The organism is Kitasatospora sp. NPDC049258, from assembly GCF_040678895.1.
GTDB lineage: Bacteria > Actinomycetota > Actinomycetes > Streptomycetales > Streptomycetaceae > Kitasatospora.
This window is the reverse complement of record NZ_JBFAQT010000052.1, coordinates 1-41,591: the sequence shown is the minus strand read 5'-3', so window position 1 is coordinate 41,591 and position 41,591 is coordinate 1. Positions and strand designations below refer to the sequence as shown.

The 41,591-nt window shown below is 73.5% G+C and carries 36 protein-coding genes; 10 read left to right on the top strand and 26 right to left on the bottom strand.

All coding sequences use genetic code 11. The annotated features are described in order from the left end of the window. The 5 genes from AB0K43_RS28740 to AB0K43_RS28720 all read right to left on the bottom strand — a co-directional run. A partial coding sequence (locus AB0K43_RS28740; protein ID WP_363644827.1) for an adenylyl-sulfate kinase occupies positions 1–137 on the bottom strand: 137 nt, incomplete at its 3' end. An 87-nt stretch (positions 138–224) separates the two neighbouring features. Further along, entirely contained in the window at positions 225–923 is a 699-nt protein-coding gene (locus AB0K43_RS28735) for a phosphoadenylyl-sulfate reductase (protein WP_363644817.1), read from the bottom strand. Further along, on the bottom strand, positions 901–1,083 hold the full coding sequence (locus AB0K43_RS28730) for a hypothetical protein (RefSeq protein WP_363644815.1): 183 nt from the start codon (positions 1,081–1,083) through the stop codon (positions 901–903). The genes AB0K43_RS28735 and AB0K43_RS28730 overlap by 23 nt, the downstream gene beginning before the upstream one ends. Then, complete coding sequence (locus AB0K43_RS28725; protein WP_363644813.1) at positions 1,080–2,804, bottom strand: nitrite/sulfite reductase; 1,725 nt, start codon at positions 2,802–2,804, stop codon at positions 1,080–1,082. The genes AB0K43_RS28730 and AB0K43_RS28725 overlap by 4 nt, the downstream gene beginning before the upstream one ends. A gap of 207 nt (positions 2,805–3,011) precedes the next feature. Continuing rightward, a complete protein-coding gene (locus AB0K43_RS28720; protein WP_317634116.1) occupies positions 3,012–3,095 on the bottom strand; it encodes a putative leader peptide in 84 nt (27 codons plus the stop codon). A 229-nt stretch (positions 3,096–3,324) separates the two neighbouring features. On the opposite strand from AB0K43_RS28720, the gene AB0K43_RS28715 reads away from it, so the two are divergent. Both AB0K43_RS28715 and rsgA read left to right on the top strand, forming a co-directional pair. Continuing rightward, positions 3,325–4,617 (top strand): YihY/virulence factor BrkB family protein, encoded by a 1,293-nt coding sequence (locus AB0K43_RS28715; protein ID WP_363644811.1) that lies wholly within the window; start codon positions 3,325–3,327, stop codon positions 4,615–4,617. 284 nt (positions 4,618–4,901) lie between these two features. Continuing rightward, a complete protein-coding gene (rsgA, locus tag AB0K43_RS28710; RefSeq protein ID WP_363644809.1) occupies positions 4,902–5,993 on the top strand; it encodes a ribosome small subunit-dependent GTPase A in 1,092 nt (363 codons plus the stop codon). Positions 5,994–6,102: 109 nt separating this feature from the next. Here the strand turns inward: rsgA and AB0K43_RS28705 are convergent, their stop codons facing one another. The 4 genes from AB0K43_RS28705 to AB0K43_RS28690 all read right to left on the bottom strand — a co-directional run bounded on the left by AB0K43_RS28705 (position 6,103) and on the right by AB0K43_RS28690 (position 10,758). Continuing rightward, a complete protein-coding gene (locus AB0K43_RS28705) occupies positions 6,103–7,527 on the bottom strand; it encodes a GH1 family beta-glucosidase (protein ID WP_363644825.1) in 1,425 nt (474 codons plus the stop codon). Between the two features lie 29 nt (positions 7,528–7,556). Then, a complete protein-coding gene (locus AB0K43_RS28700) occupies positions 7,557–8,393 on the bottom strand; it encodes a carbohydrate ABC transporter permease (protein ID WP_363644823.1) in 837 nt (278 codons plus the stop codon). Between the two features lie 5 nt (positions 8,394–8,398). Next, entirely contained in the window at positions 8,399–9,361 is a 963-nt protein-coding gene (locus AB0K43_RS28695) for a sugar ABC transporter permease (RefSeq protein WP_363644807.1), read from the bottom strand. Positions 9,362–9,441: 80 nt separating this feature from the next. Then, on the bottom strand, positions 9,442–10,758 hold the full coding sequence (locus AB0K43_RS28690; protein ID WP_363644805.1) for an extracellular solute-binding protein: 1,317 nt from the start codon (positions 10,756–10,758) through the stop codon (positions 9,442–9,444). A gap of 298 nt (positions 10,759–11,056) precedes the next feature. Here AB0K43_RS28690 and AB0K43_RS28685 point away from each other — a divergent pair, with 298 nt between their 5' ends. After that, entirely contained in the window at positions 11,057–13,957 is a 2,901-nt protein-coding gene (locus AB0K43_RS28685) for a glycosyl hydrolase (protein ID WP_363644803.1), read from the top strand. Between the two features lie 95 nt (positions 13,958–14,052). On the opposite strand, the gene AB0K43_RS28680 is transcribed toward AB0K43_RS28685, so the two are convergent. The 3 genes from AB0K43_RS28680 to AB0K43_RS28670 are packed head-to-tail and all read right to left on the bottom strand — an operon-like array spanning position 14,053 to position 16,061. Beyond that, complete coding sequence (locus AB0K43_RS28680) at positions 14,053–14,475, bottom strand: ASCH domain-containing protein (protein WP_363644801.1); 423 nt, start codon at positions 14,473–14,475, stop codon at positions 14,053–14,055. Between the two features lie 58 nt (positions 14,476–14,533). After that, a complete protein-coding gene (locus AB0K43_RS28675) occupies positions 14,534–14,980 on the bottom strand; it encodes a DNA-binding protein (protein ID WP_363644799.1) in 447 nt (148 codons plus the stop codon). A 58-nt stretch (positions 14,981–15,038) separates the two neighbouring features. Beyond that, positions 15,039–16,061, bottom strand: coding sequence for a LacI family DNA-binding transcriptional regulator (locus AB0K43_RS28670; RefSeq protein ID WP_363644821.1), 1,023 nt, complete (start codon positions 16,059–16,061; stop codon positions 15,039–15,041). Between the two features lie 319 nt (positions 16,062–16,380). Between AB0K43_RS28670 and AB0K43_RS28665 the strand changes: the two genes are divergently transcribed. Together AB0K43_RS28665 and AB0K43_RS28660 are read left to right on the top strand one after the other, a co-directional pair. Continuing rightward, positions 16,381–17,916, top strand: coding sequence for an AlkA N-terminal domain-containing protein (locus AB0K43_RS28665; protein WP_363644797.1), 1,536 nt, complete (start codon positions 16,381–16,383; stop codon positions 17,914–17,916). Further along, the gene (locus tag AB0K43_RS28660; RefSeq protein WP_363644795.1) at positions 17,913–18,449 is read left to right on the top strand and encodes a methylated-DNA--[protein]-cysteine S-methyltransferase; all 537 of its coding nucleotides are present in this window, start codon (positions 17,913–17,915) and stop codon (positions 18,447–18,449) included. Before AB0K43_RS28665 ends, AB0K43_RS28660 begins: the two co-directional genes overlap by 4 nt. Before the next feature lie 92 nt (positions 18,450–18,541). Here AB0K43_RS28660 and AB0K43_RS28655 read toward each other — a convergent pair whose 3' ends face one another. Beyond that, entirely contained in the window at positions 18,542–19,063 is a 522-nt protein-coding gene (locus AB0K43_RS28655) for a MarR family transcriptional regulator (protein WP_363644793.1), read from the bottom strand. A 247-nt stretch (positions 19,064–19,310) separates the two neighbouring features. Between AB0K43_RS28655 and AB0K43_RS28650 the strand changes: the two genes are divergently transcribed. Continuing rightward, complete coding sequence (locus AB0K43_RS28650) at positions 19,311–20,798, top strand: MFS transporter (protein WP_363644791.1); 1,488 nt, start codon at positions 19,311–19,313, stop codon at positions 20,796–20,798. 115 nt (positions 20,799–20,913) lie between these two features. Here AB0K43_RS28650 and AB0K43_RS28645 read toward each other — a convergent pair whose 3' ends face one another. The 3 genes from AB0K43_RS28645 to AB0K43_RS28635 form a co-directional block, all read right to left on the bottom strand. Next, positions 20,914–21,570: a DUF305 domain-containing protein gene (locus AB0K43_RS28645; protein WP_363644819.1), complete on the bottom strand. Its 657-nt coding sequence runs from the start codon at positions 21,568–21,570 to the stop codon at positions 20,914–20,916. 98 nt (positions 21,571–21,668) lie between these two features. Then, positions 21,669–22,391, bottom strand: coding sequence for a DUF3105 domain-containing protein (locus tag AB0K43_RS28640; RefSeq protein ID WP_363644789.1), 723 nt, complete (start codon positions 22,389–22,391; stop codon positions 21,669–21,671). Between the two features lie 111 nt (positions 22,392–22,502). Beyond that, complete coding sequence (locus AB0K43_RS28635) at positions 22,503–22,982, bottom strand: hypothetical protein (protein WP_363644787.1); 480 nt, start codon at positions 22,980–22,982, stop codon at positions 22,503–22,505. 286 nt (positions 22,983–23,268) lie between these two features. On the opposite strand from AB0K43_RS28635, the gene AB0K43_RS28630 reads away from it, so the two are divergent. After that, complete coding sequence (locus AB0K43_RS28630) at positions 23,269–24,660, top strand: protein phosphatase 2C domain-containing protein (RefSeq protein ID WP_363644785.1); 1,392 nt, start codon at positions 23,269–23,271, stop codon at positions 24,658–24,660. A 46-nt stretch (positions 24,661–24,706) separates the two neighbouring features. Here the strand turns inward: AB0K43_RS28630 and AB0K43_RS28625 are convergent, their stop codons facing one another. From AB0K43_RS28625 to AB0K43_RS28610, 4 genes are all read right to left on the bottom strand, one after another. Further along, positions 24,707–25,318, bottom strand: a complete 612-nt coding sequence (locus AB0K43_RS28625) for a TetR/AcrR family transcriptional regulator (protein ID WP_363644783.1) — start codon at positions 25,316–25,318, stop codon at positions 24,707–24,709. A 122-nt stretch (positions 25,319–25,440) separates the two neighbouring features. Continuing rightward, positions 25,441–26,334 (bottom strand): spherulation-specific family 4 protein, encoded by an 894-nt coding sequence (locus AB0K43_RS28620; protein WP_363644781.1) that lies wholly within the window; start codon positions 26,332–26,334, stop codon positions 25,441–25,443. 80 nt (positions 26,335–26,414) lie between these two features. Next, positions 26,415–27,065 carry an HAD-IA family hydrolase gene (locus tag AB0K43_RS28615; RefSeq protein ID WP_363644779.1) on the bottom strand — a complete coding sequence of 217 codons (651 nt, stop codon included), beginning with the start codon at positions 27,063–27,065 and terminating at the stop codon, positions 26,415–26,417. A 147-nt stretch (positions 27,066–27,212) separates the two neighbouring features. Beyond that, complete coding sequence (locus AB0K43_RS28610; protein ID WP_363644777.1) at positions 27,213–28,238, bottom strand: hypothetical protein; 1,026 nt, start codon at positions 28,236–28,238, stop codon at positions 27,213–27,215. Positions 28,239–28,524: 286 nt separating this feature from the next. Between AB0K43_RS28610 and AB0K43_RS28605 the strand changes: the two genes are divergently transcribed. Beyond that, positions 28,525–30,021 (top strand): MFS transporter, encoded by a 1,497-nt coding sequence (locus tag AB0K43_RS28605; protein WP_363644775.1) that lies wholly within the window; start codon positions 28,525–28,527, stop codon positions 30,019–30,021. 149 nt (positions 30,022–30,170) lie between these two features. On the opposite strand, the gene AB0K43_RS28600 is transcribed toward AB0K43_RS28605, so the two are convergent. From AB0K43_RS28600 to AB0K43_RS28575, 6 genes are all read right to left on the bottom strand, one after another. Continuing rightward, entirely contained in the window at positions 30,171–30,329 is a 159-nt protein-coding gene (locus AB0K43_RS28600; RefSeq protein ID WP_363644773.1) for a hypothetical protein, read from the bottom strand. 115 nt (positions 30,330–30,444) lie between these two features. Beyond that, positions 30,445–32,253: an IPT/TIG domain-containing protein gene (locus AB0K43_RS28595; RefSeq protein WP_363644771.1), complete on the bottom strand. Its 1,809-nt coding sequence runs from the start codon at positions 32,251–32,253 to the stop codon at positions 30,445–30,447. A 168-nt stretch (positions 32,254–32,421) separates the two neighbouring features. After that, a complete protein-coding gene (locus AB0K43_RS28590; RefSeq protein ID WP_363644769.1) occupies positions 32,422–33,165 on the bottom strand; it encodes an IPT/TIG domain-containing protein in 744 nt (247 codons plus the stop codon). 1,006 nt (positions 33,166–34,171) lie between these two features. Then, on the bottom strand, positions 34,172–35,209 hold the full coding sequence (locus AB0K43_RS28585; RefSeq protein ID WP_363644767.1) for an agmatine deiminase family protein: 1,038 nt from the start codon (positions 35,207–35,209) through the stop codon (positions 34,172–34,174). 31 nt (positions 35,210–35,240) lie between these two features. Beyond that, complete coding sequence (locus tag AB0K43_RS28580) at positions 35,241–36,959, bottom strand: urease subunit alpha (protein WP_363644765.1); 1,719 nt, start codon at positions 36,957–36,959, stop codon at positions 35,241–35,243. 52 nt (positions 36,960–37,011) lie between these two features. After that, complete coding sequence (locus tag AB0K43_RS28575; protein ID WP_363644763.1) at positions 37,012–37,722, bottom strand: urease subunit gamma; 711 nt, start codon at positions 37,720–37,722, stop codon at positions 37,012–37,014. A 650-nt stretch (positions 37,723–38,372) separates the two neighbouring features. On the opposite strand from AB0K43_RS28575, the gene AB0K43_RS28570 reads away from it, so the two are divergent. Then, positions 38,373–39,116: an ATP-binding protein gene (locus AB0K43_RS28570; protein WP_363644761.1), complete on the top strand. Its 744-nt coding sequence runs from the start codon at positions 38,373–38,375 to the stop codon at positions 39,114–39,116. A gap of 259 nt (positions 39,117–39,375) precedes the next feature. Further along, the coding region (locus AB0K43_RS28565) for a SpoIIE family protein phosphatase (protein WP_363644759.1) at positions 39,376–41,591 on the top strand (2,216 nt) is incomplete at its 3' end.

The following is a 41,591-nucleotide window of genomic DNA, read 5'->3' as shown; positions in this document are numbered from 1 at the left end:
TCGGCCCGCAGCCGCTCGGCCACGGCGAAGGCCAGCGTGGTCTTGCCCGCGCTCGGCAGCCCGGTCAGCCACACGGTGGCACCGCGCTCGCAGCGGGCGGCCGCAGGGACCGCCTCCGCGGTGCCCTCGGCGGCCAGGGTGTCGGCTGTCGTCACGGTGAACTCTCCTGCTGGTGCGTAGTGGTGGCGCGTGGTGGTGGTGCGGGGTGGTAGTGCGGGGTGGGGTCAGAGGTGGATGCCGCACTCGGTCTTGCCCGAGCCCGCCCAGCGGCCGGCCCGGCCCTGCTCGCCCTCGCCGGGCTTGGCGGTGCAGGACAGCGGCGAGCAGCCGATCGAGGTGTAGCCCTCCCACAGCAGCGGGTTGAGCAGCACTCCGTTGGCGGCCACGTAGGCGTCCACGTCCTGCTGGGTCCAGCGGGCGATCGGGGCGATCTTCACCTTGCGGCGCTTCGGGTCCCAGGAGACCACCGGGGTGTTCGCCCGGCTGGGGGACTCGTCGCGGCGAAGGCCCGTCGCCCAGGCGTCGTAGCCGCCGAGGCCGCGGTTCAGCGGCTCGACCTTGCGCAGCGCGCAGCACAGGTCCGGGTCGCGGTCGTGCAGCCGCGGCCCGTAGCGCGCGTCCTGCTCGGCCACGGTCAGCTCGGGGGTCAGGGTGATGACGTTGACCGGCAGCACCGCGGCCACCGCGTCCCGGGTGCCGATGGTCTCGGCGAAGTGGTAGCCGGTGTCCAGGAACACCACGTCCACGCCCGGGAAGACCGAGGAGGCGAGGTGGGCGACCACCGCGTCCTCCATCGAGGAGGTGACGCAGAACCGCTTGCCGAAGTTCTCCGCGGCCCAGCGGAGCACGTCCTCGGCGGACGCCTCCTCCAGGTCGCGGCCGGCCGCGACGGCCAGGGCCTCAAGGTCGGTCGTGGTGCTCATCCGAACTCCCCCCGTTCGCGGGTGACAGCAGGCCGAGGAACTTCAGCTGGAAGGCCCGCCGGCAGCTGTGGCACTCCCAGGCGCCGTGGCCGGCCTCGGACGGGCGCAGGTCCTCGTCCCCGCAGTACGGGCAGAAGAACGGTGCGGCGCGCTCGCTCACGACAAGGCCTCCTCGCCGGCCCGGGCGGTCCACTGGGCGAACCGCTCGCCCTCCTTGCGCTCGGCCTGGAAGCGGGTCAGCACGCGCTCGACGTAGTCGGGCAGGCCATCCTTGGTGACCTTCAGGCCGCGGACCTTGCGGCCGAACCCGGCCTCCAGGCCCAGCGCGCCGCCCAGGTGCACCTGGTAGCCCTCGACCTGGTCGCCGTGCTCGTCGGTGACCAGCTGGCCCTTGAGACCGATGTCCGCCACCTGGATCCGGGCGCAGGCGTTCGGGCAGCCGTTGATGTTGATGGTCAGCGGCTCGCTGAACTCCGGCAGGCGCCGCTCCAGCTCGTCGATGAGGGTGCGGCCGCGCTCCTTGGTCTCGACGATGGCGAGCTTGCAGTACTCGATGCCGGTGCAGGCCATCGTGCCGCGGCGGAACGGGGACGGGGTGACCCGCAGGTCGAGCGCCTCCAGGCCGGCCACCAGCGAGTCGACCCGGTCCTCGGCGATGTCCAGCACGAGCATCTTCTGCTCGGCGGTGGTGCGCAGCCGGTCGCTGCCGTGGGCGGCCGCCAGGTCGGCGATCTTCCCGAGCAACTCGCCGTCGACCCGGCCGACCCGCGGCGCGAAGCCGACGTAGAACCGGCCGTCCTTCTGCCGGTGCACGCCGACGTGGTCGCGCCAGGTGCCGCTCGGCTCCGCGGGCGCGGGCCCGTCGATCAGCTCGTACTTGAGGTACTCGTCCTGCAGCACCTGGCGGAACTTCTCCACGCCCCAGTCGGCGACCAGGAACTTCAACCGGGCGCGGTTGCGCAGCCGGCGGTAGCCGTAGTCGCGGAAGATGCCGATGACGCCGCCGTAGACGTCCGCGACCTCCTCCAGCGGGACCCAGGCGCCCAGGCGCACGCCGAGCTTGGGGTTGGTGGACAGGCCGCCGCCGACCCAGAGGTCGAAGCCGGGGCCGTGCTCGGGGTGCACCACGCCGACGAAGGCGATGTCGTTGATCTCGTGCGCCACGTCCAGCAGCGGCGAGCCGGAGACCGCCGACTTGAACTTGCGCGGGAGGTTGGAGAACTCCGGGTTGCCGATGAAGCGGCGCTGGATCTCGTCGATGGCGGGGGTGCCGTCGATGATCTCGTCCTCGGCGATGCCGGCCACCGGCGAGCCGAGGATGACCCGCGGGGTGTCGCCGCAGGCCTCGGTGGTGGACAGGCCGACGCCTTCCAGCTTCTGCCAGATCGCGGGCACGTCCTCGATCCGGATCCAGTGGTACTGGACGTTCTGCCGGTCGGTCAGGTCCGCGGTGTTGCGGCCGTACTGCACGGAGACCTCGGAGATCGCCTTCAGCTGGGCCACCGTCAGGCGCCCGCCGTCGATCCGGACCCGGAGCATGAAGTACTCGGCGTCCAGCTCGTGCGGCTCCAGGATCGCGGTCTTGCCGCCGTCGATGCCCTCCTTGCGCTGGGTGTACAGACCCCACCAGCGCATCCGGCCGCGCAGGTCGGCCGGATCGATCGAGTCGAAGCCGCGGTGCGCGTAGATCGTCTCAATGCGTGTCCGCACGTTGAGACCGTCGTCGTCCTTCTTGAACTGCTCGTTCGCGTTCAGCGGGGTGAAGTGCCCCATGCCCCACTGGCCCTCGCCGCGGTGGCGGGTCACCTTGCGGGCGGCGGCGGGACGGCGCGCGGCGGCGCTGTCGACCTGGGGCTCGACCGGTTCGGGAGTGGGGGCCATGATGTCGTCCTCAATCGGGCTGGCGTGGTTCGGGGGCGTCCGAGCCCCGGGCACGTCCTGCTCCGACCTGCGGGTTCGCCGTGGGTGTGCGACGGGGATCCGGAGGATCGTGAGGAGCAGTGACCTGTGCCCGAGGGCGCTCGCGCGTCCGCCGGAGCGGAGGGGGCGGTGGTGGCGCCGGGTGCGGTGGTGGCAGCGGGGTTGGGCTCAGGTCACCGGACAGATGGCGCTGGACACGCGAAGGAGATCGACGTGCAGTCGACCTACTAGGGTGGCTCCGGCGCTAGGCATGGCAAGAGATTCGCACGGCACACGACCCCCGGTCCACCAACGTCCGTATTCTGGACGCAATGGTTTCGGAGTATGAGATGCGGATCGGATCGGCCGCCGCCGGCCCGATCGCGCCCCCGGGGCCGCCCCGGCCGGGTGGGGCCGCGTTCGGGAGCTGTTCACCGGCCGTCCCCGGCCCTCGCGCGTGCGTGCGCGCGGATCGGACGGCGCGGGCCGATACCGTAGGGACGTGCAAGCAGCAGGCAGTACCTCGCAGGACACCCAGGGCCAGGCCGCCGAGCGCCCCGCGCGCCGGCGGGGCGGGCGTCGGCGCGCGGCCAAGCAGAACACCTGGCGCAGCACGATCTGGGGCCTGGTGAAGGACACCACCAACACCTGCGTCGAGTACCGGGTGACCGGGCTGGCCGCGGAGGCCGCGTTCTTCACCCTGCTGTCCATCCCGCCGCTGCTGCTCTGCCTCGCGGGCACCCTCGGCTACCTGGACGACATCCTCGGCGCCGGCACCATCGACCGGCTGAAACGAGACATCGTCTCGGCATCCGGGACGGTGCTCTCGCAGAGCTCGGTCGACCAGATCGTCCAACCGCTGCTGAAGAGCGTCTTCGACAACGGCCGGCCGGACCTGATCTCGATCGGCTTCCTGCTCTCGCTCTGGTCCGGCTCCCGGGCGCTCTACATCTTCATCGACACCATCACGGTGATGTACGGCCTCGACGGCAAGCGGGGCATCGTGAAGACCCGGCTGGTCTCGCTCGGCCTCTACCTCGGTGCGCTGGCGATCGGCTCCCTGGCGCTGCCCCTGCTGGTGGCCGGCCCCGGCCTGGTGGTGCACGCGCTGCCGGACTCGGCCGGGGTGGTCAGCGCGCTGTACTGGCCGAGCGCGATCCTGCTGCTGGTGGTCTTCCTGACCACGCTCTACCACGTGGCGGTGCCGGTCAGCACACCCTGGCGGGAGGACATCCCGGGCGCGCTGGTGGCCCTGGTGGTGCTGGTGTTCTGCAGCGTGCTGCTGCGGCTCTACCTGGTCAGCTCGGTCGAGGGCCGCTCGGTCTACGGCCAGCTGGCCGCGCCGGTCGCGGTGCTGCTGTGGATCGGCGTGGTGGCGCTCGCCGTGCTCATCGGCGCGGCGATGAACGCCGCCATAGACCGGCGCTGGCCGACCGTGGAGACCGCCGACGCCCGGGCCGAGAACGAGCGTGCCAGCGAGGAGCGGGCCGCCACGCTGGTCCGCGAGGTGGCCGCCCGGCGGGCCAACGAGCGGGCGGTCCGGGCCCGCGAGCTGGGCCTCGGCGACGGCGCCGACGAGGAGTTCGACGAGGACGAGGACGACGGCCTGCCCCCCGCCGAGTACCCCGAGCGCTGGGCCGAGGTGCTGTCGCCGCACAACGTCCGCGGCCGGCTCGCCGGCGGCGGCACCCACCGCCGGCGCCGCGAGCCCCCGCCGCCCCCGGACACCGACCGCCCGGACTGGCCGCAGGAGCCCCCCGCGTACCCCACCCCGGGCTCCTGGGACGGCCGGTAGGATTCCAGTCGGTAATTCGGTGGCGGCCCGCTCGCCGGGCCCGCTACGGTTTCCCCGTTGGGACCGACCCGTACCGGGCCGTGTCCGTCGGTCGCAGGACGAAGCAGGAGGTGAGGACCGTGATGGCAATCGTTGCGGTGAGCGCCGTGCGCGCTCAGAAGCCCACCGTTCTTTGCTCCGTGGTCTCCGGCTGACCTCTACCGCTGTTCCACCACGCACCATCGGTGCGTGCCGCGCCGTGCGCGCACACAGCCGGGGCCACACCCTCCGAAGGGTTCCCCGAGTTGCCTCTCCCCATCGACGCCCACCCGCTCACCGGCCTCGGCTGGAACGCGGACCGGGCCGCCGACTTCGCCCCCCTCGCCGAGGCGGGCCTCACCCCCGCGCGGATCGCCCGGGTCGACCGCGGACGCTGCGACGTCCTGCTCGCCGACCCCGACACCGGTGAACTGCGCACCGTCCGGACCGACTCCCGGCCGGTCAACGGCCCCGACCCGGTGGACGCCCCGTGCACCGGCGACTGGGCGGCGGTCGACCTCGCGGCCGTCCCGCTGCCCACCGTCCGCGCCCTGCTGCCGCGCGCGACCGCGATCGTCCGCAAGGCGTCCGGCGGGCGCTCGGACGGGCAGGTGCTCGCCGCCAACATCGACACCGTGCTGATCGCGGTGTCGCTCGCCCTCGACCCCGACCTCGGCCGGATCGAGCGCTTCCTGGCCCTGGCCTGGGAGTCCGGCGCCGAGCCGGTGGTCGTCCTCACCAAGGCCGACCTGGTGGACGACGCCGACCACATCCGCTCCGACGTCGAGCGGATCGCCCCCGGTGTCACCGTGCTCGCGGTCAGCGCCGGGACGGGCGAGGGCATCGACGTGCTGCACGCCTGCGTGCCCGGCTCCAGCGCGCTGATCGGCCAGTCCGGCGCGGGCAAGTCCACCCTCACCAACGCGCTCGCCGGGCGGGACGCGATGACCGTCCAGGAGATCCGCGACAGCGACGGCAAGGGCCGGCACACCACCACCACCCGCGAGCTGATCATGCTGCCCGGCGGCGGCGTGGTCATCGACACCCCCGGACTGCGGGAGGTCGGCCTCTACGGCGGCGAAGGCCTGGGCCAGGCCTTCGCCGAGATCGAGGAGCTCGCCGAGCAGTGCCGCTTCGACGACTGCGGCCACCACACCGAGCCGGGCTGCGCCGTGCAGGCCGCGCTGGCGGACGGCACCCTGCCGCACCGCCGGATGGAGAGCTACCTCAAGCTCCGCAAGGAGAGCGCCTGGATCGCCCGGCGCACCGACGCGCGGCTGCGCAAGGAGCAGCTGCAGAAGTGGAAGGCGATCACCAAGTCGATGCGCGGGGCGGGCAGCCCGACCCGGCAGCGCTGACCGTCCGCTCGTGCCGCGAGGCCGCTCGTGCCGCGAGGCCGCCCCGACCGTCAGGTCACGGGGCGGCCGCGCGGCCGTCGCGGGGTGTGCGGGCCGCGGCCCGCTGCCGTCAGTCCGGCAGGTCGCCGGTGCGGATCACCCGGGCGTACCAGTGGGCGCTGTCCTTGGGCGTGCGGCGCTGGCTGGCGAAGTCGACGTGCACGATGCCGAACCGCTTGCTGTAGCCGTAGGCCCACTCGAAGTTGTCCAGCAGCGACCAGAGGAAGTACCCCCGCACCGGTGCCCCGTCCGCCACCGCCCGGCGGACCGCCGCCAGGTGCCCGTGCAGGTAGGCGACCCGCTCGGGGTCGTGCACCGCGCCGCTCGGGTCGGTGTAGTCCTCGTACGCCGCGCCGTTCTCGGTGACCAGCAGCGGCAGGCCCGGCAGGTCGTCGCGCAGCCGGGTGAGCAGCTCGTACAGCCCGTCGGCGTCCACCGGCCAGCCCATCGCGGTGCGGCTGCCCTCGGCCGGCAGGAACCGCACGCCCCGGTCGGCGGGCCAGGGCGAGAGCTCGCCGGCGTGGCCGTCCTGGCGGGGTGCCGGGGCGGCCGGGTCGTCGGCGCCCACCACCGTCGGGGTGTAGTAGTTGATGCCCAGCGAGTCGATCGGGCGGGAGATCTCGGCCAGGTCGCCGTCGTGGACGAAGGACCAGTCGGTCAGCTGCCGGGTGTCGGCCAGCACGTCGGCCGGGTAGCGGCCGTGGAAGACCGGGTCGAGGAAGATCCGGTTGGCCAGGCCGTCGATCCGGCGGGCCGCGTCCAGGTCGGCCGGACCGGTGGAGAGCGGGCGGACGGCGGCCAGGTTGAGGGTGAGCGAGACCTGCGCCCCCGCCGGCAGGGCGGAGCGCAGCGCGGCGGTGCCCAGCCCGTGCGCCAGCAGCAGGTGGTGGTGGGCGGTCAGCGCCGCCACCGGGTCGGTCCGGCCCGGGGCGTGCACGCCGCTGCCGTAACCGAGGAAGGCACTGCACCAGGGCTCGTTGAGGGTGGTCCAGGTGCCGATCCGGTCGCCGAGCGCCTCGGCGGCGATCGCGGCGTACTCGGCGAAGCGGTGGGCGGTGTCCCGGTCGGTCCAGCCGCCGCGGTCCTCCAGCTCCTGCGGCAGGTCCCAGTGGTAGAGGGTGGCCACCGGCGAGATGCCGTGCGCCAGCAGCTCGTCCACCAGCCGGTCGTAGAAGTCCAGCCCGGCCCGGTTGGCGGCGCCCCGGCCGCCGGGGCGCACCCGCGACCAGGACAGCGAGAACCGGTAGGCGCCGAGGCCGAGTTCGGCCATCAGCGCGACGTCCTCGCGGTAGCGGTGGTAGTGGTCGGCCGCGATCTCCCCGGTGTCGCCGTTGCGGACCGCGCCCGGGGTGCGGCTGAAGGTGTCCCAGATGGACGCGGTCCGCCCGTCCAGGGCCGCCGCGCCCTCGATCTGGTACGCCGCGGTGGCCGCGCCCCAGACGAAGTCGGCGGGGAAGCCGGCGCGGACGGGTGAGGGCAGCGCTTCGACGGTCATCTCGCCTTCCAGGGTCGTGAGTCGGTGGGTCATCCCTTGACGGCTCCCTGCATGATGCCGCCGACGATCTGGCGGCCGAGCAGCGCGAAGACCACCAGGACGGGCAGGGTGCCGAGCAGGGTGCCGGCCATGACGATGGACTGGTCGGGCACGTAGCCCTGGCCGAGGGACTTCAGGGCCACCTGCACGGTGGGGTTCTGCGAGCTCAGGGCCACGATCGGCCAGAAGAAGTCGTTCCAGGTGGCCATGAAGGTCAGCATGCCGAGTACGGCCATCCCGGGCCGGGCGACCGGCAGCACGATCGACCGGAAGATCCGCAGCGCGGAGGCGCCGTCCACCCGGCCGGCCTCGATCAGCTCGTCGGGCAGCGCCTGCAGCAGGAACTGCCGCATGAAGAACACCCCGAAGGCGGAGACCAGCGAGGGCAGGATCACGGCCGGCAGCTTGTTCTGCAGGTCGAGCTCGACGATCACCATGAACAGCGGGATCACCCCGAGCTGCGGCGGGATCATCATGGTCCCGACGGTGACGGCGAGCAGCAGCCCGCGCCCGCGGAAGCGCAGCTTGGCGAAGGCGAACCCGGCCAGCGTCGAGGAGAGCACCACCCCCGCCGTCACCACCGAGGAGACCAGCAGCGAGTTGAGCAGCGCGCTGCCGATGGCGGCCTGCTGGAGGGCCTCGCCGAGGTTGTGGAACAGATTGGGCCCCGGGGGCAGGGCGGGGGTCGCCGCGCTGAGCTCGGAGTTGGAACGGCTGGCGGCCACCAGCGTCCAGTAGAACGGGAACACGGCCAGCAGCGTGGCGACGGCCAGCACCGCGTAGGCCAGCGGGCCGCCCTGCAGCGGGGAACGCCTGGCGAGCTTCATCACGATCACCGGTCCGTACGGTTGCGCCGGGCGGCGACGGCCGCGTTGACCAGGGCCAGCACCACGATCAGCAGGAACATCACCCAGGCCACGGCCGCGGCCCGGCCCAGGTGGAAGAAGGACCAGCCCTGCTCGTACATGTACAGGCCGAGGGTCTGGTACTGGTGCGAGATGCCGCCGCCCGAGTTGCCCTCGTACAGCAGCGGCTCGCCGAACAGCTGGGTGGCGCCGATGGTGGAGACCACCACCGTGAACACGATGGTGGGCCGCAGGCCGGGCACGGTGATGTGGCGGAACTGCTGCCAGCGCGAGGCGCCGTCCACCGCCGCGGACTCGTAGAGCTCGCCCGGGATGGCCTGCATGCCGGCCAGGTAGATCAGCGCGTTGTAGCCCGTCCAGCGCCAGGTGACGATCGCCGAGACGCCGAACTGCGAGGCCCAGGTGTCGGCCTGCCAGTCCACCGGGCTCAGCCCGACGGTGCCCAGCAGCCAGTTGATCAGGCCGTAGTCGCGGCCGAAGAGCTGCGCGAAGACCAGGGTCGCGGCGGCCACCGAGGTGGCGTACGGCATCAGCATCGCGACCCGGAAGAAGGTCCGCCCGCGCAGCCGGTAGTTGAGCAGGTGGGCCAGGCCCAGGGCCATCAGCAGCTGCGGGACGGTGGACAGCACGCCGATGGTGAAGGTGTTGCGCAGCGCGTTCCAGAAGAACGGGTCCTCGAACAGCCGGGTGTAGTTCTTCAGCCCGAGCCAGTCCATCCGGTCCGCGGTCTGCAACTCGACCCGGTGCAGCGAGACGTAGGCGGTGTAGAGCAGCGGGAACAGCCCGAAGGCCGCGAACAGCGCGAAGAACGGGGCGACGAACCCGTACGGGGCGAGCCGGCCGGCCCGGCGGGGCCGGGTGGCGGCGGGGTGCCCGGGCGGGCGGCGGCCCTTGCCGGCCGCCACGGCCGGGGGAGCGGAGATGGCCATGGTGTGAGGTCCTTCGAGGAGGCTCCCGGCCCGGGGCGAGCGGCGGCCGGTGGGCCGGGAGCGGGGTGACCGGCGGTGCGTCAGCTGCCGTTGGCCTTCTTGATGTTGTCCATCGCGTGCTGCCAGGCGGTGTCCGGCGCGGTCCTGGTGCGCTCGACCTCGCCCAGTGCGTCGGTGAAGGCCTTGCCGATCACGCCGTCATCGGTGCCGAGCACCTGGGCGGGCATGTTGGCCGCGGACTCGCTGAAGATCTGGCCGATCGGCGCGTTGTTGAAGTACGGGTCGACGGTGGCCTTGATCTCGGCCTGCGCACCGGTGCTGGACGGGAAGGAGCCCTGCTTGGTGAAGAGCGTGGCCTGCTGCTTCTCGGCGGTGAGCCACTTGATCAGCTCGGCCGCCTCCTTCGGGTGCTTGGCGGTCTTCGGGACGGTCAGGTACGAGCCGCCCCAGTTGCCGGTCCGGCCGGGGCCGGCGGCGATGTCCCACGTGCCCGAACCGGCGTCGCCGGCCTGGCCCTTGATGTAGCCGATCATCCAGGCCGGGCAGCTCAGGGTGGCGAACTTGCCGGTGCTGAAGGCCTTGTTCCACTCCGGGGTCCACTGCGGCAGCTTGGCGGACAGGCCGTCGGCGACCAGCCGGCTGGCGTCGGCCCAGGCGCTCTTGACGGCCGGGCTGCTGTCGAAGACCGGCTTGCCGCTCTCGTCCGCGTACCGGACCTTCTGCTGGCCGACCTCGGCGGTGAACATGCCCGCCGCGCTGTCGGTCCACGCGTTGCCGGCCTCGGCCTTGCCGACGTACTGCTTGCCGAGGTCGAGGTAGCCCTGCCAGGTGGACCACTTGGCGGCCAGCTCGGTGCGGTCGGTGGGCAGGCCGGCCGCCTTGAACAGGTCGGTGCGGTAGCAGATCGCCTCCGGGCCGATGTCGGTGCCCGCGCCCAGCACCCGGCCGTCGGCGGTCTTCACGGCGGCGCCCTTCCAGGGCACCAGTTCGTCGTTGACCCCGCCGATGCCGAGGGTCTTCAGGTCGGTGAACTTGTCCGCCTGCTTCTGCACCACGCTCGCCGCCCGGCCGACCTCCAGTCCCTGGATGTCGGCGAGGCCGCCGCCGCCCGCCAGCTTGGTCTGCAGGGCCTGCCAGTACTGCCCCTCGTCCTGGGTGTCGCTCTGCTTGATGGTGATGTTCGGGTGCAGCTTGGAGTACTCCTCGTAGAGGCCGCTCTCCTTGAATCCGAAGGTGCCGAAGAGGTCCACCGTGAGGGTCACCGGGCTGCCTGCTGCTGCGTCCTTGGAACCTGAGGTGCCGGCTGCGCCGGATCCACAGCCGGTGAGCAGCAGGGTCGCGGCGAGCGCGGTGGATCCGAGAGCGGCGGCGGTGGTGCGGACTCTGAACGGGCGCATGGGGGTGCCTCCTGGCGCAGCAGGTCGTGGGTGGTGGCGGTGGTGCTGGCGGTGGTGCTGGCGTGGTGCTGGCGGCGCTGCTGAGAGCGCTCTCAGTCGATGTCAGGAGAGTGCCCGGCCCCACTCGGGTCCGTCAAGTGTCCGAAACCTGAACGTAATCTCCGGAGTTGGGCGCGGTGAACGTTCAGAGGGTGAAGTCGGGGATTATGTCCGGAGCGTTGACACCCGGAGGTGGGGGCTCTAGCGTCCGCAGCGCTGAGAGCGCTCTCACCCACCCTTCCCCACCCGAGGTGGATCCATGAAGCTCAGATCCGTGCGCCGCCCGGCAGCCGCCGTCACGGCGCTCGCCCTCGCCGCCGCGGCCGCGCTGGCCGCGACCGTCGGTGCCGGCAGCGCCGCGGCGGCGACCGTCCCGGTCGGCCTCGGCGGCTACAGCGACAGCCGCCCCGCCGGCACGATCGGCCCCGTCAACTCGGACGGCGCGTCCGTCGCGCCCAAGGTCACCGCACGGATGGCCGGCAAGGCCGTGCCGACCAACGACTGGTGGTCCTCGCTGGTCTTCCAGCGCTACGCGGGCAACCCGTACTCGGAGAACATGTACGGCCACCCGCTCACCTACAAGGCGACGGCCGGCGGTCTGGAGGTCGGCTACCCCACCACGCCGACCATCACCCCGGACGGCCGCCAGTACGACTACACGCACACCCGCGACCTCACCCTGGGCGTGACCGGCCTCAACTCCCCGGACACCAAGGTGGACGGCTGGAGCGACTGGACCGTCACCCCGTACTGGGCGGACGGCGCGCACACCTTCAGCGCCACCATCGGCCACGGCCTGCCCTACGTCTACGCGCACGCCACCGGGGGAGCGGCCCAGATCACCACGGCCTCCGCGCCGACCGTCTTCGCCAACCAGGGCAACGTGCTCGGCATCACCGTCGGCGGCCACCACTACGGCCTGTTCGCCCCCAGCGGCACCAGCTGGAACGTCAACGGCAGCACCCTGAGCGCCGCGCTCGGCACCAAGGACTACTACTCGGTCGCCGTTCTGCCGAGCCAGGGCGACCTGGCGTTGTACGGCAGCTATGCCTACAGCTTCGTCACCGACACCGCGGCGGCGTGGAGCTACCAGCCGGCGGCGGGCACCCTGACCACCACCTACACCGTGACCACCACCCCGCAGGAGGGCGCCAGGACCGGCACCCTGCTCGCGCTCTACCCGCACCAGTGGCGGGCCACCGGCGACCAGTTGACCGCGCTGGAGTACATCTCGCCGCGCGGCCGGATGAAGGTCCGCGAGGGCAGCGCGTTCACCACCGTGCAGAGCGTCAACGGCGTGCTGCCCTCGCTGCCGGACGTCGGCGGCTACGACCGCGCCGCGCTCGGCGCGCTGGTCCGCGAACAGGCGAACGCCGCCGACCCGTTCCTCGGCGCCACCGACACCTACTGGACCGGCAAGGCCCTCGGACGGCTCGCCCAACTCGTCCCGATCGCCGACCAGTTGGGCGACGCGGCGACCCGGGACAAGCTGCTCTCGCTGATCAAGGGCAAGCTGCAGACCTGGTTCAAGGGCACCGGCTCACCCGGATTCGCCTACGACCCGGTCTGGAAGACCCTGATCGGCTACCCCGCCTCGTACGGCACCGACGGCGAGCTCAACGACCACCACTTCCACTACGGCTACTTCATCCAGGCCGCCGCCACCGTCGCGCGCTACGACAGCGCCTGGGCCGCCGACGGCGCCTGGGGCGGCATGGTCGAGCTGCTCGCCAAGGACGCCGCCAACGCCGACCGGGCCGACAGCCGCTTCCCGGTGCTGCGCAACTTCGACGTCTACGCCGGCCACGGCTGGGCCTCCGGCCACGCCGGCTTCGCCGCCGGCAACAACGAGGAATCCTCCTCCGAGTCGCTCAACTTCAGCTCCGGGCTCATCCTCTACGGATCCGCCACCGGTGACACCGCGCTGCGCGACCTGGGCGTCTACCTGTACACCACGGAGGCGAACGCCGTCGAGCAGTACTGGTTCGACGCCGACCACACCACCTTCCCGGCCGCCTTCGGGCACCACACGGTCGGCATGGTCTGGGGCAGCGGCGCCGCCTACTCGACCTGGTGGACCGCCGCGCCCGGCATGATCCATGGGATCAACGTCCTTCCGGTCACCGGCGGTTCGCTCTACCTGGCGCGCCGGCAGGACGAGATCAGGGCCAACCTGGCCGAGCTGAAGGCCGACAACGGCGGCGCGCTCACCGACTGGCGCGACCTGCTCTGGGAGTTCCAGGCGCTGGCCGACCCGGCCGCCGCGAAGGCCGCCTGGGACGCCGGCAGCGCCGGCTACACCCCGGAGGAGGGCGAGTCCAAGGCGCACACCTACCACTGGATCTACGGTCTGGCCGCGCTCGGCACCCTGGACCCGGCCACCACCGCCGACAGCCCGACGGCGGCCGTCTTCACCGACGGGGCCACCCGCACCCACGTGGCCCACAACTACACCACGGCCGCGCGCAGCGTCCGCTTCTCGGACGGCTTCACGCTGACTGTCCCGGCCCGCTCGACGGCCAGCGAGCGCGGGTCGTTCACGGACGGCGGCACGGGCGGGCCGAGCAGCTCGCCTTCTCCCTCGCCGTCCGGGTCGCCGTCCCCCTCGCCCTCACCCTCCACCTCGCCGTCGCCGTCCGGTTCGCCGTCGGCGCCCGCCACCGGCGGCAACACCTTCTACCTCCAGCCGGCCGGCGCCCTCACCACCGCGTACGGCAGCTCGGCCACGACGGACCAGCTGCCCTCGGCGGGCGGCGGCAACCACGACGGCACGCCGTACCTGGCCAAGGGGTACGAGGTCCGCAACCTGAGCGGCACGCTCAAGCCCGGCGGCGCGACCGATTTCGACCTCTACCTGGACGCCGGCAGCGCCGTCGGACTCGGCCAGCAGGTGCGGGTCTCCTACGACCTGACCGGGGACGGCAGCTTCGACCGGGTCGAGACCTACCGCTACTTCGCCACCGACCCGGTGGCCGGCTGGGAGCGCTACGCGGGCGCCACCGCCGGTCTCGCGGCCGCCACCGGCGCGCTCGGCAACCTCGACCACGGCACCGTCCGGGTGGAGGTGTGGTCGGCGATCGGCAGCGCCCCGGCCCAGCTGCGGGTCGGCGCGACCCAGGCGCAGGGCAGTGCCTCGGTGCTGCGGATCCCGTTCAACTGACCTGTACCGATGGGTCGTTGATCCCTTGATCCCTTGATCCCTTGATCCCTTGAGTCCGGCGGTCCGGTGGCCGGGTGGCCCGAGCGGTCGCCCGGCTACCGGACCACCCGGAACCGTTCCAGCACCACCTCGGTGGCGTCGGCCACGGTGAAGTCCCGATCGTCCAGCACCGCCAGCAGCTCCGGGCTGCGCCAGAACCGCTCATGGACGGCCCGCCACTCGGCGATCGTCCGGTACCCCTCGCCTTCGTCCAGCGCATGCTGCAGATCGGCCTCCCCGAGCGGGACCACCCGTACCTCGGTCACCTCGATCACCGCCACCGGCAGGTCGCCCGAGTCCACCACCGCCTGCCGGTCGCCGGGCACCGGAAGCGCCTCCCCGAGCTTGCGGTACTCGGCCAGCAGCCCGGTGGTGCTGGTCTTGGCGCCGCTCAGCACCGCGGCCACCAACTCGTCCCGCAGCGGCCCCGGAAAGGCGAACTCGGCCTTCGGTAGGCCCGCGTATCGATCATCGGTCATGCCGCGACCGTAGGTCGTTCCCGGCCGGGCCGCCGCCGATTTTCCGTGCGCCCGAGGGTCAGGCCGGGGCGGTGCGGCCGGCCAGGCGTTCGTGGCGTTGGCGGGCGGCCTGGGGGGTGCCGAGGCCGAGGCCGAAGGCGATCTCCTGCCAGGTGAAGCCGCGGCCGCGGGCCATCGTGATCAAGGCCTCTTCCAGCTCGTCCAGTTCGGCCCGGGCCTGGGGCAGCAGGGTGAGCGCGGCGACGATGTCCGTGCGGTCCACCTCGGGCTCGCCGGCCTCGGGCAGGGCGGTGCCGCTCAGCAGTAGCGAGACGAGGCGGGCCGCCTCCTGCGGTGCGGGCAGGTGCGGGTTGGCCTGGCGGGCGCGCTGCTGCTCGGTGGCGGCGTGCCGCTCGGCGATCCGGAACAGGGCGGCGGCGGTGCGGTGGGCCCGGGCCTGGTGGGCGTCGGGGGCGGCGAACGGGTCGGGGGTGGGGGTCGGGGTGTGCGTGGGGTCCGAGGGCATGGGTCCACCATCGGCCCGCGCGCATTCTGTTGTCAACGGATTGTGTTGAACACTTCGTTCATCTGGCGGAGTCCCGCTCCACCAGCCTGGTCGGGATGATCACCGAGGTCGGCGCCGCCGGCCGGCCGACCGCCGGGCCGCTCTCGCCCGACAGCTGCCGCAGCAGCAGCCGGGCCATCAGCCGCCCCATCTCCTCGATGTCCTGCCGGACGGTGGTCAGCGGCGGCTCGGTCCACGCGGCGACGGACTCCACGTCGTCGAACCCGACCACCGCGACGTCCTGGGGCACCCGCCGCCCGGCCTCGCGCAGCACCCGCAGCGCTCCGGAGGCCATCGAGTCCGAGGCGGCGAACACCGCGTCCAGGTCGGGCCGGCGGGCCAGTAGGGCGGCCATCGCCCGCCCGCCGCCGTCCGGGGTGAAGTCGCCCTCGGCGATCAGCTCCGGATCGCCGTCGGGCAGCAGATCGCGATAGCCGTCCAGGCGGTCGATCGACGAGGTCTGGTCGAGCGGCCCGGTGATGGTGGCGATCCGGCTGCGGCCCAGCTCACGCAGGTGCTGGACGGCGAGCCGGGCACCGCCCCGGTTGTCGCTGTCGACGTAGACCAGTTCGCGATCGGACTCGGCGCCCGACCAGCCGGGGCGGCCGCCCACCACGAAGGGCAGGCCGACCCGGCGGGCGATGTGGGGCAGCGGGTCGGAGCGGTGGAGCGAGAACAGCAGCACGCCGTCCACGTGGCCGCCGGCCAGGTAGCGGCCGACGCGGTCGTAGTCCCGCTGCTCCTCGATCATCAGCAGCACCATCTGGTTGTCGGCGGCCGACAGCTCCCGGCTGATGCCGCGCAGGTGCTGGGCGAAGAAGGGGTCGGAGAAGATCCGGCTCTCCGGCTCGGCGACCACGACGGCGATGGCCTGGTTACGGCGGGTGACCAGGGTGCGGGCGGCCAGGTTGGGCGCGTAGCCGAGCTCGTCCACCGCCTGCCGGACCTTCTCCCGCAAGGCCTCGCGGACACCTGCCCCGCCGTTCACCACCCGGGAGGCGGTCGCGCGGGAGACGCCGGCCCGCTCCGCCACCGACTCCAGGGTGGGCCGTGCCTCGGGGGGCCGTCGGGCCTCGTGGGTCGGCCGTGCCTCGGAAGCCGGCCGTGCCTCGGAAGGCGGCGGTGCCTCGTGGGTCGGCCGGGCGAGGGTGCCTCCCGTGTTCGCGGCCGACGGCTGCTGCTCCGACCGTTCGATCACGGCGCGCTCCTCTCATGGACTCTTCCTGGGCTGAGCCTAGCGGGTCGGGCAACAGCTCTGAGAGCGCTCCCAGAAGGTCCCGGGTCACCGGCGGTCGAGCCGCCGGACCGCCGTGTCCGATTCCCGCCAGTCGGAGGTCGGGTGATACCGCAGACTGGAGAGCGTGATCGACGACGAGACCAGGTACCGGGCGGTGGACAGCCGGGACGCCCGCTTCGACGGGGTGTTCTTCACGGCCGTCCGGACCACCGGCATCTACTGCCGGCCGAGCTGCCCCGCAGTCACCCCGAAGCGGGTGAACTGCACCTTCTACCCGACCGCCGCCGCGGCCCAGGGCGCCGGCTTCCGCGCGTGCCGCCGGTGCCGTCCCGACTCCGTGCCCGGCTCGCCGGAGTGGAACCACCGCGCCGACCTGGTCGGCCGGGCGATGCGCCTGATCGGCGACGGCGTGGTCGACCGCGAGGGCGTCGCGGGGCTGGCCGCCCGCCTCGGCTACAGCGCCCGCCAGCTCCAGCGCCAGCTCACCGCCGAGCTCGGCGCCGGCCCGCTCGCGCTCGCCCGGGCGCAGCGTGCCCAGGCCGCCCGGCTGCTGCTGCAGACCACCGAACTCCCGGTCACCGAGGTCGCGTTCGCGGCCGGCTTCGCCTCGGTGCGGCAGTTCAACGACACCGTGCGGGAGGTCTACGACCGCACCCCGAGCGGGCTGCGCACCGAGATCTCGGCGGGCCGCCGGGGTGGCGGCACCGCGGGCACCATCGGTCTGCGGCTCGCCTACCGCGGCGCGCTGGACAGCGACCACCTGATCGACTTCCTCGCACTGCGCGCCGTCCCCGGGGTCGAGGAGGTCGTCCCCGCGGCGGCCCCCGGGGTGCGCACCTACCGCCGCACCCTCGCGCTGCCGTACGGCCAGGGCATCGCCGAGGTGGACGGGCTCGGGGCCGCCGACCCGCCGACCCGGGGCTGGCTGGACTGCCGGCTGGTCCTCGCCGACCTGCGCGACCTCACCACCGCGGTGCACCGGCTGCGGGCACTGTTCGACCTCGACGCCGATCCGGACACGGTGGACACCCAGCTCGGCCGGGACCAAGGGCTCGCCCCGCTGGTCCGGGCCCGTCCGGGCATCCGCTCGCCCGGCCACGTCGACCCGCACGAGCTGGCGGTCCGGGCCGTGCTCGGCCAGCAGGTCACCGTGACGGCGGCGCGTACGCTGGCCGGCCGGCTGGCCGAGCGGTACGGCGTGCCGCTGGCCGAGCCGAGCGGGGGACTGCGCCTGCTCTTCCCGTCCGCCGGCGCACTGGCCGAGGCGGCTCCCGAACACCTCGCGATGCCGGAGTCCCGGCGCCGGGCGCTGCGCGGACTGTGCGCGGCCCTGGCCGGCGGCACCGTACGGCTGGACGGCGGGGTCGACCGCGAGCACGCGGCCGCCGACCTGCTCGCACTGCCCGGCATCGGCCCCTGGACGGTCGGCTACCTGCGGATGCGGGCCATGGCCGACCCCGATGTCTTCCTGCCGACCGATGCCGGTGTCCGGCACGGCCTGCAGCGCCTGGGCCTGCCCGGGGACCCGAAGTCGGCCGAGCGGGCCGCTCCCGCCTGGGCGCCCTGGCGCTCGTACGCCGTGCACCGGCTCTGGGTGGCGGCCGCGACGCCGGCCGCCGGCGCACCGAACGTGGACAGCACAACTGAGGAGATGGCATGACAACGGCGTTCACGACCATGGAGAGCCCGCTCGGCCGGCTGCTGCTGAGCGGTGTCTACCAGGACGGCGGGCCGCTGGCTCTCGCCGCCGTCACCGCGCCCGGGCAGAAGGGGGCGATCGGCGAGCCGGCCGACGGCTGGGTGCTGGACCCGGAGGCGCTGGCGCCCGCGGTGGAGCAGCTGACCGGGTACTTCGCCGGTGAGCTGACCAGCTTCGACCTGCCGCTGGCACCGGTCGGCACCGAGTTCCGGCAGCGGATCTGGGCGGCGCTGGACGACATCCCGTACGGCGCCACGGTCAGCTACGGCGAGCTCGCCGACGCGGCGGGGCAGTCGCCCCGCGCGGTGCGGGCGGTGGGTGGCGCGGTCGGCGCCAATCCGCTGCTGGTGATCAGGCCCTGCCACCGGGTGCTCGGTGCGAACGGATCGCTGACCGGCTTCGCGGCCGGGACGGACAACAAGCGGCTGCTGCTGGAGCTGGAACGGGGCGCGCCGCTGGCCCGACCGGCCGTGTTCCGACCGGCGCTGTTCTGATCGGTGCTGCTCGCGGCCGGTGCTGCTCCCGGCTGGTGGGGCGGGCCGGTGGGCGCTGTGGGCCGGGTGGACGGGGTCTTGAGCGGCGTGGGTCAGGTGGTGCGGCCCTCGCCGCCGGGGCCGGCGGAGAGGGAGCGGGCGAGCTGCTCCAGTCCGGGCAGGGCGAGCATGACCGCCTCCCGGTCGGCGGGGGACAGGCTCTCCAAGGCGTCCGCCAGGCGGCGCTCGTGCGCCTGCCGCCAGTCGTTCAGTTGCTGGTGGCCCGCGTCGGTCAGGGCGATCCGCGCCGTCCGGCGGTCGCCGGGGTCGGCCTGGCGGTCCACGAATCCCGCGTCGAGCAGCTTCCCGATCAGCCCGCTGACGGTGTTCGGCGCCAGCCGCTGGCGGTCCGCCAGCTCGCCGACCCGCAGCGGTGCGGCCGCGAGCGTCTGCAGCAGCTCGACCTGGGCCATCGGCAGCGACTCCCAGGGGTAGTCGGTGCGGATGCTGCTGCGCAGGGCGCGGCGGAGCCTGGTGATCACGTCGGTGAGCCGCTGGGCGCGCGCGAGCCGGGCCGTCTCCTCCAGTGCGGAGGGCTCGGGCTGCGACGGGACGGAGGTGGGCTGCTGCGGCATGGCGGACAGCGTATCCGGTTCGCACCGTTCACTCGGTCTCTGACCAGGTCTGCAGCCGATCAGCTCGGGCGTCGATCAGCTCGGGCGCCGATCGGATCCGGTATCGAGCCCCACCAGTGCCGAACGGGTCTCCCCCCCATGGCTCTGATCCCGAACGGATCTGACTTCGACCTTCTCGGACTACGATCAGATCTCGGAGAAACAGTTTCTGCATGGGAGTATGTCGGAGGCAGATATATTCTGCCCTGTGCCGACATCAGCCCGCCCCAGCCTGCTCGACAGTCCCCTGCTCGCCGAGCGACCCCGTCCGCGTGCCGTCGCCGCCTGGCCGCACGCGCACTGGCTGGCCGTCGGCACGGTCTGCCTCGGCGCCTTCCTCGGGCAGCTGACCGCGAGCATCACCGCGCTGGTCTTCCCGGCGCTCCAGGAAGGCTTCCATGCGAGCCTCGCCGCTGTCGAATGGGCCGCGCTCGGCTACCTGCTGGTGCTGGTCGCGCTGCTCGCCCCGGTCGGCAGGCTCTCCGACCGGGTCGGCCGGAAGACCGTCTACCTCGGCGGCTTCGCCGTCTTCTCGCTCGCCTCGCTCGGGGCCGGGCTGGCCGACAGCCTGGCCCTGCTGGTGGCCTGCCGGGTGGTCCAGGCGGTCGGCGGCGCGATGCTGCAGGCCAACAGCGTCGCCCTGGTCGCGCGCGGGGTGCCCGGTGCGGCGATGCGGACCGCGCTCGGCATCCAGGCCGCCGCGCAGGCGCTCGGCCTCGCCCTCGGGCCGACCCTGGGCGGGTTGCTGGTCACCCACGCCTCCTGGCGCTGGGCCTTCTGGATCAACGTCCCGGTCGGCCTGCTGGGCATCCTGGCCGGGTGGTACCTGCTGCCCCGCACCCGCCCGGCCGTCCCCCCGTCCCGCACCGTCGCAGCCTCCGCCCCCGCAGGCGCCACCCAACCCGGCTCGGAGGACGGACGGTTCGACCTGCCCGGCCTGCTGCTGCTCGCCGGCGCCTCGACCGCCTTGCTGCTCGCGCTCTCGGCCGCCTCCGGTCTGCCGCTCCCCGGCTGGGCGGTGCTCGCCCTGTTGGGCGCCTCGGCCGTGCTCTCGGTCGCCCTGGTCCGGCAGGAGCAGCGGGCGGACCGGCCGATCATCGCCCCGGGCCTGCTCAATACGCCCGGGATCAGGGCCGGACTGCTGCTCGCTCTGACCGGGTACCTCCTGCTGTTCTGCCCGCTGGTGCTCGGCCCCGTGATGCTCGCCGGCGCAGGTGTGCCGGTGGCCACCGCGGGTCTGGTGATCACCGCGCTGCCGGGCGCCTTCGCTCTCGCGGCCACCCTGGGCGGGGTGCTGCTGCCGCGCGGCTGCACGGATGCCACCCGCTGCCGCTGGGGTGCCCTCACCGCGACGGCCGGTCTGCTCGCCTCGGCGGTGCTCCCGGTGGGCCCGGCGACCGCGGTGCCGGCGCTGCTGGCGGTCGGCTTCGGGCTGGGCCTGTTGCTGCCCGCCAACAACGCCTTGGTGATGCGGGCGATCCCGGCCGAGAGCTCGGCGGTCGGCGGCGGGATGCTGAACTCCGTGCGCAGCCTGGGCACCGCACTCGGGACGGCGTTGCCGGTGCTCGGCGTCCACCTGGCGGGCCGGCAGGTCGGCGGCCGGGCCGTCCTGCTCCTGCTCGCGGCGGTCGGACTGCTGGCCGCCGCGCTCGCAGCCTCCGCCGGACGCACCGCCGGGCGCACCGCCGAGCACTGAGGGACGCCGACGGGGTGTGCCGGGCCGGACCGAACCGTCCCGCACACCCCGTCGGTGCTGTCGCTGTCGCTGTCGCTGTCGCTGTCGACGGCGTCGCGGCGCCGGCGTCGGCCGCTCACTTGAGCGGCTTGGCACCCCGCTCCGCGAGCATGTCCGTGATCAGGGCGATCTCGGCCTGCTGCCCGTTGATCATGGTCTGGGCGAGCCGCTTCTCGGCCGGGTTGGTGCTGGCGTCCACGTAGGCCTGGGCCATCTCCAGCCCGCCCTTGTGGTGCTCGATCATCAGCTGCAGGTACCAGACCTCGGCCTCCCGGCCGCTGAGGCCGCGAAGCCGGTCCAGCTCGGTGTTGGTCGCCATGCCGGGCATCAGCGAGCCGTCGTGCGCCTCGTAGGTGTGGCCCATCCACGCCATCGGCTTCGCCGCGGAGTTCTGGGTCAGCCCCCACTGGTCGAGCCAGCCCATCAGCATCCCGCGCTGGTTGGCCTGGGTGTTGATGATGTCGAAGGCGAGCGTGCGCACGGCCTGGTCGGTGGTCACGTCCCGGACGATGAACGACATGTCCACCGCCTGCTGGTGGTGCGCCGCCATGTCCCGGGCGAAGCCGGCCTCCGGCGAGCCGGTGGCGGGCACGGCGGCGGCCGCGACCGTCCCGGAGGCACTGGGCCCACCGGCGAGCAGCGCCGGCAGTCCGAGCCCGAGGGCCACCACGGCGGCCAGCGCGGCCGGCCACCACAGCCGGCGGCGCGGGGCCGTGGCCGGTCCGCCGTGCAGCTCCTCGATCCCGACCGGCTCGATCCCGACCTTCTCCGACCCGACCTTCTCCGACCCGACCTGCCCGGACCCGGACCGCCCGGCCCCCGCGCCCGGGGTCACTGCATGACCCCGTTGCTGCAGGAGGCGCCGGGCTCCTGCGTCTGCGGCCCCTGCACGTACTTGGTGAAGAACTGCTCGACCCGCGGGTCGGTGGCGCTGTCCACGGTCAGCTGGGTGCCCCAGGCGTTCAGGGTGATGGTGCCCTTCTCGTCCGGGTAGGGGCTCATCAGCGAGTACGGGGTGACCTTGACCTTCTCGGACAGGGTCTTGATGTCGTCCGGGGTGGCCTTGGCGTTGTACGTCACCCAGACCGCGCCGTGCTCCATCGAGTGGACCGCGTTCTCGTTCTGCACCGGCTTGTCGTAGACGTTGCCCATACAGGTCAGCCACGCCGGGTTGTGGTCGCCGCCGACCGGCGGGGTCTGCGCGTAGGTGACCTTGGTGCTGACGTGGTTGCGGGCGAGGTTGTCGAAGGTCTGGACGCCTTCGATCGGGACGTTGGCGGCATCCTGCCGCGCCTTGTCGGCGGCGGCCGCCGCGGCCTTCTTGTCGTCCTGCTTCTGCTTGGCGTCGAGTGCGATCCAGCCGCCGACGGCCAGCATGCCGCCGATCAGCACGGTGGCCACACCGATCGCGATGAACTTGTTGCGCCGGTCACGGCGCTCCTCGGCCGCGCGAAGCTCGGCGATCCGGGCCCGGCGGTCGGCGGCCTGGTCGGCGCGCGCGTCGGAACGGCCCTTGCTGGAGCCCGGCTTGGACTGCTTGGAGGCGGAACCCATGGAGATGTCCTTGTCCCCGCCGTGCGTTCGGACACGGCGGTGTGCGGGGTGGTGGGGTTGGCGGAGCCGCCGGGCCGACCGGGGTCGGCCGGTGCCGGCGGTGGGTTCCGCTCAGGACCGGTGGACTTGCAGGGCGTGCAGGTCGGGTGCGTGGTCGGGGCCGCTCAGGACCCCGATCCCGGTGCCGTGCGGCAGCGCCTGGACGGCGATCAACCGGGCCGGGACCACGGCGGTCGGCTGCGGTGGAGCGTTCGGGAGCTGTGCTTCGGGCCCGCAGAACGGGTGGTCGGAGCAGCCGCTCCCCGGTACGGGGTGCCGGCCGTCCGCGGTGCACCAGGTCAGCGGCGCGCCGGGCCGGTCCGCCGCCGCGGCGGGGCCGTGGTGGTGGTGATCGACCCCGGCGGCCACCGGTCCGACGACCGTGGTCGCCGGGGCGGCGGCTGGGTGCGTGCCGACCGCGCCGGCCCGGTCCGCACAGGGCAGCAGCGCCATCAGGCCGATCAGCAGCAGGGACCACAGCACCACGGCCGGGCGGGAGACCGCGAAGGCGGCTCTCCCCGGCTGGGGCACGGTGGTTCCTGGCACGGTCATGCGCACATATTAATCAGCCGAAGGAGTGAAGTGACTCCTCTCTTCGGTCAGGATTCCCCGGCTGGTCGCAAGCTGGTTGCCGCTTCATCGCCCCAGCTTGTGGCCCCTGCGTGGGGCACTTCCGACAAGCCAGGACGGATCGGTGCACGACCTGGCCGGAACACCCTCCCAACGGGTGGCCGGTTGTCCCCGAATCCCGGACATCGTCGTTCTTCTTGGGGACAATGACGTCGAGGCCGGCACGAGGCCGCTCGACAGACGGCACACACGGACGAGGAGCGGCCAGTTGAGCGACCAGGGTGCACCCGCGCAGCGGCGGTCCGACGACGGCTGGTGGCACGCGGTCTACCAGGGGCCGGCCGGCACGCTGCCGGACACCCCGGGCGCGGTGCCCGGCCCGGGCAGCGTGGACGACTGGTTCGACTCCGCGGCCGGCATGATCGGCGCCCAGCGCACGGCCGAGCCGGCCGTACCGACGCGGGAACCCGAACCGGTCGCCCAGCCGGAGCCGCAACCCGAGCCGCAGCCGGGGCCCGAGCCACGGCCCGTACCGGAGCCACAGCTCAAGCCCGCACCGCAGCCGCAACCCGAGCCGGTGGCCACGGCCGCCGTACCGGTCGGCGCACCCGAGGCCTCCCGAAGCCCCGAACCGGCCAAGTCCCCCGAGCCCGCAAAGGCGGCCGCCCCCGCCCAGCCCGTCCAGCCCCTGCGCCGCCCCCGCCCCGAGCCCCCCGTCCCGCACGTCGGCGAGCGCCCGCCCACGTACGGCCCCGAGCCCACGGCGTTGCCCGCCGCCGAGCCGGCCACCCTCGCCACCCTGGTACCGGACACCGCGCTCGACGGCGCGCAGTACGGGCCGTCCACCCTGCGCGCCGCCTCCGTCCGCGGCGACTCCGCCCGCTACCGGGGCGAACCCCGGCGGGACGCGCTGCTGGTCACCCGGTTCGGCCAGGGCGAGGACGGCCTGCTGCTGGCGGTGCTCGCCGCGCCGGGGCGCCGGGAGTCCGCCGAGGCCGGAGCCGGTTCGGCGGCCGAGGCCGCCCGCCGGCTGGCCGCCGCGATCGGCCGCAGCCGGGCCGAACTCGCCGCCGACCTGCGCTCCGGTGCCCGCGACCGGCTCCGCTACGGCCTGCAGCGGCTCACCGTCCTCGCGGCCGGGCCGCTCACCACCGTCGTGGAGGCCGGGCCGGCGCCCGGGAACGAGCACGAGGACGAGGACGCGAGTGCGGACGCGGCCGGACCGGCCCCGGGGCGCGAGGCGGACCTCGGCTCGCTGCACTGCCTGCTGGTCTCGCTCGACCCGGCGGCCGGCCACCGGGCCGCGTTCGGCACCGGCCCGGGCGCGCTCTACCTGCTCCGCTCCGGCCACTGGATCGACGCCTACGCGGCCCGCCTGCTGCACCACCCCGACGGCCAGCCCCCGCTCCCGGCGGCGCCGGCCGGCCCGCCGCGCCCGTTCCGCTTCCGCCTGGTGCCCGCCACCGCCGGGGACATCCTGCTGCTCTGCACCCCCGGCCTGGCCGAGCCCATCGCCCAGGAGCCGGCCGTGGCGCACTTCCTCTCCAACCACTGGGCGCACCCGCACCCGCCCGGCACCGTCGACTTCCTGCGCCAGGTCCAGGTCCGGGCCAAGGGCTACGCCGACGACCGCACCGCGATCGCACTCTGGACGGAGTAGCACGGCCCTAGGCCGCATCTCACCGACGCGAATGGTGAGGCACGGCCTAGCCGCGCCCCAGCAGGGCGTCCGCCACCGCGGCCACCTGGGCGAGCGCTTCGCCGCGCCGCGCCCCCGGCAGCCCGATCGCGACCGGCACCGCGAAGCCGTCCAGCAGCGCCCTGATCCGGGTCGCCAGGTCCGGCGCGGCCGCCGCCCCGGTCGGGGTGAACTCGCCGGTGGCGGTGCCCTGCTCGATCAGCTCCACCAGATCCGCGTGCCAGGGGATCTCGATGGCCTGCTGCCCCTGCCGGATCTCGGCGCTGGCCGGCGAGCGCCCCCACACCTCGACCCACAGGATCCAGCGCGGGTCGCCGGGGCCCTCGGGCAGGTACAGCTGCGCGTAGGCGGCCAGCTTCTCCCGGGCCGACGCACCGGGGCGGGCGAGCGCCGCCCGTCGGCGCTCACCGAGCTGCTCCTCGCTCCAACGCAGCGTCTCCAGCAGCAGCTGGTCCTTGCTGCCGAAGTAGTAGAGCAGGTGGCCGGCGCTCATCTGGAGCTGCTTGCCCAGACCGGCCATGGTCAGCTTGGCCAGTCCGTGCTCGGCGATCGCCGCCCGGGCCGCCGCGAAGACTTCCTCACGCGGCCGCGCAGCACGGCGCGCCCGTGGCTCCGCCATCTGCTCTTCCTCCCGGCTGCTCGGCACGACGCTTCACGATACGTCGTGGCACCCGGTCACCCGGCCCGTCGAGGCCGTCGGCCGACCGTGAGCCGGCCGGCGGCCCCGACGGGCGCGCCGGCTCAGCCGAGCGTGGCGGCGTACGAGGTCTCCGCCTGGAAGCCCCAACTCGGGCTGGCGTCCCAGGGGTTGATCATCACGTCGTCGGTGGCGTAGGCGTAGCCGGCGCCGCGGTCGAAGGCGGTGTCGAGCGCCGTGTGCATGGCCGTGGCGTCCGGAGTGGCGTGCACCAGGTGCCAGAAGGAGGTGCCGCTCGGGTCGAGCGTGGCACCCGAGTAGTAGCCGACGGTGTAGTTGAAGACATTGCCGCCGAGCCAGCCGCCGCCGGTGTAGGCGGCGTAGCTGCCCTCGAAGGTGACGAAGGTGTCGGCGGTGCGGTGGCCGGGCTCCAGGTAGCAGTCCGCGACGGCGGTGCCGGGGTTGTCGACCACCAGCTCCTCGGCCTGGTGGTCGAGCGCGTAGACGGTCTCCTGCACGTAGCTGCGCAGCGCGGCGTAGTAGTCCCGGGTGGCGTTGCCGGTACCGCAGTCACGGCCGGACTGGTCGAAGAAGATGCCGTCCACGTGCAGCTTGTGGTCGGCGGTCTTGAGGTAGTTGTCGATCGTCACCTTGACATCGGCGAGCGGCCGCGCGCCGCGGGCGGTGTCGACGTAGCCCAGCACCTTGGTGTGCCCGCCGCCGGCCGTGGTGGTGGCGGTCCGCAGCGAGTCCGCCCGGGCCTGCCAGGGGCCGTCGAACGGGTCGTTGCCGCTGTTCGGGTTCAGGATCACGATCGCCGGTGCGGGCGAGGCGGACTGGACGCCGGTCAGCATCGGGTCGCCGGGGTAGACGTACGCCGGCACCGCGATCTCCAGCCCCCGGGTACTGCCGGCCGCGGCCGCCCCGGAGGTGCTCGCGGTCATCGCGAGTGCGGCGCAGGCCAGTACCACCGGCAGGCTCTTGGTCAACTTACGCATCAGGAAATCCCCCATGATCACTCGAACGTGATCGCATTCTCGCACCCGGAGACGGCCGGGGGACGGCGCCTGACGCAATCTCAGCCGGCCGTCCCCGGAGCTGATCCGAGCAGCAGCTCGGCCGCCGCGGGGACGTCCGGCACGGCGTGGTCCGGGGCGGGCTGCTCGGCCTGCCAGGGGAGGCCGGCGGAGATCCAGATCGAGCGGACCCCGGCGGCCTGGGCACCCAGGATGTCCGTGGCCGGGTTGTTGCCGACCATCCATGCCCCGGCCGCCAGGTCGTGTCCCGAGCGCCGGGCCGCCACCCGGAAGATCTCCGGGTCGGGCTTCCGGGCCCCGGCCTCCTCCGAGATGCAGACCGCGTCGACCGCGCCCAGCAGGCCGGTCCGGGCGAGCTTGGCGCCCTGGATCGCGGTGTACCCGTTGGTCAGCACGACCACCGTCCAGCCGCCCGCCCGCAGCCGCCCGAGCGCGTCCAGCGCGCCGGGGAGGCAGTAGACCCGTTCGGCCAGGCCGTCGACGTACTCCGCCCACAGCGCGGGACCGGACCTGGCGAGTCCGTAGGTGGTGGCTAGCCCGGTGAAGGTCTCCGGCCTCGGTGCCTGCAGGACCGGCCGCACGGCGGCTTCCGGGAGGCCCTGCGCCGTGCAGAACTCGGCCGTCCAGTCCGGGGTGGGACACCGCCGCTCGACGAGGGTGTGGTCCAGGTCGATGAGTACGAGCCGCTGCATGGCGCCAGCGTATCCACGGGCCGCGCGGCGGCCGGGGAGCCCGCGCTCCGGCGCGCCAGGCGGCGGCGGCCACCGGGTGCGCCGGAAGCGGGGGCGGGGCCGGAAGCGGGGCCGGGGCCGGAAGCGGGGCCGGGGCCGGAAGCGGGGCTAGCGGGTCTGGGTGTGGTGCTTGGGCCGGTCCAGTCGGGTGACCAGCAGGTTGGGGTCCGGGGGCACGCTGGTGAAGGCCGCGCTGGTGACGTGGACGCGTGGTCCGCGCACGGCCACCGCCGTGGGGTTGGACAGGCCGTCCTCCCGGGTGAGCACGATCGAGTGCGCGCCGTCGGGGGTCACATAGGCCACCGCGTCGGCGGTGTTGAGCGCGGCGAGGACGGCGTCGCCGTGCCCGGTGAAGGCGAAGTCGTCGACGCCGGTGAGGCCTTCGGCCCGGACCTCGACCGGCCCGGCGGTGCCGCCGTCGCAGATCGGGATCCGCAGCAGGGTGGCCCGGTCGGAGTTGGTCACCCAGACCGCGTCGTGGTGGAGCTTCAGGCCGTTGGCGCCGATGAAGCCGATCCGCCGGAGTCGTTCGCCGCTCGCCCAGACCGTCGCCGGGCCGCCGTCGAGCGGGACGCGGTGGACCACGCCGAGCGCGGAGTCGGCGGAGTAGAGCATCCGGGCGTGCTCGTCGAGGGCGAGACCGTTTGCCAGGCCGTCGACGGGGAGGGCGGCGATCCGCCGGGGGGTTCCTCCGGGGGCCAGGCGCCAGATGCCGGTCAGCTCGGCGGTCCCGGTGGAGTAGCTGAAGTAGAGGGTCCCGTCGTGGTCGCGGACGATCCCGGTGACCGCGGGGACGCCCACGATCGGTGTGTTGGCCACCCCCGGGTCGGGCAGCGTCGCCAGGACCTCGATCCGGCCGTCCACGCCCACCCGGGCGACCTGCCGGCTGCCGACGAAGGTCAGGTCGGCGGCGCCGTCGGGCTCCAGGGCGATGTTCTCCGGCGTCTGACCCTTGCTCAGGTCGAAGTGCACCAGCACGTGCGGGTCGGACAGCGGCGGCGCGACGGCGGCGGTCGGGGTGGCGGCGAGCAGGGTCAGCGCGAGGGAGGTGACGCCGACGGCACCGGTGAGGCGGGGAAGGCGGGAGGCGCGCGGGGTACGGGGGGTGCGGGAGGCGGGGGCATGCTGCGGCAAGGTCGCTCCTTCTGGGTCACCTAGGTGGGCTTTCCAGCAGAGCACGACGACCGGCCCCGGGCCGGGTGGCCGGTGTCAGGGGCGCGGCAGGACCGCTCGACCGGAGCAACGGTGACGGGCGGTTGCCGCGGGCGCCGTCGGGGGGCTGGGTGCCGGGGCCCGTGCTCCCGTTCCTCCAGTATTCCGGCCGCCGGCCCGCCGTGTCGCCGTTCCTGCGGATGATCTCGGGTTCGGGAAGCGCGCCTAGCCTGGTCGGGGACCGACCGGAGGGGGCGACTCGCACATCATGCGGGCATGCGAAGAGGTAAGGCGGGCAACGGCGTTCGCGATCGTCTGGGCGGGGCAGCTGGGCTCGGTGCTGCTCTCCTCCGTCGCGTCGTTCGTGCTCGCGCTGAGCGTGTTCGAGGAGACCGGCAGCGCCTGGTACCTCTCGCTGATCACCGCCGGCGGCCTGCTCGGCGGTATCTACCTGGCGCCGATCGCGGGCGCCGTCGCCGACCGGTTCGACCGCCGGGCGTTCCTGGTCGGCAGCAACCTGGTGCTCGCGGCGGTGTCACTGACGATCGCCCGGGCGGTCGGCGACCGGCCCGGGGCCGCCATCGGGGCGGTGGTGGCGCTGACCTTCCTCGCGGCGACGGTCTCCGCCGCGATGTCCGCCGCACTGACCGCGGCCGTCCGGGAGCTGAGGCCCGAGCGCGACCTCACCCGGGTGAACGGCATGATCGCGCTGGTCGAGAACGCGCCGGTGCTGGCCGCACCGGCGCTGGGCGCACTGGCCTTCGCGGTGGCGGACGCCTCGGTGGTCTACCTCCTCGACGCCGCCAGCTTCGCCGCCTGCTCGCTCGCCGTGCTGACGGCCCGTTGGACCCCGGCGGCCCGGGTGCCGCGGCACCCGAACCCGTTCGCCGCGGCCGGCGCCGGGATCGCCTTCATCTGGCGCGACCGCGGCCTGCGTACGCTCCAACTCGGCTTCGCGGGAGTCAACTTCTGCAACGGGCTCGCGGTCTCGTCGGTCACCGCCTTCGTGCTCTCCGGCTCCGCACCGGGCCACGGCCCGTGGAACCTCGCCGGGACCAGCACCGCGAGCGCCGCCGGGCTGGTGCTCGGTGCCGCGGCCGTCCTCGGCTTCGGCGCGAGGGTCGGGCGCGGCACGCTGGTCGGCGCCGGCGTGGTCGCCGCCGGACTGTTCGGGCGGATCGGCCTGGCGCTGACCGGACTGCCCGCACTGTGGTTCCTGGCGGTCGGACTGCGGAACGCGGCCGTCCAGCTGAGCGCCGCGCCCGCGACCGCGGTGTGGCAGGAGCGCACCCCGGCGGGCGTCCAGGCCGGTGTCCACGGTGCCCGCAAGCTGCTCGGGCAAGGCAGTTACCCGCTCGCCGTCCTGCTCGGCGGGTGGGCCGGCGCGCAGCCCGGGGTCGGCCCCGGCGCGATCCTGCTGCTCGGGGGCCTGGGCGAGGTGGCGATCGGGGCCGCGTTGCTGAGGTCCGCAGCCGTCCGGGTGGCGCTGGCCGGGCCGGTGGAGCGGAACGCGGCGGTCGGGGAGGTGAGGGCCGTCCGGGCGGTCGACCTGCGGGGTTCGGCAGCAGGCCGCGGCGGCCGCGGCGGCCGCCCTCCGCGGTCAGCCGAGCCTGCTCCTGGCGCCACCGGGGCGGAGCTGCCCGCGCCGGGTGCGGGCCGGTCGGGTGGGGCGCCGGTCGGCCCGGTGCGTCTGGTCGCGCCGGGCCCGGTCGCCGAGCGCGGCCCGCAGCGCGCGGACGGCCAGCAGCACGGCCACCGCGGCTAGTTCGGGCGGCTCGGCGGCGCCGCGCTCGGCGGCCGAGGCCTGGCAGGGCGCGCACCACACGGCGCTGGCCCGGGTACCGTCCGGGTAGGCGAGGCCGTCGGGCGGCAGGTAACGGGCCGAGCAGGCCTGGCAGACGAAGACCAGCCGCATCAGTGGATCACTCCTGCTCCGCCGCACCGGCCGCAGGGCGACCAGTACCGGCTCTCCCGGGGTACCTGATGTCCGTTCGAGTCGGTCTCCACGCTGTGCTGGACCTTCTCGGTGCCCCGGGCGCCGGCGCAGCCGGGGCAGACCTGTGGTTCGGGCATGCTGCGACCTCCTGAGCGCCGACCGTAGCGCCCCGTGGCCCGCGCCCGGGGGTGATCGGGTGAGGATCAGCCGGACGGGTCAGGGCCAGGGGGTCGGGTGGTGGGTGACCTCGAGCTAGAGGCTGGGCGGGAGCAGACGGGTGTAGGGGAGGCCGTTGCTGGTGCCGCCGGGGGTGGCGACTGTGAGGTTGACCGGTCCGGCGGCTCCCGGTGGGGCGGTGGCGACGAGCTGGGTGTCGGAGACGACGGTGAAGGCGGCCGGTGTGGCGCCGAACTTCACGGCGGTGGTGGTGGTGAGGTTGGTGCCGGTCAGGGTGACGGTGGTGCCACCGGAGACGGGACCCTGACTCGGTACCGCGCTGGTGAGCGTGGGAGTGGGCAGGTAGGTGTAGGCCACGCCGTTGCTGGTGCCGCCGGGGGTGGTGGCGGTGATGTTGACGGTGCCGCCGCCCGGCGGCGACACGGCCGTGATCTGGGTGTCGGAGGCAACGGTGAACGAGGTCGCGGCGGTGGCGCCGAACTTCACGGCGGTGGTGGTGGTGAGGTTGGTGCCGGTCAGGGTGACGGTGGTGCCACCGGAGACGGGACCCATACTCGGCACCGTGCTGGTGAGCGTGGGGAGGTTGACGTAGTAGTAGAAGACGTTCGGGGCACTGGTGCCGCCGGGGCTGGTGACGGTGATGTTGACGGGGCCGGCGGTCGAGGGTGGAGCAGTCGCCGTGATCTGAGTGTCGGAGACGACGGTGAACGAGGTCGCGGCGGTGGCGGCGAAGTTCACGGCGGTGGTGGTGGTGAGGTTGGTGCCGGTCAGGGTGACGGTGTTTCCGCCGGAGACGGGACCCTGACTCGGCACCGCGCTGGTGAGCGTGGGAGTGGGCAGGTAGGTGTAGGCCACGCCGTTGCTGGTGCCGCCGGGGGTGGTGACGGTGATGTTGACGGTGCCGCCGCCCGGCGGCGACACGGCCGTGATCTGGGTGTCGGAGACCACGGTGAAGGCGGCCGGTGTGGCGCCGAACTTCACGGCGGTGGTGGTGGTGAGGTTGGTGCCGGTCAGGGTGACGGTGGTGCCGCCGGCGCTGGTGCCCTGGTTGGGGCTGACGGCGCCAAGAGTCGGGGCGGGCGGACCGGTGTAGGTGTAGGTCAGGCCGTTGCTGGTGCCGCCGGGGGTGGTGACGGTGACCTGGACGGTGCCGCTGCCCGGCGGCGACACGGCCGTGATCACGGTGTCGGCGCTGACGGTGAATGAGGGTGCGGCGGTGGCGCCGAACTTCACGGCGGTGGCGCCGGTGAGGTTGGTGCCGGTCAGGGTGACGGTGGTGCCGCCGGCGCTGGTGCCCTGGTTGGGGCTGATGACGCCAAGAGTCGGGGCGGGCGGACCGGTGTAGGTGTAGGTCAGGCCGTTGCTGGTGCCGCCGGGGGTGGTGACGGTGACCTGGACGGTGCCGCTGCCCGGCGGCGACACGGCCGTGATCACGGTGTCGGCGCTGACGGTGAACGAGGTCGCGGCGGAGGTGCCGAACTTCACGGCGGTGGCGCCGGTGAAGTGGCTGCCGGTCAGGGTGACGGTGGTGCCGCCGGCGCTGGTGCCCTGGTTGGGGCTGATGACGCCAAGAGTCGGGGCGGGCGGACCGGTGTAGGTGTAGGTCAGGCCGTTGCTGGTGCCGCCGGGGGTGGTGACGGTGACCTGGACGGTGCCGCTGCCCGGCGGCGACACGGCCGTGATCACGGTGTCGGCGCTGACGGTGAACGAGGGTGCGGCGGTGGCGCCGAACTTCACGGCGGTGGCGCCGGTGAAGTGGCTGCCGGTCAGGGTGACGGTGGTGCCGCCGGCGCTGGTGCCCTGGTTGGGACTGACGACGCCAAGAGTCGGGGCGACCAAGGCGACCAAGGCGGCCGAGCTGCGTGGAGCCTGAGGGCTGTTCAACGACCGATCTCCTTGCAGGTGGGGTCCGGCCGGCCGGGGAATGCCGGCCGGGGCCCGGTGGGGGTGGTACTGGCGATGCCCGCCGGGGCAGAGCGTGGAGGGTGAGGCCTCTGCCCCGGCGGAGTTCTGGGCCGGAGCCCGGTGGCCTGCCGAGCTCCGACGCGCGGATCAGATGCCGGGGCCGGCCACGTAGGTGAAGCCGCCCACGGTGGTGACGGCACCGCCGGTCGTGGTGACCACGACATTGGCCGCGCCGGCAACCCCGGGCGGGGTGACGACGGACAGCGTGGTGTCGTTGACGACCGAGAACGGCGCCACCGCGCCACCGACGGTGACCGACTGGGTGGTGGTGAGGTTGGTGCCGGTGACGGTCACCGCCGTACCCCCGGAGGTCGGGCCGGAGTCGGGGACGATGGTGGTGACCGTGGGGACGTCCACGTACGTGTAGGACAGGCCGTTGTTCGTGCCGCCGGCGGTGGTGACGCTGACGCCGACCGACCCGGCAGCAGCGCCCGCAGGCACGATGACGCTGATCAGGCTGTCGGACGTCACGGTCGGGACCGCGCTGTTGGCACCGAAGTTGACGGCCGTGGCGGTGGACAGGCCGGTGCCGGTGATGGTGATGGTGTTGCCGCCCGCGAGCACGCCGGAGGCGGCGCTGAGGGCGGACTTGAACGGCGCGCCGACGTAGAAGAACGACAGCGGGTTGCTGGTCCCGCCCGGCGTGGTCACGGTCACGCCGACGGTCCCGGTGCCCGAGGGGGAGATGGCCGTGACCGAGGTGGCGGTGTTGGCGGTGATGGTGGCCGACTTGGTGCCGAACTTCACGGCGGTCGCCCCGCCGAGGTTGGTGCCGGTGATGGTCACGACGGTTCCGCCGCCGGTGGATCCCTGGTTCGGAGAGATAGGCATGAGATGTGCTCCCTTTCCGCTTCCTGGAGGTGCAACTGGGGTGGGATGGCGCGCTGGATGCTGCCCCTGGCTGCGCCCGTTCGGACTCGACGTGGCCACGTCGGTTTCCGGGCGCCGAAAGGTGCGTACGGTCAAGTGCCGGGGACGGCGGTCACCGGGCTTGTCCAGGTGATCGCCACAGTGCGCGGGAGTCGGGCCGCCGACTCGCGGCCACTGCTCCGCGGGCAGGGGCGCGTTGGTCAGGAGGGCGGCCGAACCTTGTCCAGGACGGTGGCCCGCAGAGGGGCCGGGCGTCATGCGCACCATTCGCATGACGCCCCCATGGACACAGCGTGAATCCGCTGTACCAACCGGTGTCGAGGTACGGCGCCGGTTGGTATGGCGCTTCCTTCGCCAGGAGGCCTCTTGCGGGAGGGACTTGATCGCTGATGTGAGGCCAGCGCTTCGGTCCGCCGCCGCTCCCCGGAGAGAGGGGAAGCTCACTGGTTCGGATACATACATTAACCCGTTCGAGTGTTGCATCCACAAGGGTGTTGACGCTGCGTCACCCGTACGGCGGAGCGCGAAGGCCTCGCGCGGGGCAAGCGTGCGCTGGTCGGCGAGATCCCCCAGGGTCGATCCGTCGAGGTCGGAGGCCCGATCGGACGCCGGCGCCGACGGGCCCCGAGTGCGGGCCAGGGGGCGCTGTCCCGGCTGGTACGTCTGTCAGTGACTGACAGTCAGTTCTCTTTCGGCCGTCGCCGAGATCCGCCGGCTCATCGCCCACCCCGCTCGGTCCGTCCGCCGCAGAACCGTCCGGCTTCGACCTGCAGGAGTAGCGCGAGGCCCGGGCGGCCAACCGCTCCTGGGTGGTCCCGAGATGGAGCGGTGGCTGCGTGGGGTCCTCGCCACGAGCGGCCGGAGCCGAGTCGGTCCGGGCGCCTCGAAGGCGCTCGACGACTCGGCTCCGGTCCCTCTGTCATGATCGAACATACCTGCGGGCCAGAGCTTCTGGCCTCGTAGTTCGTCAGGGCCTGGGCTGCTGCTGGGTGATGCAGTGGATGCCGCCGCCGTTGGCGAAGATCTCGCGGGCGTCGACCAGTTCGACCACGCGGCCCGGGTAGGCCTTGCCGAGGATGGCGGCGGCCTCCTGGTCGCGGGGGTCGTCGAAGGCGCACAGCACGACCACGCCGTTGCCGACGTAGTGGTTGATGTAGGAGTAGTCGACCGGCTCGTCGTCCTCGTCCAGCAGGACGGTGGGGGCCGGGAGTTCGATGACCTCCAGGGTGCGGCCCTGGGCGTCGGTGGCGTCGCGCAGGCCGGCGACGATCCGGCGGCAGACCTCGTGGTCGGGGTGGGCGGGGTCGGGCTGGACGTGGGCGACCACGACGCCGGGCCGGACGAAGGAGGCGACGATGTCGATGTGCCCGCGGGTGCCGAACTCGTCGTAGTCGCGGGTGAGTCCGCGCGGCACCCAGATGGCCTTGGTGGTGCCGAGGTGGGCGTGCAGCTCGGCCTCGACCTCCTCGCGGGTCCAGTCGGAGTTGCGGCCCTCGCCGAGCTGGACGGTGTCGGTGACGAGTACGGTGCCCTCGCCGTCGACGTGGATGCCGCCGCCCTCGTTGATCAGGCGGGAGGCGAAGCGCTGGACACCGGTGAGCTCGCTGATGTGCTCGGCGATGTGCTGGTCGTTGTCCCAGCGGGCCCAGGACTGGGCGCCCCAGCCGTTGAAGATCCAGTCGGCGGCGGCCACCGAGCCCTTGCCGTCGATCAGGAAGGTCGGGCCGATGTCCCGCATCCAGGCGTCGTCCAGCGGCCGTTCGACGATCTCGACCTCGGCCGCGACGTACTCCCGGGCCGCCGTCGTCTCACCGGTGTTGACGACCAGCGTGACCGGCTCGTACCGGACGATGGTGTTGGCGACCTCGGCCCAGGCCTGCCGGGCGCTGTGCAGGTGGTCGGGGTTGTCGAAGGTCTGGTTGTCGGTCGGGAAGGCCATCCAGGTGCGGTCGTGCGGGTGCCATTCCGCGGGCATCCGGTAGCCGAGTGAAGCGGGAGTGGTCATGAGAGGCAAGTCCTAAGCGGTGGGGGAGGGTTCAGAGGAAGTACAGGCGGCTGAGCGAGACGCTGTCGGCCGGCTCGGAGCGCAGCGGGGAGCCGTCCAGCGAGACCAGGCCGGTGGTGGCCTCGACCTGGACCTGGCCGATCCGCGCGTTGCGGACCATGTTGCGGGGCCCGATGCCGCGGGTGTTGCGCACGCCCACCCGGCGCCTGCGGGTGGGGAGTTGGTCGGCTGCGACGTCCAGGTAGGAGCCGTCGGCGGCGGCTTGGGCGACGAAGGCGACGGAGATGTCGGCGGCGGTGGCGCCGTGGGCGCCGAACTGGGGGCCGAGGACGAGGGGTTCGCAGCGGTCGGTGGAGGCGTTGGGGTCGCCGGTGACGCCGTAGGCGGGGAAGCCTGCTTTGAGGATGAGTTGGGGTTTGGCGCCGAAGTGGTCGGCGCGCCACAGGACGATGTCGGCGAGTTTGCCGGGTTCGATGGAGCCGATCTCGTGGGCGAGGCCGTGGGCGATGGCGGGGTTGATGGTGAGTTTGGCGATGTATCGCAGGACGCGTTCGTTGTCGTCGCCGTGGTCGGTGGTGCCGTAGCCGCCGTCGAGGGGGCCGAGTTCGGTTTTCATCTTGCCGGCCATGGCGAAGGTGCGGCGGACGGTTTCGCCGGCGCGGCCCATGCCTTGGGCGTCGGAGGAGGTGATGCCGATGACGCCGAGGTCGTGCAGGACGTCCTCGGCGCCCATGGTGCCGGCGCGGATGCGGTCGCGGGCCATGGCGGCGTCGCCGGGGAGGTCGACCTTGAGGTCGTGGGCGGAGACGATCATGCCGAAGTGTTCGCCGAGGGCGTCGCGGCCGAAGGGGAGGGTGGGGTTGGTGGAGGAGCCGATGACGTTCTCGACGCCGGCCATCTTGAGGACGTTGGGGACGTGTCCGCCGCCGCAGCCCTCGATGTGGAAGGCGTGGATGGTGCGGCCTTCGAGGACGGCGAGGGTGTCCTCGACGGAGAGGCATTCGTTGAGGCCGTCGGTGTGCAGGGCGACCTGGACGTCGTGTTCCTCGGCGACGCGTAGGGCGGTGTCCAGGGCGCGGGTGTGGGCGCCCATGTCCTCGTGGACCTTGAAGCCCGAGGCGCCGCCCTCGGTGAGGGCTTCGATCAGGGGGGCGGGGTCGGAGGAGGAGCCGCGGCCGAGGAAGCCGATGTTGACGGGCCAGGCGTCGAAGGCGTTGAAGGCGTGGCGCAGGGCCCAGGGGGAGTTGACGCCGACGCCCCAGACGGGGCCGAATTCCTGGCCGATGATGGTGGTGACGCCGGAGGCGAGGGAGGCTTCCATGATGCGGGGGGAGAGCAGGTGGACGTGGGTGTCGATGGCGCCGGCGGTGGCGATCATGCCTTCGCCGGAGACGATGGTGGTGCCGGTGGAGACGACGACGTCGACGTCGTCCATGGTGTCGGGGTTGCCGGCGCGGCCGATGGAGACGATGCGGCCGTCGCGGATGCCGATGGAGGTCTTGCGGATGCCGAGGATCGCGTCGATGACGACGACGTTGCTGATGACGACGTCGCAGGTGTCGCGGACGGCGGTGGCTTTGAGGTGCAGGCCGTCGCGGGCGGTCTTGCCGAAGCCGGCGAGGAACTCGTTGCCGGGTTCCTGGGAGTCGGATTCCACCCGGATGATCAGGCCGCTGTCACCGAGCCGGATCCGGTCACCGGCCCGGGCACCGTGCACGGCGATGTAGTCGTGGGGGGTGATGGCACTCATGCGCCGACCTCCGGGGTGTGGGACGCGGGGTTGACGAGGGCGGGGTGCGGGATCACGACTCGACCTCCGACTCGTCGAAGCTGATCAGGTAGCCGGTCGCGCGGGCCTTCTCCAGGGCGGCCTCCTTGGCGCCGGGCGCGTCCAGCGGGCCGTCCACCAGGCCGGCGAAGCCGATCGCCACCCGCGCCCCGCCGATCGGTACCAGCCCGACCTCGACGGTGGCGCCCGGGTCGAACCGCACCGAGGAGCCGGCCGGGACGGCGAGGTGGGTGCCGTAGGCGGCGGCCCGGTCGAAGGCGAGCCGCGGGTTGACCTCGAAGAAGTGGAAGTGCGAGGTGACCGAGATCGGCACCTCGGAGGTGTTGTGGACGGGCACCAGCACGGTCTCCTCGACGGGGTCGTAGCCCTGGCCGGAGCCGATCAGCGCGGCGCCGGGTGCCTCGTCGCCGAGGGAGCCGCGCCCCTGGAAGGGGTCGTTGACCACGGCGAGCCGGGTGCCGTCGTCGAACACCGCCTCCACCTGGATCACGGTGACCACGTCCGGCACGCCGGGCAGCACGTCCTCGGCGCCGAGCACGCTGCGGCCGGCCTCGATCGCCTCGGCCAGCCGCCGGCCGTCGCGGGCCGCCTCGCAGACGGTGTCCGCGATCAGCGCGGTCGCCTCGGGCACGTTCAGTTTCACGCCGCGTGCGCGGCGTGCGCGGGCCAGTTCGGCCGCTGTGAAGATCAGCAGCCGGTCCCGTTCGGTGGGGGTCAGTCGCACGGTTCCTCGCTCGCGGGTGCCGGTGGATATATCAGGTTAGAACGGCGTTCAAACATCTGTGGGCCCATTGAACCCGGGCCCGGGCGTCATGTCCAGCGTTGCCCCTGGCGGACCGCTGCGCGTGCCGGGCGCGCCGCCGGGGTCGCATCTCGCCCCGATTGCCCGTCGGCGGGTCATCGATCACGTCCGGTGCGACGGCCGCCCGGCGGCCGGCTGCGACCTGGGCGGGCCGGTCGCCCGGGGTCGGTGGCCCTTCCGGGGGCGGCGCGCCCCGGTCGGGGGGAGTGCGCCGGGAGGGTGCGCGGGTGGAGTGGACGGAAGGCGCGGGACCGGCGGTCGAGGGCCGTACCGCGCTCCGGGTCGGTGCTGCGCGCGCCGGTCAGCAGGCTTGTTGGATCGGCACATTGATGGATCATCAGATCGAAAGAAAGGGGCCGGGCCGGTCGGGACCGAACAGGTCATCGACGCCGCAAACCTCGATCCCCCCACCAGATGGATCACTTGGCCACCCCTGAGCCCCGCTTCACCCCAGGTGGCCGGGGATGCACTGTTGCCATGCCCCTTGAGTGGGAAGGAGGATGGTCGGTAAGCGGACGTCGCCGGTGGGGGACTCGGCGCGGCCGTCAGGAGAAGGGCGGGGGCGTACGGTGATGGATGGACAGGCAAGGTTTCCGCGGCAGCGCTCGGCCTCGGGCAGCGGCCCGGCCTCCCAGCACAGCAGCCAGCACAGCAGGCTTCCCCGGAGCAGCGGCCCGGCGCCGCACGGTGCGCCACCGCGCGCGGGCGCCCCGGCCCCGCGGCCCGGGCCCTCGGGTGAGGCCCTCGACCAGCCGGCCGACCACCTGGCGGATCGACCGGCCGAGGAATCGGCCCGGCCCGCGACCCAGCACCCCGCCCAGCATCCGAGCCAGCCCTCGATCCAGCACCCGATCGACCACGCAGGCGACCACGCCGGTGACCAGCGCGACCACCCCGATCACCCCAGCGGCCCCGCGCACGAGCCGGACTGCGTGCTGCACCATCGGCTGCACGCCGCCTTCGCCCCGGCCGACCTGGTCGCGGTCGGTGCGATCAGGCACCGGCTGCGCGCCGCGCTGAGCCGCTGGGGAGTGCCGGAGCTGGCCGACACCGCGGAGCTGCTCACCTCGGAGCTGGTGACCAACGCGCTGCTGCACACCGGCAAGGGCGCGGTGCTGGACGCGGTGCTCACCGCGGAGCAGCGCCTGCGGATCGAGGTGCTGGACGGCACCACCAGGCTGCCCGGCCGCCGGCCGCCGACCGAGTGGGCCACCTCGGGGCGCGGCCTGCTGCTGGTGGAGGCGCTGGCCGATGACTGGGGTGTGCAGCTGCGCGGGGACGGCAAGGTCACCTGGTTCGAGCTCGGCCCTGCCTGACCAGCGGGAAAGAGGCGGCGGCGTGGTCGCGGCGCGCCGGGAAGTCACTCGGATCGTCCACGATTGTCCCCCGGATGGTTCGTCGGCATTGCCGCCTTGCCGAACATACGAGAGGCTAGTGAGAATGTGTGTCCGGTGCGGCGGGGAGAATGGTGCCTCGACCGGCCACTCGTGACACACCAGTCCCACGACCGTTCCACAAATCCCACGGCTAACGCAGTCCGACCGGACCGCATGCCCCGGCAGCGGCAGGAGAAGCATGGCCACAGAGCCCGAGGCGCCTGGGCCCGTCCGCCGCGTCCCGCCGGCCCAGGTCACCAGGAGCATCGCCGCGGCCAAGCCGCTGCGCGCCGCCCCCGGCGTGGCCCCGGCCCGTCTGGGGCCAGCGGTCTCCCGAGGTCTGCCCACCCGCACCGGCGACTCCACGCCGGACTGGCTCGAACCGGCGATGGCGGCCAACGGCATCGGCTCGTTCGACTGGGACATCCGGCACGACGTGCTGGAGGCCGATCCGCGGGCCTGCGCCATCCTCGGCCTGTCCGCCGACCGGTTCGACCGCAGTGCCGGGGCCTTCCTGCGGATGCTGCACTCGGAGGACGCGCCGGTGGTCCGCCGCCGGGTCGAGCGGGCCGTGGCCGAGCTCGGCCAGTGCGGGGCCTACTACCGCACCGTCTTCCCCAGCGGTGAGCTGCACGCCGTCCGGTTCCGCGGCCGGGTGCTCGCGGATGCCTTCGGCCGCCCGTCCCGGATGGTCGGCTTCGTCTGGGACGCCACGGTCGAGCTGCACAAGCGGGAGCGGGCCGGCGAGCTGGCCGCGCTGCGCGAGGAGCGCTCGCGCTTCATCAAGGAGGCCGCCCGCGCGCTCGCCGAGGCGGTCACCGTCCGTGACGTGGCCCGGGTCTTCACCGAGCTCCCGCTCCCCGGCCTGCCGCCGGACGGTCTGGTGCTGGCCGCGATGGAGGCCGGCCGACTGGCCATCCTGGGCGCCAGCGGCTACCGGGACGAGGACGTCGCGCTCTACGACCGGTCGCCGCTCGCCCCGGCGCACCCGATCGCCGAGGCCGTCCGCAACCGTGCGCCGGTGTTCATCGCCAGCGGCGCCGAGTACCAGGAGCGCTACCCGGGCGCCTGGGACTGGGCCCGCGGCACCGGCCGCAGCGCCTGGGCGTTCCTGCCGCTGGTGGCCAGCGGCCGGGCGATCGGCGTCTGCGTGGTCAGCTTCGACGACGACCGCGAGCTCGACACGGACGAGCGCACCCTGCTCTCCACCCTGGGCGGCCTGGTCGCCCAGTCGCTGGCCCGGGCCCGGCTGCACGACGCCGAGCACGAGCTGGCCGCCGGCCTGCAGCGGGTGATGCTGCCGCGCACCGTACCGGCCGTGCCCGGGGTCACCACCGCGGTCCGCTACCTGGCGGCCGGCTCCGGCCTGCAGATCGGCGGCGACTGGTACGACGTGGTCCCGCTCCCCGGTGGCCACGTGGGCCTGGTGATCGGCGACGTCCAGGGGCACGACGTGCACGCGGCCGGCATCATGGGCCAGCTGCGGATCGCGCTGCGGGCGTACGCCGCGGAGGGCCACCCGCCCGCCGCGGTGATGGCCCGGGCCTCCCGGTTCCTCGCCGACCTGGACACCGACCACTTCGCCACCTGCACCTACGCCGAGGTCAACGTCGACTACGGCGTGGTCTACGCCGTGCGGGCCGGCCACCTCGACCCGGTGGTGCGCCGGGCGGACGGCTCCGCCCACCTCGTCCCGGTGGCGGGCGGGCTGCCGCTCGGCATCTCGCCGGACGAGGAGTACCGGGTGACCAGGTTCAGCCTGGACCCGGGCGAGACCGTGGTGCTCTGCACGGACGGGCTGGTGGAGGCCCGCGGCATGGACCTGGACACCGGCTTCGAGCGGCTCTGCCGGGCGATCTCCGGCCGGCTTCCGGGCATCGACGAGGCCGCCCGCGAGCCGCTGGAGGACCTCGCGGACCGGATCGCCGCGCAGGCCGCCGACTCCAGCGAGCGCGAGGACGACATAGCGCTGCTGCTGCTGCGCTGGGACGGCCCGGCCGGCGGCCTGGCCGCCCAGCAGCTGCGCCGCCGGATCGGCCAGGCCGACCTGGCCCGGATCGCCGAGCTCCGCGGTGAGCTGCGGGACGCGCTGCGCCGCTGGGGCGTGCCGGAGCTGATCGACACCGCCGAGCTGCTCTCCTCCGAGCTGGTCACCAACGCGATCCGGCACACCGACCGGGACGCGATGTTCACCGCCCGGCTGTACCGGGAGCCGGCCGGCGGGGCCAGGCTGCGGGTCGAGGTGGAGGACGAGTCCGACCTCTGGCCGACCCGACGCACGCCGGGGGAGCAGGCCTCCTCCGGGCGCGGCCTGATGCTGGTGGAGGCACTGGCCGACGGCTGGGGCGTGGGGGGGGGGGGGGCCGGCCCGGGGGGGCGGGGGGGGGGGTGGGGGGGGGGGGGGGGGCGGGTCGG

Bases quoted from the DNA above. Each gene is read 5' to 3' on its own strand.
- AB0K43_RS28735 (WP_363644817.1), bottom strand. From the start codon at position 923: ATGAGCACCACGACCGACCTTGAGGCCCTGGCCGTCGCGGCCGGCCGC.
- AB0K43_RS28725 (WP_363644813.1), bottom strand. From the start codon at position 2,804: ATGGCCCCCACTCCCGAACCGGTCGAGCCCCAGGTCGACAGCGCCGCC.
- AB0K43_RS28720 (WP_317634116.1), bottom strand. From the start codon at position 3,095: ATGCCTAGCGCCGGAGCCACCCTAGTAGGTCGACTGCACGTCGATCTC.
- AB0K43_RS28705 (WP_363644825.1), bottom strand. From the start codon at position 7,527: ATGACCGTCGAAGCGCTGCCCTCACCCGTCCGCGCCGGCTTCCCCGCC.
- AB0K43_RS28700 (WP_363644823.1), bottom strand. From the start codon at position 8,393: ATGAAGCTCGCCAGGCGTTCCCCGCTGCAGGGCGGCCCGCTGGCCTAC.
- AB0K43_RS28695 (WP_363644807.1), bottom strand. From the start codon at position 9,361: ATGGCCATCTCCGCTCCCCCGGCCGTGGCGGCCGGCAAGGGCCGCCGC.
- AB0K43_RS28690 (WP_363644805.1), bottom strand. From the start codon at position 10,758: ATGCGCCCGTTCAGAGTCCGCACCACCGCCGCCGCTCTCGGATCCACC.
- AB0K43_RS28685 (WP_363644803.1), top strand. From the start codon at position 11,057: ATGAAGCTCAGATCCGTGCGCCGCCCGGCAGCCGCCGTCACGGCGCTC.
- AB0K43_RS28680 (WP_363644801.1), bottom strand. From the start codon at position 14,475: ATGACCGATGATCGATACGCGGGCCTACCGAAGGCCGAGTTCGCCTTT.
- AB0K43_RS28675 (WP_363644799.1), bottom strand. From the start codon at position 14,980: ATGCCCTCGGACCCCACGCACACCCCGACCCCCACCCCCGACCCGTTC.
- AB0K43_RS28660 (WP_363644795.1), top strand. From the start codon at position 17,913: ATGACAACGGCGTTCACGACCATGGAGAGCCCGCTCGGCCGGCTGCTG.
- AB0K43_RS28655 (WP_363644793.1), bottom strand. From the start codon at position 19,063: ATGCCGCAGCAGCCCACCTCCGTCCCGTCGCAGCCCGAGCCCTCCGCA.
- AB0K43_RS28640 (WP_363644789.1), bottom strand. From the start codon at position 22,391: ATGGGTTCCGCCTCCAAGCAGTCCAAGCCGGGCTCCAGCAAGGGCCGT.
- AB0K43_RS28635 (WP_363644787.1), bottom strand. From the start codon at position 22,982: ATGACCGTGCCAGGAACCACCGTGCCCCAGCCGGGGAGAGCCGCCTTC.
- AB0K43_RS28625 (WP_363644783.1), bottom strand. From the start codon at position 25,318: ATGGCGGAGCCACGGGCGCGCCGTGCTGCGCGGCCGCGTGAGGAAGTC.
- AB0K43_RS28620 (WP_363644781.1), bottom strand. From the start codon at position 26,334: ATGCGTAAGTTGACCAAGAGCCTGCCGGTGGTACTGGCCTGCGCCGCA.
- AB0K43_RS28615 (WP_363644779.1), bottom strand. From the start codon at position 27,065: ATGCAGCGGCTCGTACTCATCGACCTGGACCACACCCTCGTCGAGCGG.
- AB0K43_RS28605 (WP_363644775.1), top strand. From the start codon at position 28,525: ATGCGGGCATGCGAAGAGGTAAGGCGGGCAACGGCGTTCGCGATCGTC.
- AB0K43_RS28600 (WP_363644773.1), bottom strand. From the start codon at position 30,329: ATGCCCGAACCACAGGTCTGCCCCGGCTGCGCCGGCGCCCGGGGCACC.
- AB0K43_RS28590 (WP_363644769.1), bottom strand. From the start codon at position 33,165: ATGCCTATCTCTCCGAACCAGGGATCCACCGGCGGCGGAACCGTCGTG.
- AB0K43_RS28585 (WP_363644767.1), bottom strand. From the start codon at position 35,209: ATGACCACTCCCGCTTCACTCGGCTACCGGATGCCCGCGGAATGGCAC.
- AB0K43_RS28580 (WP_363644765.1), bottom strand. From the start codon at position 36,959: ATGAGTGCCATCACCCCCCACGACTACATCGCCGTGCACGGTGCCCGG.
- AB0K43_RS28570 (WP_363644761.1), top strand. From the start codon at position 38,373: ATGGATGGACAGGCAAGGTTTCCGCGGCAGCGCTCGGCCTCGGGCAGC.